This is a genomic window from Azospirillum thermophilum (genome assembly GCF_003130795.1).
Taxonomy (GTDB): domain Bacteria; phylum Pseudomonadota; class Alphaproteobacteria; order Azospirillales; family Azospirillaceae; genus Azospirillum; species Azospirillum thermophilum.
Map to the genome: position 1 here is coordinate 2,189,266 of NZ_CP029353.1, position 53,028 is coordinate 2,242,293.

62 protein-coding genes and 5 pseudogenes (1 of these 67 only partly in view) are annotated in these 53,028 nt (G+C 67.8%); 16 read left to right on the plus strand and 51 right to left on the minus strand.

Translation table 11 applies throughout. The annotated features are described in order from the left end of the window. Positions 1-274 precede the first annotated feature (274 nt). The 6 genes from infC to DEW08_RS16730 form a co-directional block, all read right to left on the minus strand. Positions 275-802, minus strand: a complete 528-nt coding sequence (infC, locus tag DEW08_RS16710) for a translation initiation factor IF-3 (RefSeq protein WP_109329000.1) — start codon at positions 800-802, stop codon at positions 275-277. 93 nt (positions 803-895) lie between these two features. Next, positions 896-2,860: a threonine--tRNA ligase gene (gene thrS, locus DEW08_RS16715; RefSeq protein WP_109329002.1), complete on the minus strand. Its 1,965-nt coding sequence runs from the start codon at positions 2,858-2,860 to the stop codon at positions 896-898. Positions 2,861-3,323: 463 nt separating this feature from the next. After that, positions 3,324-4,061, minus strand: a complete 738-nt coding sequence (locus DEW08_RS32515; protein WP_245986353.1) for an EAL domain-containing protein — start codon at positions 4,059-4,061, stop codon at positions 3,324-3,326. Continuing rightward, positions 4,058-4,519 carry a hypothetical protein gene (locus DEW08_RS32520; protein WP_245986355.1) on the minus strand — a complete coding sequence of 154 codons (462 nt, stop codon included), beginning with the start codon at positions 4,517-4,519 and terminating at the stop codon, positions 4,058-4,060. Before DEW08_RS32520 ends, DEW08_RS32515 begins: the two co-directional genes overlap by 4 nt. Before the next feature lie 70 nt (positions 4,520-4,589). Then, positions 4,590-5,663: a quinone-dependent dihydroorotate dehydrogenase gene (locus DEW08_RS16725; protein ID WP_109329004.1), complete on the minus strand. Its 1,074-nt coding sequence runs from the start codon at positions 5,661-5,663 to the stop codon at positions 4,590-4,592. Next, a complete protein-coding gene (locus tag DEW08_RS16730) occupies positions 5,660-6,037 on the minus strand; it encodes a DUF952 domain-containing protein (protein WP_109329006.1) in 378 nt (125 codons plus the stop codon). The genes DEW08_RS16725 and DEW08_RS16730 overlap by 4 nt, the downstream gene beginning before the upstream one ends. A gap of 322 nt (positions 6,038-6,359) precedes the next feature. Here DEW08_RS16730 and DEW08_RS16735 point away from each other — a divergent pair, with 322 nt between their 5' ends. Beyond that, complete coding sequence (locus DEW08_RS16735; protein WP_146214702.1) at positions 6,360-6,578, plus strand: hypothetical protein; 219 nt, start codon at positions 6,360-6,362, stop codon at positions 6,576-6,578. 55 nt (positions 6,579-6,633) lie between these two features. Here the strand turns inward: DEW08_RS16735 and DEW08_RS16740 are convergent, their stop codons facing one another. From DEW08_RS16740 to DEW08_RS16770, 8 genes are all read right to left on the minus strand, one after another. Next, positions 6,634-6,945, minus strand: coding sequence for a hypothetical protein (locus DEW08_RS16740; protein ID WP_109329010.1), 312 nt, complete (start codon positions 6,943-6,945; stop codon positions 6,634-6,636). 160 nt (positions 6,946-7,105) lie between these two features. Beyond that, positions 7,106-8,524: a phage terminase large subunit gene (terL, locus tag DEW08_RS16745; RefSeq protein ID WP_342760746.1), complete on the minus strand. Its 1,419-nt coding sequence runs from the start codon at positions 8,522-8,524 to the stop codon at positions 7,106-7,108. Further along, positions 8,524-10,566, minus strand: coding sequence for a glycosyl hydrolase family 28-related protein (locus DEW08_RS16750; RefSeq protein WP_109329012.1), 2,043 nt, complete (start codon positions 10,564-10,566; stop codon positions 8,524-8,526). The genes terL and DEW08_RS16750 overlap by 1 nt, the downstream gene beginning before the upstream one ends. Positions 10,567-10,593: 27 nt before the next feature. After that, positions 10,594-11,253, minus strand: coding sequence for a hypothetical protein (locus DEW08_RS16755; protein WP_109329014.1), 660 nt, complete (start codon positions 11,251-11,253; stop codon positions 10,594-10,596). After that, positions 11,253-12,860, minus strand: a complete 1,608-nt coding sequence (locus DEW08_RS16760) for a phage tail protein (protein ID WP_342760747.1) — start codon at positions 12,858-12,860, stop codon at positions 11,253-11,255. Before DEW08_RS16760 ends, DEW08_RS16755 begins: the two co-directional genes overlap by 1 nt. A gap of 286 nt (positions 12,861-13,146) precedes the next feature. Next, the gene (locus DEW08_RS33825; RefSeq protein ID WP_425429102.1) at positions 13,147-13,323 is read right to left on the minus strand and encodes a hypothetical protein; all 177 of its coding nucleotides are present in this window, start codon (positions 13,321-13,323) and stop codon (positions 13,147-13,149) included. Between the two features lie 50 nt (positions 13,324-13,373). Then, positions 13,374-13,715: a phage connector family protein gene (locus tag DEW08_RS33830; protein ID WP_425429103.1), complete on the minus strand. Its 342-nt coding sequence runs from the start codon at positions 13,713-13,715 to the stop codon at positions 13,374-13,376. A gap of 56 nt (positions 13,716-13,771) precedes the next feature. Further along, positions 13,772-14,002: a hypothetical protein gene (locus DEW08_RS16770; protein ID WP_109329017.1), complete on the minus strand. Its 231-nt coding sequence runs from the start codon at positions 14,000-14,002 to the stop codon at positions 13,772-13,774. 118 nt (positions 14,003-14,120) lie between these two features. Between DEW08_RS16770 and DEW08_RS30765 the strand changes: the two genes are divergently transcribed. Next, the gene (locus DEW08_RS30765) at positions 14,121-14,609 is read left to right on the plus strand and encodes a hypothetical protein (RefSeq protein ID WP_146214703.1); all 489 of its coding nucleotides are present in this window, start codon (positions 14,121-14,123) and stop codon (positions 14,607-14,609) included. Between the two features lie 65 nt (positions 14,610-14,674). Here DEW08_RS30765 and DEW08_RS16780 read toward each other — a convergent pair whose 3' ends face one another. The 6 genes from DEW08_RS16780 to DEW08_RS16800 all read right to left on the minus strand — a co-directional run bounded on the left by DEW08_RS16780 (position 14,675) and on the right by DEW08_RS16800 (position 19,548). Continuing rightward, positions 14,675-14,878, minus strand: coding sequence for a hypothetical protein (locus tag DEW08_RS16780; protein WP_109329021.1), 204 nt, complete (start codon positions 14,876-14,878; stop codon positions 14,675-14,677). Between the two features lie 118 nt (positions 14,879-14,996). Beyond that, positions 14,997-15,527, minus strand: coding sequence for a hypothetical protein (locus DEW08_RS30770; protein ID WP_146214704.1), 531 nt, complete (start codon positions 15,525-15,527; stop codon positions 14,997-14,999). Positions 15,528-16,019: 492 nt separating this feature from the next. After that, positions 16,020-17,219, minus strand: a complete 1,200-nt coding sequence (locus DEW08_RS16790; RefSeq protein WP_109329025.1) for an IS256 family transposase — start codon at positions 17,217-17,219, stop codon at positions 16,020-16,022. Positions 17,220-17,318: 99 nt separating this feature from the next. Continuing rightward, entirely contained in the window at positions 17,319-18,167 is an 849-nt protein-coding gene (locus tag DEW08_RS30775) for a hypothetical protein (RefSeq protein WP_146214705.1), read from the minus strand. Between the two features lie 415 nt (positions 18,168-18,582). Next, positions 18,583-18,759: a hypothetical protein gene (locus DEW08_RS31250; protein ID WP_168220380.1), complete on the minus strand. Its 177-nt coding sequence runs from the start codon at positions 18,757-18,759 to the stop codon at positions 18,583-18,585. 126 nt (positions 18,760-18,885) lie between these two features. Beyond that, positions 18,886-19,548, minus strand: a complete 663-nt coding sequence (locus DEW08_RS16800; protein ID WP_109329029.1) for a recombinase family protein — start codon at positions 19,546-19,548, stop codon at positions 18,886-18,888. 163 nt (positions 19,549-19,711) lie between these two features. Here DEW08_RS16800 and DEW08_RS16805 point away from each other — a divergent pair, with 163 nt between their 5' ends. Then, positions 19,712-20,305 carry a hypothetical protein gene (locus tag DEW08_RS16805; protein WP_146214706.1) on the plus strand — a complete coding sequence of 198 codons (594 nt, stop codon included), beginning with the start codon at positions 19,712-19,714 and terminating at the stop codon, positions 20,303-20,305. Further along, the gene (locus DEW08_RS16810) at positions 20,302-20,604 is read left to right on the plus strand and encodes a hypothetical protein (protein WP_109329033.1); all 303 of its coding nucleotides are present in this window, start codon (positions 20,302-20,304) and stop codon (positions 20,602-20,604) included. Before DEW08_RS16805 ends, DEW08_RS16810 begins: the two co-directional genes overlap by 4 nt. 59 nt (positions 20,605-20,663) lie before the next feature. Here DEW08_RS16810 and DEW08_RS16815 read toward each other — a convergent pair whose 3' ends face one another. Next, positions 20,664-21,254 (minus strand): hypothetical protein, encoded by a 591-nt coding sequence (locus tag DEW08_RS16815; protein ID WP_109329035.1) that lies wholly within the window; start codon positions 21,252-21,254, stop codon positions 20,664-20,666. Positions 21,255-21,491: 237 nt separating this feature from the next. Between DEW08_RS16815 and DEW08_RS16820 the strand changes: the two are divergent. Next, a pseudogene (locus DEW08_RS16820) lies at positions 21,492-22,249 on the plus strand (IS5 family transposase). Between the two features lie 9 nt (positions 22,250-22,258). Here DEW08_RS16820 and DEW08_RS16825 read toward each other — a convergent pair. The 9 genes from DEW08_RS16825 to DEW08_RS16865 all read right to left on the minus strand — a co-directional run bounded on the left by DEW08_RS16825 (position 22,259) and on the right by DEW08_RS16865 (position 28,565). Beyond that, positions 22,259-24,484 (minus strand): tape measure protein, encoded by a 2,226-nt coding sequence (locus DEW08_RS16825; RefSeq protein WP_109329037.1) that lies wholly within the window; start codon positions 24,482-24,484, stop codon positions 22,259-22,261. Further along, a complete protein-coding gene (locus DEW08_RS16830) occupies positions 24,481-24,906 on the minus strand; it encodes a hypothetical protein (protein ID WP_109329039.1) in 426 nt (141 codons plus the stop codon). Before DEW08_RS16830 ends, DEW08_RS16825 begins: the two co-directional genes overlap by 4 nt. Further along, positions 24,903-25,109, minus strand: a complete 207-nt coding sequence (locus DEW08_RS16835; RefSeq protein ID WP_146214707.1) for a hypothetical protein — start codon at positions 25,107-25,109, stop codon at positions 24,903-24,905. The genes DEW08_RS16830 and DEW08_RS16835 overlap by 4 nt, the downstream gene beginning before the upstream one ends. 68 nt (positions 25,110-25,177) lie before the next feature. Continuing rightward, a complete protein-coding gene (locus DEW08_RS16840) occupies positions 25,178-26,050 on the minus strand; it encodes a hypothetical protein (RefSeq protein ID WP_146214708.1) in 873 nt (290 codons plus the stop codon). Then, positions 26,043-26,795, minus strand: coding sequence for a tail assembly protein (locus DEW08_RS16845; RefSeq protein WP_109329045.1), 753 nt, complete (start codon positions 26,793-26,795; stop codon positions 26,043-26,045). The genes DEW08_RS16840 and DEW08_RS16845 overlap by 8 nt, the downstream gene beginning before the upstream one ends. A gap of 3 nt (positions 26,796-26,798) precedes the next feature. Beyond that, a complete protein-coding gene (locus DEW08_RS16850; protein WP_109329047.1) occupies positions 26,799-27,053 on the minus strand; it encodes a hypothetical protein in 255 nt (84 codons plus the stop codon). Beyond that, the gene (locus DEW08_RS16855; protein WP_109329049.1) at positions 27,050-27,361 is read right to left on the minus strand and encodes a hypothetical protein; all 312 of its coding nucleotides are present in this window, start codon (positions 27,359-27,361) and stop codon (positions 27,050-27,052) included. The genes DEW08_RS16850 and DEW08_RS16855 overlap by 4 nt, the downstream gene beginning before the upstream one ends. Then, positions 27,358-28,071 (minus strand): hypothetical protein, encoded by a 714-nt coding sequence (locus DEW08_RS16860; protein WP_109329051.1) that lies wholly within the window; start codon positions 28,069-28,071, stop codon positions 27,358-27,360. Before DEW08_RS16860 ends, DEW08_RS16855 begins: the two co-directional genes overlap by 4 nt. Before the next feature lie 11 nt (positions 28,072-28,082). Then, entirely contained in the window at positions 28,083-28,565 is a 483-nt protein-coding gene (locus tag DEW08_RS16865) for a hypothetical protein (RefSeq protein WP_109329053.1), read from the minus strand. A gap of 65 nt (positions 28,566-28,630) precedes the next feature. Between DEW08_RS16865 and DEW08_RS16870 the strand changes: the two genes are divergently transcribed. Then, a complete protein-coding gene (locus DEW08_RS16870; protein WP_168220381.1) occupies positions 28,631-30,460 on the plus strand; it encodes a recombinase family protein in 1,830 nt (609 codons plus the stop codon). Positions 30,461-30,611: 151 nt separating this feature from the next. Here the strand turns inward: DEW08_RS16870 and DEW08_RS16875 are convergent. Together DEW08_RS16875 and DEW08_RS33510 are read right to left on the minus strand one after the other, a co-directional pair. Further along, positions 30,612-31,423 (minus strand): annotated as a pseudogene (locus DEW08_RS16875) (phage capsid protein). 268 nt (positions 31,424-31,691) lie between these two features. Next, positions 31,692-32,162 carry a Fur family transcriptional regulator gene (locus DEW08_RS33510; protein ID WP_342760748.1) on the minus strand — a complete coding sequence of 157 codons (471 nt, stop codon included), beginning with the start codon at positions 32,160-32,162 and terminating at the stop codon, positions 31,692-31,694. A gap of 284 nt (positions 32,163-32,446) precedes the next feature. Here DEW08_RS33510 and DEW08_RS16885 point away from each other — a divergent pair, with 284 nt between their 5' ends. The 4 genes from DEW08_RS16885 (at position 32,447) to DEW08_RS33525 (ending at position 34,645) form a co-directional block, all read left to right on the plus strand. Then, positions 32,447-32,968, plus strand: coding sequence for a superoxide dismutase family protein (locus DEW08_RS16885; protein ID WP_245986357.1), 522 nt, complete (start codon positions 32,447-32,449; stop codon positions 32,966-32,968). Positions 32,969-33,379: 411 nt separating this feature from the next. Beyond that, positions 33,380-33,505: a hypothetical protein gene (locus DEW08_RS33515; protein ID WP_342760749.1), complete on the plus strand. Its 126-nt coding sequence runs from the start codon at positions 33,380-33,382 to the stop codon at positions 33,503-33,505. After that, positions 33,502-33,786: a DEAD/DEAH box helicase gene (locus tag DEW08_RS33520; RefSeq protein WP_342760750.1), complete on the plus strand. Its 285-nt coding sequence runs from the start codon at positions 33,502-33,504 to the stop codon at positions 33,784-33,786. The genes DEW08_RS33515 and DEW08_RS33520 overlap by 4 nt, the downstream gene beginning before the upstream one ends. Before the next feature lie 19 nt (positions 33,787-33,805). Beyond that, complete coding sequence (locus tag DEW08_RS33525; RefSeq protein WP_342760751.1) at positions 33,806-34,645, plus strand: helicase-related protein; 840 nt, start codon at positions 33,806-33,808, stop codon at positions 34,643-34,645. 42 nt (positions 34,646-34,687) lie between these two features. Here the strand turns inward: DEW08_RS33525 and gstA are convergent, their stop codons facing one another. The 8 genes from gstA to DEW08_RS32525 form a co-directional block, all read right to left on the minus strand. Beyond that, complete coding sequence (gene gstA, locus DEW08_RS16895; RefSeq protein ID WP_109329058.1) at positions 34,688-35,293, minus strand: glutathione transferase GstA; 606 nt, start codon at positions 35,291-35,293, stop codon at positions 34,688-34,690. Positions 35,294-35,397: 104 nt separating this feature from the next. Next, on the minus strand, positions 35,398-35,823 hold the full coding sequence (locus DEW08_RS16900; RefSeq protein WP_109329060.1) for a VOC family protein: 426 nt from the start codon (positions 35,821-35,823) through the stop codon (positions 35,398-35,400). Positions 35,824-35,873: 50 nt separating this feature from the next. After that, the gene (locus DEW08_RS16905; RefSeq protein WP_109329927.1) at positions 35,874-36,944 is read right to left on the minus strand and encodes a sn-glycerol-3-phosphate import ATP-binding protein UgpC; all 1,071 of its coding nucleotides are present in this window, start codon (positions 36,942-36,944) and stop codon (positions 35,874-35,876) included. A 30-nt stretch (positions 36,945-36,974) separates the two neighbouring features. Continuing rightward, positions 36,975-37,820, minus strand: a complete 846-nt coding sequence (gene ugpE / locus DEW08_RS16910) for a sn-glycerol-3-phosphate ABC transporter permease UgpE (RefSeq protein WP_109329062.1) — start codon at positions 37,818-37,820, stop codon at positions 36,975-36,977. Beyond that, positions 37,817-38,701 (minus strand): sn-glycerol-3-phosphate ABC transporter permease UgpA, encoded by an 885-nt coding sequence (ugpA, locus tag DEW08_RS16915; RefSeq protein ID WP_109329064.1) that lies wholly within the window; start codon positions 38,699-38,701, stop codon positions 37,817-37,819. The genes ugpE and ugpA overlap by 4 nt, the downstream gene beginning before the upstream one ends. 152 nt (positions 38,702-38,853) lie before the next feature. After that, positions 38,854-40,194 carry a sn-glycerol-3-phosphate ABC transporter substrate-binding protein UgpB gene (ugpB, locus tag DEW08_RS16920; RefSeq protein WP_109329066.1) on the minus strand — a complete coding sequence of 447 codons (1,341 nt, stop codon included), beginning with the start codon at positions 40,192-40,194 and terminating at the stop codon, positions 38,854-38,856. 465 nt (positions 40,195-40,659) lie between these two features. Further along, positions 40,660-41,712 carry a hybrid sensor histidine kinase/response regulator gene (locus DEW08_RS16925; RefSeq protein ID WP_245986358.1) on the minus strand — a complete coding sequence of 351 codons (1,053 nt, stop codon included), beginning with the start codon at positions 41,710-41,712 and terminating at the stop codon, positions 40,660-40,662. Further along, on the minus strand, positions 41,688-41,942 hold the full coding sequence (locus tag DEW08_RS32525) for a hypothetical protein (protein WP_245986359.1): 255 nt from the start codon (positions 41,940-41,942) through the stop codon (positions 41,688-41,690). The genes DEW08_RS16925 and DEW08_RS32525 overlap by 25 nt, the downstream gene beginning before the upstream one ends. A 269-nt stretch (positions 41,943-42,211) precedes the next feature. On the opposite strand from DEW08_RS32525, the pseudogene DEW08_RS16930 reads away from it, so the two are divergent. Beyond that, a pseudogene (locus DEW08_RS16930) lies at positions 42,212-42,688 on the plus strand (transposase); the annotation flags it as partial. Positions 42,689-42,782: 94 nt separating this feature from the next. Here the strand turns inward: DEW08_RS16930 and DEW08_RS16935 are convergent. Next, positions 42,783-43,097 (minus strand): annotated as a pseudogene (locus DEW08_RS16935) (PAS domain-containing protein); the annotation flags it as partial. 143 nt (positions 43,098-43,240) lie between these two features. Here DEW08_RS16935 and DEW08_RS16940 point away from each other — a divergent pair. Together DEW08_RS16940 and DEW08_RS16945 are read left to right on the plus strand one after the other, a co-directional pair. Beyond that, entirely contained in the window at positions 43,241-44,002 is a 762-nt protein-coding gene (locus DEW08_RS16940; protein WP_109329068.1) for a M48 family metallopeptidase, read from the plus strand. A 97-nt stretch (positions 44,003-44,099) separates the two neighbouring features. Continuing rightward, a pseudogene (locus tag DEW08_RS16945) lies at positions 44,100-45,179 on the plus strand (multidrug effflux MFS transporter); the annotation flags it as partial. 87 nt (positions 45,180-45,266) lie between these two features. Here the strand turns inward: DEW08_RS16945 and DEW08_RS16950 are convergent. Continuing rightward, complete coding sequence (locus DEW08_RS16950; protein WP_245986661.1) at positions 45,267-45,659, minus strand: MgtC/SapB family protein; 393 nt, start codon at positions 45,657-45,659, stop codon at positions 45,267-45,269. A gap of 531 nt (positions 45,660-46,190) precedes the next feature. Between DEW08_RS16950 and DEW08_RS16955 the strand changes: the two genes are divergently transcribed. Next, positions 46,191-47,330 carry a type III PLP-dependent enzyme gene (locus tag DEW08_RS16955; protein ID WP_109329072.1) on the plus strand — a complete coding sequence of 380 codons (1,140 nt, stop codon included), beginning with the start codon at positions 46,191-46,193 and terminating at the stop codon, positions 47,328-47,330. 180 nt (positions 47,331-47,510) lie between these two features. On the opposite strand, the gene DEW08_RS16960 is transcribed toward DEW08_RS16955, so the two are convergent. Further along, positions 47,511-47,723, minus strand: a complete 213-nt coding sequence (locus DEW08_RS16960) for a DUF1127 domain-containing protein (RefSeq protein WP_109329074.1) — start codon at positions 47,721-47,723, stop codon at positions 47,511-47,513. 395 nt (positions 47,724-48,118) lie between these two features. Next, a complete protein-coding gene (locus tag DEW08_RS16965; RefSeq protein ID WP_109329074.1) occupies positions 48,119-48,331 on the minus strand; it encodes a DUF1127 domain-containing protein in 213 nt (70 codons plus the stop codon). Between the two features lie 282 nt (positions 48,332-48,613). On the opposite strand from DEW08_RS16965, the gene DEW08_RS16970 reads away from it, so the two are divergent. Continuing rightward, the gene (locus DEW08_RS16970) at positions 48,614-49,309 is read left to right on the plus strand and encodes an HAD family hydrolase (protein WP_109329076.1); all 696 of its coding nucleotides are present in this window, start codon (positions 48,614-48,616) and stop codon (positions 49,307-49,309) included. Here DEW08_RS16970 and DEW08_RS31255 read toward each other — a convergent pair whose 3' ends face one another. Then, on the minus strand, positions 49,310-49,672 hold the full coding sequence (locus tag DEW08_RS31255; protein WP_168220382.1) for a hypothetical protein: 363 nt from the start codon (positions 49,670-49,672) through the stop codon (positions 49,310-49,312). 12 nt (positions 49,673-49,684) lie between these two features. After that, entirely contained in the window at positions 49,685-50,218 is a 534-nt protein-coding gene (locus tag DEW08_RS16980) for a DUF3990 domain-containing protein (RefSeq protein ID WP_109329078.1), read from the minus strand. Positions 50,219-50,356: 138 nt separating this feature from the next. Between DEW08_RS16980 and DEW08_RS16985 the strand changes: the two genes are divergently transcribed. Beyond that, the gene (locus DEW08_RS16985; RefSeq protein WP_109329080.1) at positions 50,357-50,698 is read left to right on the plus strand and encodes a cupin domain-containing protein; all 342 of its coding nucleotides are present in this window, start codon (positions 50,357-50,359) and stop codon (positions 50,696-50,698) included. Between the two features lie 154 nt (positions 50,699-50,852). On the opposite strand, the gene DEW08_RS30780 is transcribed toward DEW08_RS16985, so the two are convergent. The 5 genes from DEW08_RS30780 to DEW08_RS17005 form a co-directional block, all read right to left on the minus strand. Continuing rightward, a complete protein-coding gene (locus tag DEW08_RS30780) occupies positions 50,853-51,113 on the minus strand; it encodes a hypothetical protein (RefSeq protein WP_146214709.1) in 261 nt (86 codons plus the stop codon). A 134-nt stretch (positions 51,114-51,247) separates the two neighbouring features. After that, positions 51,248-51,649 (minus strand): gamma-butyrobetaine hydroxylase family protein, encoded by a 402-nt coding sequence (locus DEW08_RS16990; protein ID WP_109329082.1) that lies wholly within the window; start codon positions 51,647-51,649, stop codon positions 51,248-51,250. 6 nt (positions 51,650-51,655) lie between these two features. Beyond that, positions 51,656-51,892: a Trm112 family protein gene (locus DEW08_RS16995; protein ID WP_109329084.1), complete on the minus strand. Its 237-nt coding sequence runs from the start codon at positions 51,890-51,892 to the stop codon at positions 51,656-51,658. A 49-nt stretch (positions 51,893-51,941) separates the two neighbouring features. Then, a complete protein-coding gene (locus DEW08_RS17000; RefSeq protein WP_109329086.1) occupies positions 51,942-52,616 on the minus strand; it encodes an LON peptidase substrate-binding domain-containing protein in 675 nt (224 codons plus the stop codon). Between the two features lie 70 nt (positions 52,617-52,686). Further along, positions 52,687-53,028: the end of a thioredoxin family protein gene (locus DEW08_RS17005; RefSeq protein WP_109329088.1), read on the minus strand. 606 nt of this gene lie beyond the right edge of the window; 342 of the gene's 948 nt are visible here — the last part of the coding sequence; its start codon lies off the right edge, out of view; the stop codon is at positions 52,687-52,689.

Sequence of the window (53,028 nt, forward strand, 5' to 3'; positions counted from 1 at the left end):
CTGGTTGAAGCCGGCCTCGAACTCCAACTTCACCCTGAACCAGAAGCGGCGGATCCACTTGAGGAACGAACTCAAGCGCGTCCCCTCCTTTCGGTTTGCCGGAAGAGGGGGTTCCTCAACCGGCGGGGTTAAGTGGGGCAGACTCCGCATGCAGGCGCAACCGGTTGCGCGGCCGCACCCGCCGATCTCCGCAGCCGCTCACCGCATACGAAAAAAGCCCGCCGGAGCGGCGGGCTTTTTTCGTCTCAACACCCTGTCACGGCACCGGTGCCGGTCAGCGCGGCGCGAGCACCATCACCATCTGCCGGCCTTCGAGCTTGGGCATCTGCTCGACCTTCGACAGATCGTCCAGCGCATCGCGCACGCGGACCAGCACATTCATGCCCAGATCCTGGTGCGCCATCTCACGGCCGCGGAAACGCATGGTCACCTTGACCTTGTCGCCCTCCTCCAGGAAACGGCGGGCGGCGCGCATCTTCACGTCGTAGTCGTTGTCATCGATGTTCGGCCGGAGCTTGATCTCCTTGACCTCGATGATCTTCTGCTTCTTGCGCGCTTCGGCCGCCTTCTTCTGAGCCTCGTACTTGAACTTGCCATAGTCGAGGATCTTGCAGACGGGCGGGTCGGCCTGGGCGGCCACCTCGACGAGGTCGAGGCCGGCCTCTTCGGCAGCCAGCAGCGCATCGCGCAACGATACGACACCCACCATCTCGCCGTCAGCGCCGACGAGACGGACGGAACGGGCCGTGATCTCCCGATTCACCCGCGGTCCATCGCGGGTCGGGGCGGCTTCTGACGGAATCCTGGCTATGGACGCTTCTCCATGACTAAAGACCGGCCGAAGCCGCCAGTCCCGGCGGGTGATCCGGGATTGGCCCGCTCCGGCGCGGCCGGGTTAAAACGGCGAATCGAAAGCGGCATCCCCGGCGGGGGAGCGCGCCTCCTGCATGAGTTTAGTGACGGCGTCGTCGAGGGCAAGCACTTCCTGATCCTTGCCGCCGAGGACACGCATCGCGACGGTCCTCTCCTCGGCCTCGCGCTTGCCGACCACGAGCATCACGGGCACCTTCTGCAGGCTGTGCTCGCGCACCTTGAGATTGATCTTCTCGTTCCGGACGTCGAGCTGGACCCGCACACCCTTGCGCTTCAGCAGGGCCGCGACCTCGGCGGCATAGCCGTCGGCCTCGTTGGTGATGGTGGTCACCACCGCCTGCACCGGGGCCAGCCAGAGCGGGAACTTGCCGGCGTAATGCTCGATCAGCATGCCGATGAAGCGTTCCAGCGAGCCGAGGATGGCGCGGTGGAGCATCACCGGCCGGTGCTTCGCCCCGTCCTCGCCGATGTAGGTGGCGTCGAGCCGCTCGGGCAGGACGAAGTCGAGCTGCAGCGTGCCGCACTGCCAGGTCCGGCCGATGGCGTCGGTCAGGTGGAACTCCACCTTCGGGCCGTAGAAGGCGCCCTCGCCCGGCAGTTCCTCGAACTCCAGCCCGGCCGAGCGCAGGGCCTGGCGCAGCCCGTCCTCGGCGCGGTTCCAGGTCTCGTCGGACCCGGCGCGGACGTCGGGGCGCAGCGCCAGCTTCACCGCGATCTTGTCGAAGCCCAGATCCCTGTACACGCCGAGCTGGAGCTTGAAATACTCCGCCGCCTCGGTCGGGACCTGATCCTCCGTGCAGAAGATATGGGCGTCGTCCTGGGTGAAGGCGCGCACGCGCAGGATGCCGTGGAGCGCGCCCGACGGCTCGTTGCGGTGGCAGGCGCCGAACTCGGCCATGCGGATCGGCAGGTCGCGGTAGGAGCGCAGGCCATGCTTGAAGATCTGGACATGGCCGGGGCAGTTCATCGGCTTGATGCCCAGCATCTTCTCGCCGTCGTCGGCCGAGACCTTGAACATGTTGTCGCCATACATGTCCCAGTGGCCCGAGGCCTTGAACAGCGAGCTGTCGATGAGCTGCGGCGTCTTCACCTCGACATAGCCGGCCCCCTGCAGCTTGGTGCGGATATAGGTCTCCAGCGTGCGGAACAGCGTCCAGCCCTTGGGGTGCCAGAACACCGAGCCGACCGCCTCCTCCTGGACGTGGAAGAGGTCGAGCTCCTTGCCGAGGCGGCGATGGTCGCGCTTCTCCGCCTCCTCGAGCTGGTGCAGGTAGGCCTTCAGCTCCTTCTCGTCGCGCCAGGCGGTGCCGTAGATGCGCTGGAGCATCGGGTTGCGGCTGTCGCCGCGCCAGTAGGCGCCGGCCACCTTGGTCAGCTTGAAGCCCTGCCCGACCTTGCCGGTCGTCGGGGCGTGCGGGCCGCGGCAGAGGTCGAGCCAGTCGTCCTGCCGGTAGATGCTGATGTCCTGGTCGGCGGGGATCGCCTCGATCAGCTCGGCCTTGTAAAGCTCGCCGAGCTTCTTGAAGTAGGCGACGGCCTCGTCGCGGCTCCACACCTCGCGGACGATGGGGATGTCCTTCGCCACGATCTCGCGCATCTTGGCCTCGATCTTCTCGAGGTCCTCGGGCGTGAAGGGCTCGTCGCGGGCGAAGTCGTAATAGAAGCCGCTGGCGATCGCCGGGCCGATGGTGACCTGCGTGCCGGGATAGAGCTTCTGCACCGCGTCGGCCAGCACATGGGCGGCGTCGTGGCGGATCACCTCCAGCGCGTCCGGATGGTTGCGCGTGACGATCTCGATGCGGGCATTGGTCGCGACGGTGGTGGTGAGGTCCTTCACCTCGCCGTCGATCTTGACGGCAAGCGCATCCTTGGCAAGGCGCGGACCGATCGACGAGGCGATCTCGAGCCCCGTCACCGGCCGGTCGAACTCCCGCACACTGCCGTCCGGCAGCGTGATGGCGATGTTGGACGTCACCGAAGTCACCATTCTGACTGTGTTGCATTCCTCCCGGTCAACGGCCGGGAACGCGAAACTTCTAATGGGCGATGGCGGGCTGTCAAGCAAGCCGGCACTCGCCGGCCCGGCCTCTTCGTCGGGCGGGCGTGTCGTCATGGCAACTCTCGCGCCCGAAGACCCGGGCGGCGGTGCCGGCGTCCGGCCTGCGGAGCGCGCCGGGGAGACGGCGCGGCGGGGGACAACGGATGTTCCAAGAGACTCTCCTTCCTTGGCGGCGGGCGTCCGTCGATGGAGCGGGGAGGTCTTGGCGAGACGCCCCGTCCGTGATCGGCGGGGCATCCGGGGGCGACGGCGCGTCAGTCCGGCGCGCGACCACTCCCCCGCCCGCCGAAGGCGGTGGTGGTGGTAGTCGCGGTGGTGAGGGCCGTGCGGTTGATCATGGCCCGACTCTCGGCCGCCGCGGGGAGCTTGTCAACCGCATGCGGCGCCGGGCTCACCCCGGCTTGCGCGACAGGCGCGGCTCGCCGAACAGGAAGCCCTGGCCGAAGTCGAAGCCGATGTCGAGGATCTCGACGAGCTGGGTCTCGGTCTCGATCTTCTCGACGATCAGGTCGATGCCCTCCGCCCCCAGCCGGCGGCGCAGGTCGATCACCCGGTCGGTCAGGGCGGGGTCGAGCACCAGCGCGCGGTCCAGCTTCACATAGCGGAACTCGTGCCGCTGCAGCGACTCGATGTCGAGGTCGAGGTCGGTGACCTGGTCCATCGAGAAATGGAAGCCGAGGCGGGCGAGCTGCTGCAGGATGCCCATGGTGACCGCCCCGCCGGCGCGCAGGTCCGCCTGCCCCAGCTCGAACACCAGCTTCGGCACCAGCGCCTGGTTCTGCGCCATCATCTTGAGGAAGTGCTTCATGAACTCGGCGTCCGACAGCGTCGCGGCCGAGATGTTGGAGAAGAAGCCGATGGCGTGCTGGCGCCGCTCCGTCTCGCGGATCAGCTGGATGCAGCGGACGAGCAGCAGATTGTCGATGGTGGCGATCAGCCCCTCCCGCCCGGCGATGGCCAGATAGCGGTCGGGCATGATCTGCTGGCCGTCGGCCGCCCGCACGCGGGAGAACACCTCGTAGAAGCGGTGCTTGCGCTGGGGCAGGCTGACGATGGGCTGGAGATAGATGTCGATGCGGTCGGCGCGCAATGCGTCGCGCACCGTATCCAGCACCCGCGCGTCATTCATTGGAGCCGCCATCGGGGGGCGGCCGGCGGCGCGGGGGGAGCCTGCGGCGGCAGGGCGGCCTCGCCGCTGTCCGGCGGACGGCGCTCGGCCGCGGCGGCCGGCGGGCGGGGAGCCCGGCGCTCGGTCAGCCGGGCGACCAGCGACTGGAGGAGCTTCACCTCCTGCATCACCGCGTCGTAGCGGTCGCCCTCCGCCGCGGCCGGCGGCGTCCGGGCGGCCTCCCCGGCCAGCGCCTCCACCCTCTCCTCCAGACGGCGCAGGCGGTCGCGGGCGATCCGCTCGCGCTCCAGCCGGGTGACGGTCTCATGGACCAGCGCGCCGGCCAGGACGATCAGGGCACCGGCGAGCCAGCCGGTCAGGGCGTCGCCCTCCGGCCGCAGATAGGGCAGCACCGCCCCGACCGACAGGCCGGCGATCGCGTAGGCCAGGGCATAGACGATGTGCGTCAGGATGGTCATGCGAGGGGCCTCCCTTCCGCTGCCGACCCTGTCGCGGCCGGGTTGCCGTCCGGTTAATTCCGTCCGCGCGTCACCGGTGGTCCGCCCCGACCGCCTCGGCGACGGAGGCGAAGCCGTCGCGGCGCAGCAGGCCGGCCAGTTCCGTCTTCATCCGCTGCACCAGCCCGGGACCGCCATAGACCAGTGCCGAGTAGAACTGCACCAGCGAGGCGCCGGCCCGGATCTTGGCGTAGGCGTCGGCGCCGGAGGAGACGCCGCCCACCCCGACCAGCGGCAGCCTGCCGCCGGTCAGCGCGTACATCTCCTTCAGCACGGCGGTGGAGGGGCCGAACAGCGGCCGGCCGGACAGGCCGCCGGCCTCGTTGCGCACCGGCTCCGGGATCTCCGGCGGGCGGGTGATGGTGGTGTTGGAGACGATCAGCCCGTCGATCCCCGACTCCAGCGCGACGGCGGCGATGTCGGCCTTGTCCTCGTCCGTCAGGTCGGGCGCGATCTTCAGGAACAGCGGCGGCACCCGCTCCAGCCGGCACTCGCCGCGGGCGTCGAGCACCCGGCCGAGCAGCGTGCGCAGCGGATCGCGTCCCTGCAGGGCGCGCAGGCCCGGCGTGTTGGGCGAGGAGACGTTGACGACCAGATAGTCGGCCAGCGGCGCCAGCCGGCGCACGCCCAGCACATAGTCGTCGGCGGCCTCCACCGTATCCTTGTTCTTGCCGAGGTTGGCGCCGACGATGCCGGGGCGGCGCCGCGGATCGGCGCGGCGGGCGGCGAGCCGGGCGGCGAAGGGCTCCAGCCCCTCGTTGTTGAAGCCCATGCGGTTGATCACCGCCTCCTGCTCCACCAGGCGGAACAGGCGGGGGCGCGGGTTGCCCGGCTGCGGACGCGGCGTGACGCTGCCGGCCTCGACGAAGCCGAAGCCCATGCGCAGCATCGGGTCCAGCACCTCGGCGTTCTTGTCGAAGCCGGCGGCCATGCCGATCGGGTTCGCGAAGTCCAGCCCGCAGACGCGGGTGCGCAGGACCGGGTCGTCGCTGTTGCGGCCCATGGGAACCACCCCCGCCCTGAGGGCGCGGATGGTCAGGCCGTGCGCCTGTTCCGGATCGAGCAGGAAGACGACGGGGCGGGAGAGGGAGAAGAGGTCGGTCACGGCTGCACGTCCCAAAAGCCGGTGTCCCGGAAGCCCGCGGGGAAGACATGCCGCCCGTCGGGGCCGAGCGGCAGCGGATCGGCGCGCAGCACGGCGGCGACGGGAAGCGGGCCGTAGAGATGGGGGAAGAGCTGGCCGCCGCGCGACGGCTCCCACTTCAGGGCGTCGCCCAGCCGGGCGGCATCGACCGTCAGCAGGACCAGCCCGTCCTGCCCGGCGCGGTGCTTCGCGGCACTCTCCTCCACCTGGGAGCCGGTCGAGAAATGTATGAAGCCGTCGGCCGCGTCCTGGGAGGAGCCGGGATAGCTGCCGCTGCTGCGGGCGCTCTCCCACTCCGCGGAGCGGCACATATGGAAGATGATGCGGTCGGTCATCGGGTCACTCGCGCTGCCGGCCCCGCTGCACAAGGCGTCCGGGGCGGGCGCGGCGGGGAGCGGGCGGACACTACCCGAATGCGCGGCGGGCGGCCAGACGCTTTGCATTTTGCAAAGCACCCGCGAAATGAATGCGCATTTTGCAGGTATGGTTCGGACCCGATACCTGGCATATCCAACAGGATGCCCGGCAAATCCAACAGAATGTCACAACGGGTAACAAACTATCACAGCCGTCGACAGGAAATACGGGGTTACCCCTATCGATCGTACTTGGCACTTCGCTTGCAGCAGGGGGGTCAATCACTGGAGGACCTGTCCCATGAACGCAATTGCCATGACCTTCCCGAAGGACAACGCGCCGGCCGGCGTCTCCGTCGACGGATCGCTCGCGGCGATCGGCGCGCTCAACGACCAGAGCGTGACCGCCGTCCCGCTGAAGCCCAGCGCCAGCATGCTGGCCGCCGGCTCGCGCGCCGGCGGCGTCTCGGTCGAGATCGCGTGGAAGATCTACCAGGCGATGATCCGCCACGCCGGCTGAGCCGCCGCCACCCTCCCCCGGCGCGGGCGGGGCCGCCGGGCGCGCCCGCCGGCCGTCAGCGCCGCGCCCCGTCGCCATAGGGGGCGGGGACCGGATCCAGCTTGGTCTCGATCCGCAGCAGATGGTCGGTCAGCCGCTGTTCCACGTCCTTCAGCGTGGCGACGGACACATAGCTCTTGGCGACCTCCAGCTTGTAGGCGGCGAGGCTCTCGCGCACCTGGATCTGGGCCGTCTCGGCCCGCGACCGGAGCCGCTCCAGCGCGGCTTCCTGGTCCCTGCGCAGCCGGACGATCAGCCAGAACAGGCCGCCCATGACCGGCAGCTCGACCGCCGTGATCCACCAGGCGAGGTCGATGGTGTCGTGCATCGTCTATCTCCGGAAGTTGATGTCCTGAACTCTGGGTTGCGGCAGCCCGCACCACCTCATGGATCCCACTGCGCCGGCGCCACCAGCGGGGCCGCCGGGCGCCAGTCGGGGCGGCGGTCGGGTGCCGCCGCGGCGCGGTCGAAGCGGAAGGGCTCGCAGGTCAGGCAGCCGGCGACCGCGTCCAGCCCGTCGTCGCGGCCGGTGTAGCTGCCGTCCGGCCGCCATTCCCGCATCTCGCGGACCAGCGGCGTCTCCCACACCGAGCGGTGGGCGAGCAGCCGCCGGTCGGCCAGCAGGGCGTCGAAGGCCTCCAGGATGCGGCGGGCCTTCGGCGTCCGGCTCGACACCTCCACCACCGCGGCGGCCACCCTCTCCCGGCCGAGCCGGGCGCGCAGCAGGCCGGGCAGGAAGCGGCCGATGCCGTTGATCTCCAGATGGAGCGACGGCAGATGATGCTCCTGCAGGAAGCGGACGACCTGCCGGCACTGCTGTTCGGCCTCGGTCTCCGGGTCGGCGGGATCGACCGCCAGATAGAGCACCCGGTGCAGGTAGAAGCGCCCGTCCTCCCCGCCGAAGACGGTGGCGACGACGCTGGAATCGCCGGGCGGCGCCCCCTCCCCCGCGGACGGGCGAAGGCGGGATCCCACCAGCAGGAGGCCGAGGCCAGCCGCACCCCGCCCAGCGTCAGCACCGCGCGGCCGAGCGCCTCGCGGTAGTCGAGCTCGGCGTCGTAGCGGCCGAGCAGGTCGGCGTCGAGCCGCCCCTCCACCGTGTTCACCGGGCGCAGCAGCATCTGGCTGGTGAATTTCGCCGGGCCGGTGGCCTTGCGGATGCGGTTGACGTGCGCCTCGTCGAAGCGCCGCGGCCAGGCGTAGGTGCGGCGGCCGGCGGCGTCCTCGGTATAGACCGGCAGGACCAGCCGCGCGAACCCGTCGAGGAAGGGCGCACTCTCCCCCGCCTCGGTCCGCGGCTCGTCGGCGTAGATGGTGTAGTAGCTGTGCGGCGTGCCGACATAGAGCTGGGCGCCGCCCGGCACCAGCACATAGTCCAGCTCGGCCAGCCGCTCGCGCAGGTCGGCCCGCTTGGCGGCGCTGTCGGCGTTGCGCGGCACCTCCACGTCGTCGCAGATCACCACGTCGGCGCGGCTGCCGGTGATGTTGCCGCCGATGCCGCTGGCGATCATCGACGGGTCGCGCAGCTCCATCGGCCGCGTCACGGTGAACTGGTCGGCCGCCCACTGGTCGCGCTCCCGCGCCGGCGGCTTCAGGTGACGGGTGTCGGGGTGGCGCTCCAGGACGCGCTTGACGTTGCGCACCATCTTCTTCGCCAGCTTCAGGTCGGCGGCGAGGACCAGCAGCCGCCGGTTGGGGTCGCGGTAGAGCAGCCAGGCGGCGAACAGCCCGACCAGGGTGGATTTTCCGGATCCGCGGAAGGCCATCAGCAGCATGCGGCCGCCTCCGCCCTGCATCTGCGCCTCCAGCCAGCCGGCGATGGTCCGGTGGTGGCGCGGCGTGCCGAGCTCGGACAGCCCGTTCCAGGTCCGGACGAACTGGGGAAAGGTCTTCGGCGTCTCGGTCATCACGGATAGCGCCCCAGGATGTGCCAGCCGGCCCCGTTGGACATGACGGTCACCGCCTCCCCCCGGCTGGCGAGGGCGACGGGCTGGCCGTCCGGCCCGCCGCCGCCCTGCTGGGTGACGGTGACCGGCAGGCCGCCGACGTCGGACTTCTTGATGGTGACCGTGCGCCCCACAGCGTTGCCGGCGGCCGGCGGCGGCAGCCGCACCTCCACCGCGCCGCCGAAGGCGCTGACGAGGTAGAGGGTCTGGTTCAGCGCCGGCTCGAACAGGCCGGGGGCGTCGTGGAAATGGGCGTTGCCCGGCAGCGCGTTGCCGCCGACCACCCACCAGGCCGCACCGTTGGAGACCAGCGTCGCGAAGTCGAAGCGGTTGGCCAGGGTCACCATCCGCCCGTCCGGCCCCGGCCCGTCCGTCTCGCGGATGGTCACGAGGTTGGCGGAGGCGTCGGTCTTCTTGATCGTCACCCAATGGCCGTTGGCGCGGCCGGCCGGCGGCAGCACCGCCTCCACCGCGCCGCCATAGGCGCTGACCAGATAGACGGAGCTGGTCAGGTCCAGCGCGACCGTGCCGCCGGACGGGGGCTCGACATACTCGGTGTCGAAGCGCAGCCCCTCCACCGTCAGTTCGCTGATGCGCGTGCTGCGCAGCCGGTTCTTCTCCGGATAGCCGGCGTTGAAGGCGGTGAAGGCGCCGCCCGACCGGTCGTGGATCGCCGGCCCGGCCGAGGCGGAGAACAGGTTCAGCACCGCCGTCTCGACCGATCCCTCGTCGATCTGCAGGTTCGGCACGCCACCCAGCGATTCGGCGTAGAAGTTGACGATCAGCGTCTTGTCGGTGTTCGCCCCGACGCGGAAGCAGGCCTCCGCCATGGTCGACAGGTTGGCTTCGCAATCGACGAAGGCGTTGTTGTACTTGCCCTGCTCCACGAAGAAGCCGCTGCCGGAGATGGGTGCGGACAGCGAATAGACCCGCACGCAGTGGAAGCGGTTGGCGTTGGGCGTGTCGCCCTCGCCGCTGCGGGTCAGCCACACCCCGTGCACCGCCGGCCGCGCCACCAGCACGCGGGCGATGTTGTTCCAGTAGCAGGGGAGGTTGGGGTCGGCGTAACCGTCGAGGACAAGGCCGTAGAGCGGCTCCCACAGCGTCAGGTCGACCAGCGCGTTCTGCACGCAGGGGCCGTCGCGCCCGAACAGCCGCACCCCCGCCCGCCCCCGCTCCAGCCGCAGCCCGGCAACGGTGGCGTAGCCGTCCGGCAGATGGATCAGGTCGAAGCCGTGCGACGCCCCGACGATGACCGAGCCCTGCCCGGCCCCGCGCAAGGTCTTGCCATGGCCGACGGTCAGCGTGTTGGCGATGCGGTAGCGCCCGGGCGGCACATGGACCGCCGTGGCGGAGGTCAGCGCCGCCTGGATCGCCAGCGTGTCGTCGGCCAGCCCGTCGCCGACCGCGCCGAAATCGCGGACCGACACGATGTCGGCCAGCTTCTCGCGCACCGGGCGGCGGACCGCGCCGGCCCCCGGCGGCAGGAAGGTCGACAGCGCCTCCTCGTCCACCGGCGGGCGGGCGGTGGGGTTGCCGGCGCCGTCGAAGGCCAGCAGCTTGCCCGCCCGATCCGCCCGGCCGGGCAGCAGGGGCGAGGCCGGCAGGTCGGTGTCGGCATAGCGCAGCATCAGCTCCTGGTCGCCCGCCACCTGCTGCAGCCCGGCGGTCAGCCGGTCGAACTCGCCGTTCAGGGCGGCGGCCTGCAGCGGTCCGCTGTCGAGGAAGTCGCTGGTCCGCTCGATCGGCAGGCGCCGGCGCAGCGTGACCGTGGTGCCGTCCGGCGGGGCGGCGTCGAAGGCGACGGCCCCGCCGGCGGTCGTCCCGGCCCCCGACACGGCGAAGCCCGTGGTGACGCGCGCCGCTCCCAGGAAGACCTGCAGATCCTCCGCCGCGAAGATCGGGAACGGAAAGGAGAACAGCGTCTGCCCGCCGTCGGCGATGTACTGCACGCGCGGCGAGCCGCGCGGCACCTGGATGGGTCCGGTGAAGGGCTGGGTCATCGGGAGGGGGTCCTCGGAAGAACTTGCTCAGAAGAACTTGCTCATGAATTCCAGCCGCTGCCGGTCGGCGAGCTGCGCGAGGTCCAGCAGGTTGCGCCGCTTCAGCGCGTCGAGGTTCTGCTGCACCGCCTGCCGCTTGAGCCGGTCGACCGCCTGCGCGTCCTGCCGGTCGGCGGCCGTGTCGCCGACCAGCCCCAGCAGGATCGCCTCGCCCGAGCCGTCGGCCATGCCGACGCCGCGGCTGCCCAGGCCGGCGCGGGTGCGGGCGACGGCGCGGCGCAGCGCGTCGACCCGGCGCCGCTCCTCCGCGTCCGCGGCGGCGGTCATCTGGGCGAGCTGGCTTTGCGCCTGCTGGTCCTGCGCCTGGGTGTCGGCGTCCCGGCCGGCGCGGAGCTGGGCGAGCGCCTGGTCCTGGGCCGCCCGGTAGCTTTCCATCTCGCGGGCGCGGGCCTGCTCGGCGGCGATGCGGTCGGCCTCGGCCTGCCGGCGCTTCAGCTCGGCCTCCTGCTGGCGGATCTGCTCGTCATGCGCCCACTGGCGGGCCTGCGCCTCGGCGTCGAGCTGCGCCTTGCGGTCGATCGCCGCGAGGCCGCCGGAGGAACCGGTCCGGTCGAGGCTGCGCACGGCGCCGGCGACCGAGCCGGCCAGCGGCAGCGCCGTGGTGATCAGGGGAGTGATGCCACCCATCAGTCGTTCACCTTCATTTCCATGGTCACGGACAGCAGCGTGAAGGGCAGCGGCGCGTCCTGCTCGATGCGCCACAGCGGCGTGCCGATGTCGCGCCTCCAGCCCAGCGCCCGCAGCCGCCGGTCGCCCGAGGCGCGCGCCGGCAATCCTCCCGCCGGCTGCGGTCCGAACCGGTGCAGCGGCAGCGCCTGCAGCCCGCGCCCCAGGTCGACGCTCAGCGCCGCCGTCTCCTCCAGCCGGAAGGTGACGGCGACCAGCCGGACGAGGTCGGCGCCGGTCGCCTGCCCCAGCAGGTTGGGCGGCAGCGGCTCGACGCGGTGGGTGAAGGGCAGGCCGGCGACGACGCGGCGGGCGGGCGGCGACAGCACGATGCGGCCGGCCGCCACGGTGACCGGGTCGCGCACCACCCCGTCGGCGACGACCCCCAGCCTGCGCCCCTCGAGATGGTCGAGCCCCGACCACACCGCGGTCGGCACGTCCCGGTCGCCGACCAGGGCGCAGTCGAGGGAGAGCGCGTCGTCGAACCGCTCGATGGTCCAGGTGCCGGCACGGTCGACCAGCAGATAGACCTCGTCCCCCACCACGGCGACCGAGCGGACGCGCCCGTCCGTCTCCAGCCGGGTCCAGGCGGTCACCTGCTCGCTGCGGTAGACGGTCAGCGCGCCGAGCGAGCCGTCCTCCATCACCACGAACAGCAGCCGGCGGCTCTGGTCGTAATCCTGGTCGCGCGGCGAGGCCACGAGATGGCGGGCCAGCAGGGCGAGGTCGTTCGCCTGGTAGGCCGCCTCGGTGTCGGTGTAGAGGAACTCGCGGATTTCCCGGCGGTTGCGCGAGACGAACAGCGTCGCCCCATCGACGTCGCGCGGCGGCACGGCGAGATCGACCGGCGAGCCGATGCGGGTCTGCCGCTTCACCTGGATGTTCTGCGGGGTCAGCGGGTCGCCGGTCACCATGTATTCGGCGCCGGAGGTGAAGACCTGCAGGTGCCGGCCGGAGAACACCGCCCGGATGGCGTTGACCTGATCGGACAGGATGCCGAACTCGATCGCCTCGTCGTCCTTGCCGGTGCCGAGGTCGAAGTTCCACAGGTCGGCCGAGCGCGACATCCACAGCCGGTTCGGCAGGTCGCGCGACCCGCCGACGACCAGCCGGTCCTGATGGAAGGCGGCGGAGACCGGCCAGCCGCGGCGGGGCGAGAAGGACTGCTCCTCCCAGCTCGCCGTCGGGCCGGTTCCGGCCAGCGTCTCCAGCGCCGTCGCGGTCAGCTCGGTCGGCGAGGCGACGCCGTCGATCACGAGCTGCCGGCCCTGGATGCGCAGCCGGGCGCCCTCCATCAGCGGATCGAACACCGGGCCGCTCGCCCGCACCGTCACCACCCCCGACGTGCCGGAGACGGTCAGCGTCGCCTCCGGATTGCCGAAGCGGTAGAAGGGCATGCGGACCAGCCCGTTCTCGGTCACGTAGCTCCAGGGCGACAAGGTCCACTGGCCGGCGCCGCTGCGCGTCAGCTTGCGCGGCGGCAGGTCGGGATGGCAGACCAGCAGCGTGTCGGCGCTCTGCGTCCAGGTGATCTGGGCGAGCTGGGCGGCGCTCCACGGCGCGTCCACCGTCGCGACCCGCTGGTCGCCGCGATGGACGTCGATCCGCTGGTCGGAAAAGGCCAGCAGGTAGGTCTGCTCGGTGTTGAACTCGAAGGCGACCAGCCGCCCGTCCCCCGCGCCCGGTCGGCGAAGGCGAGGCCGGAGCGCCGGGAGATGCCGCCCGTCGGGTGGATGAACAGGTTGCGCAGCTTCAGCGCCCCGTTGTCGTAGGCGCGCAGGTCGCCGCGCCCGAGAAGCCGGCGGGAGATCTCGCCGGCCGTGAAGTTGGTCTTCACCTGCTGCAGCCGGCCCATCACGCCCTCGCCTCGATCAGGGTGAAGTCCTCGAAGCCCGGCTGGCTGTCCTGCTGGCTGTCGATCAGCCGGGCACGGCGGAACTCGGCCTCGGCCAGGGCCGCCAGCGCCTCGGCCCGGCTGCCGCTCTCGGTCAGGGGCAGGCAGAACTCGGCGGCGAGGCGGGCGATCAGCACCTGGTCGAAGAAGGGCGGGAACTCCTCCTCCGCCGGGCGGCCGATATAGGTCAGGGTGACGCCGTCGCTGTCGGCCTGCAGCGTGCGCCCGGCGATGCGGTAGACCAGCCCGCGCCCCCGCCCGCCCCGCCGGCGGCCAGCGCCCGCAGGAAGTCGGCCGGAAGCTGGAAGGCGCGGGCATAGTCGGCGGCGGGTCCCTCGGCCAGCCGGGGCAGCGGGACCTGCCGGGTGGCGAAGCTCCAGGCGTTGGCCGACAGCAGCGCGTCGCGCGTGGTGGCATAGAGGGCGGACGCCACCTCGGCCTCCGCCGTCCCGTCGTCGAAGGAGGCGATGGCGGTGGCGCCCAGCTTGATCAGCGCACGGCTGCACAGTCCGATGGCGGTCAGGGCCATGGCGGTGTCTCCGGTGGATGAGGGGAAGGCGGACGGCGCGGGCGGCGGGCGGCCGATCAGTCGCCGTTGACGGTGCCGAAGGGCGTCAGGTTGGTGACGTCCACCGTGCCGGCGGCGTTGGCGGCGACCACCATCATGCCGTTGGCGGGGGTGCCGCGGATGTCGGCGTTCACCAGGATCATGTCGCCCGGCCGCAGCAGGTCGGCCGCACCGTTGAAATAGCCGGCGTTGTCGACGGCCGACGCCGCGTCGGCGGTCACGTAGTGCCAGAGCGTGAAGACAGTCATAGCGCAAGGTCACATTAGCTTGCGTCAGGAGCTTCGAACTCTGCTGCGCGACAAAACAGCGAATTGCACGGCTTGTATTGCATCTTGAAGATTGCAGACAGCTCACCGGGACATAAAAATGGAGATGGGTGGTTCGATGAGGATGCTATTTGGCGTGGTGTTCGTTCTTGCGACGGTTTCTTATTTAGCCGGCGGCCGTCAGCAGCCCTCCAGTGCACCGTCAGCGCCCGCAACCAAGGTGAGTGCCGTATCGGCAGCTGAACCGGCAGCGACAAACGCTCAACCTGCTGCCGATTTGAAAGCTAATCCGGTTGCAGCTTCTATGAGCTTCGCCGAAGTGGGCAAGCTGGTCGTTCTGGTCGGCCAAGGCATTGGCATCGGGAAGAGATGCAGCCTGCCGTATAGACCCTTGGAGATTGGCTTCCGGGAGCTGATGGCATCGGAACGCTATACCTCGCAACAGAAGGATCAACTTCGGCTGGGTTATCAGGATGGCGAGGGCACGGCTATCCTCATGATGAGTGATCGCTCGGCCTGTACGACGGCACAAGGGATGTGGCTCAATCAGATTCACACGCTGGCCGGCGCTCTGTCTGTGGCGAAGTGACTACGCAAACAAGAAAAGGGTGGTCCGATCGGACCACCCTTTTCTTACCTCACAACGCGCCGGCCCTACGCGGCGAGCCGCGTAAGCAGCTTAATCAACGGCGGCATGATCGCGGCAAGAGCGCTTGTACGCCGCTCGTTGTCGTTCCCAGTCGCACCAAAGGCGACTTCGATTCCGCCGAACACGCGGAACGAATAGTCACCGTCACTCAGGCGGACTGAGCCGCCCGTCACATACCGAACACCGAACTGCGCTTCGCTTTTGGGCATGGAATACCTCCGTATCGCCCTAGGGGTTGCGCCAGAGTCCGGGAGTTGCCATATTCCAAGTGCTAGCCTGGGGATGTTATCCAATGGCATTCCCAAACCCCGACGATCCGGGAGTCCGTCATCCGAACATATCGGAAGCGTCCTCCTGAATTTCGTCAGCAGAAGCCCCGTCAGGCTCGGCCTGCGGGGCTTCTTGCTTCTCTGGGAACTGCCACTCGCTCCGTCCGAGCCGGGTGATAACGCCCTTTTCGGCAAGCTCAGAGAGAGTGCTGCGGATGGAGCTGTCCGCAATGTCGTGATCTGTTTTGATCCTGATGAGGGTCGCTACCTGCTCAGTAAGCATTCTTTCACCAGGGTTCTCTGCTGCGACCTCCTGCACCAGCTTAGGAACAAGGCCCCAGGGCGCACGCTTAGAAGCTTTGCCGGCAGGACGACTCGGTGCCGGCGCTGGAGGCACTACGACACCAGCGAATTGGGTCCGGGGATCGACCGGATGGTGAGTTGCGTCGGGTTGAACAGCCAGCAAGACACGCTGTAGCGTCTCGTTCTTTCCCGCCTCACGGCCGCGCTCGTACGCTGATTGCACGATCTGACGGATCAAATCCGCGACTGCTCCGATATCAGCTTCAAGTGCATCATCATGCGACATAGCGCTTCTCCGTCACCCGCCTTTCCCGGCTACACCTAAGATACAGCGGGGCCACCCGAGGTACAAGGGTACTCACGCCGACTTGTCGCTTTTTTTTGTCGCGTTCTGCGGATTGCATATCGGCGTATGGCATTCAGGATCGGAATCGCATTGGGAGATTTTCAGAAACGTCATTTAGCGTGACCACATCACGCGCTTCTGACGCAGAACCCACCAGCCGGTAATAACACCCAGCCGGCCTATTCAGCGATGGCGCATTGCTGACGCCAAGCTTCACGAAGCCGCATAACCTCATCGAAGAGGACCGCCAGTGTGCCGGCCTCTCCATGCTGCTCAATCAGCCCGGCGAGGATGCGGTCGGCCTCCTGGGAGACGTGATTGGAGCGCAGGATGGGATTACCGGCGAAGTCGGCGGCGAAGTTGTCGGATCGTGCCCCGGGGCGTGGTGTCTGAGGGAACGTAGGTGCTCTTCGGCGAGTTGAAGCCGCCGGTCTACTCCGCTGCGATGGACAGCGGGTCAGCGGTGGGAGGGTGGCACAGCTCGGTCAGGCTTTCCATGGTCATGTAGCGCCGGCACACCGCCCACTCGTCGTGTTGCTCCAGCAGCAAGGCACCGACCAAGCGGGTGACCGCTCCTTCCCCGGGGAAGATGCCGACGACGTTGGTGCGCCGTTTGATCTCGCCGTTCAGGCGTTCCAGCGGATTCGTGGAGTGCAGCTTGGTGCGCAGGTCCTTGGGGTAGGCCATGTAGGCCAGCACGTCGAACTCCGCCTCGTCCATCAGCGCCGCCAGCTTGGAGAACCGCGGCCGCAGGCTGTCGGCAACCCGGCGCCACTGCTCGTGCGCCGCCTCGGCGGTCTCCTGGGCAAACGCGGTGCGGATGGTGGCGGCGACCATCGTCTGGTGCGCCTTGCCCACGCAGGAGAGGAGATTCCGCATGCAATGAACGCGGCACCGCTGGAGTGTCGCGCCCAGCACCTTGGAGGCGGCGGCCTTCAGCCCGAGATGCGCGTCGGCGATCACCAGCTTCACGCCCCGCAGCCCCCGGCGGGTGAGCGAGCGCAGGAAGTCGCTCCAGAAGGTCTCCGCCTCCGACAGCCCGAGGCCGAGCCCCAACACCTCGCGTCGGCCGTCAGTGTTGACGCCGATCGCCAGTATGGCGGCGAGCGAGACGATGCGGCCGTCCTGGCGCACCTTCACGTAGGTCGCGTCCAGCCACACGAACGGCCAGTCGCCCTCCAGCGGGCGGGTCAGGAAGGCCTGCACGCGGTCGTCGATCTCTTCACACAAGCGGCTGACCTGGGACTTGGAGATGCCAGTCATGCCCATTGCCTTGACCAGCTCATCGACGTTGCGCGTCGAGATGCCCTGCACGTAGGCCTCCTGGATCACCGCGATCAGCGCCTTCTCCGCCGTGCGCCGCGGCTCCAGAAAGGCTGGGAAGTAGGAGCCGCGCCGCAGCTTGGGGATGCGCAGGTCGATGGCGCCGGCGCGTGTCTCCCAGGTCCGCTCCCGATATCCGTTGCGCTTGGTCAGCCGCTCGTCCGAGCGCTCACCGTAGCCGGCGCCGGTCAACGCCTCGACTTCCAGTTCCATCAGGCGCTGAGCGGCGAAGCCGACCATCTCGCGCAGGAAGTCGGCGTCGGCGCTCTTCCCAATCAGCTCGTGAAGAGCGATCCTGTCCTCGGTCATCGTGTCACTCCGTCTCGGTTGATGGTCGTCAAGCAACCTCAACTTAGCCGAAGAACACGGTGACCGCCCGTTCCCGGACGGCTGGCCCGCCTGCGCCAGCTATGGGGAGCGCTCCGGCGGGCCAGCCTCACGTCTCAGACACCACTCGGCGGGACACGGCCAGTTGTCGGTGTTCGTCACCTCAAGGTGCTTGGCGCTATAGCTTATCCAGCCAGGGATACCGCCCTTCTCCGGGTCAGCCGGCCTGTCATGAACCATCTTGGATTGCTCCAGCCCACGCACCTTGAACTGCCGGCGGAGAATCTGCAGGAAGGCCTTCTCGATCTCCTTGCTGGTAAAGCCGAACGCGCCATGGAGATCGTATTTCCGGGATGGGGCTTTCCCTCTGCGTTTGCCGATTCGACCGTCATTGACCTCAGCGAGATCATACTCGAACTTCCCGTGAGGCTCTCCGATCAGCAGGTAATCGGGTCGGCTCCCATATTCCTTAGCAGTCAGATCAAGCGCCTTGTCGATGCGCTGGGCCGACCAGTCCCGGAGGGACATACCGGCCTTCTGCGCCATCTGGATGTGTTCCGGGTAGATGACCACGGAAAGGCAGACGTCGAGATTCAACTTCTCAGCGGCCATCCCATAGAGCGTCACCCGGAGGGTGTCAGATAGCTTCTCCTTGATGCGCTTGACGGATGTCTGGATAGAGCGCTTTCGCTTGGTAAGCTGCCAGGGAAAAGGCTCTTGAGATGGCTCTGGAATGGGCTCTGAAGGGTGTTCTGGACGACTACTAGAGTCGTCCCTCTGGGAATCAGCAGAAAAGCTTTGCGCGTCAACGCTTTGAATGAACTCCGGCGGGGTGCTTTGTGGGGAAAGTTTCCCGGAGGCAAAAGCACCCGGTTCGGCCTCATCCAAGGAGCGATCCGGGCGATTGACTACACCGGCGGGCTTCGGCATGATTCACCAAGAAGAGGAAGAGAACTTATAGGCGGGGCCCAGTCGACCCCGCCCTTTCTTTAAGTGGACTTTACACTAGCTGTCGTTTTCGTCAAATCGGGGCGGGAATAGGTGCTGAGCTGGGCTGACGGAAATTCGCCACCCCCGCCGCACACAAAGACGGACGCATCCGCCCCCTCCACCCACCACCTGCTTTTCTTTGTCCACCACCTGATCGACGCCTCAAGGCGAGGCGGATCAAGGGCTGCGCGCATGCGGGCAACACCGGCGATGCCGTTCATGCTGTCTGAGATCAGCGCTCAGAGTGTCAGCAACGTGATGGGCTGTCGCTGACGCTCAGCGCGTCTTGGAGTGCGTCGTCAGCTTGTCGCGCATCTGACAGCTGACGACGCGCACAACGCACTCCAGCGCGATCTCATGCGTGCTGTAGTTCACGCACCTCGACGATCTCGGCCCCGACGAGCGCACGCTCGACAACACCGTGTTCCTCAAGGGCGAGGCGCGTCAGACTCGCGCGATCAGCCGGCGAGGCGTTGGTGGCAAACGTGGTCGCCGGAACGCGAACGGAAACGCTCATCGTGATGAACTTCATGATCCAAACCTCAGTTGCAGGAGAGATATGACGTTCGCATATCTACTCGTTAGGGGCAACAAAAAAGTGTTACAAATCAATTACTTACTATCATTCAGCGGTGAATGATACAGGCACAATCCTCATCTACGAGATGCGCGAGAGGACGCGCGAAACGGTCGTTGCCTGCCACCGGCCACCCCGGGGCGTGGTGATGCCGCGCCGGTTCAATTCGCCTGCGATGGCGTTCATCGACGTGAAGCCTTCGGCCTGGATGGCGCGGATGATCTCGACACGATCAGCAGCATCCCGGTCGGCCCTGTTCTTGATTGCGGCGGTGCCGAGAGCATGCACGCCAGCCGGGGCTCGGAGATTCGGGTTGCCCAAGCGCCTGCCCTGTGCCTTCGCTTGTTGAAGGGCTGCGCGCGTGCGCTGCGCGATCATCTCGCGTTCGTGCTGCGCCATAGCCGCCATGATGTGCAGCACCAGCCGGTTCGCCTCGGGCATATCCACGGCCCGGAAATCGACGTTGGCGTCGATCAGAGACGAGATGAACGACACCGACCGGGACAAGCGATCCAGCTTCGCGACGATCAGCGTCGCGCCCTGAAGCCGACAGGCAGTCAGCGCCTTCGCCAGCTCCGGCCGATCAGCCTTCTTCCCGCTCTCGACCTCGACGAACTCGCCGATCAGCGCTCCGCCGTTCAGGTATTGGAGAACGGCCAGCTTCTGAGCATCAAGACCAAGCCCAGACCTCCCCTGCTTCTCTGTGCTGACTCTGTAGTATGCAATGAACCGTCCGGTCGACATCTGAAGGACTCCCATATACAAACCATCAAACGAACGTCTGAAGATTTGTATAGCAGGCACCTTGACCTTGCCTCAATCCAGTTTTTTACATGATGGCGCAGATTTTACGGCTTCCTCATGTGGATAATGCCTGCAAGAATCCAATCCATCGACGATGTGTTTGATGGAGACCATGATGAGCACCAAGACTGCCGCCAGGAAGACCGATGAGGCAAGCGCCCCGGCCAGCACTCCGGCGACGCCCGCCGCATCCGCTCCCCAGCCTGTCCCGGTTCGCGTCTACCGCGCTAAGACTGCTGACCTGACCTTCCCAGAGGAGCGCACGGCCAAGGTCGTCCTGCCGACCGAGTTGTTCCTTGAGGCTGATCCGGCGACGGTCGCGAAACGGAAGGGGCATCAGATCGACCCGAGCCGCCCCGCCAGCCATGTCGCCGTGATGCCGAACGCCAAGATGCTGGCCGAGACGGGCAACCCGTACCCCGCAGCTGGCGATCACCCGAGCGTCGTCACCGGCGACAACTGGCGTCCCTACGTCGCTATCGCACATCACGCCTTTGCGCTGCTACAGGAGCGTGGGGAGGTCGGCCTGCGCGACGTTCTGGACGAAGCCGTGAAGCGCGCAGGCTTCGTCCAGAAGCCCTCCTACGCCGAGTCGGTTGTGCGGGATACTCTGCGTGATCTCGCTTGCTGCGGATATGCTGAGGCGTTCACTATCGGGGCACGGAAGCTGTACCGGACGAAGGAGGCGTCGAAATGAGGATGCCCACTGCTATCGCGATCATCATCCTCACGGCTGCCAGCGCGTCCTACGCTGCTGAGCGGCACCCGCTCCGCGATTCGACCGGGAAGGTGACGAGCTACTACACGGTCAACCGGAAAGGGATCGCCACCGTTTACGATCTCAAGGGCAGGAAGATCGATACGGTCGACATGAACCTCCCGCCGCCTGACACCGACCTCTACATATCCCCGCCGTCGCTCGCGCCATCACTCCCGCCGGGATACGGCGAGCGTCACTACCGCGACACACTCAACACAATCATGGGCGGGCGGTAGAGACCAGACACCTGAAGCGATGAGGGCGGCCAACTGGCCGCCCTTTTGCGTTTTGCCTTTCAGCGGTCGTTCAGCATGCCGCCTGGGCGCATCTGCTGGCGAAGCTCGGAGTTGACGACAACGCGCAGGCGGCTTTCGATCTCCTTGCCGATCCGCTGAGCGAGCGCCTGATCCTGCTCCTTGTTGCCCGACGAGCCGCCGTTGACGGTAATCTCGTTGTTCACCGTGACGGTCTGGCCGCCGCTGGAGGCGGCCCGGATCAGCTGGTCGGCGTTGTCCATCTGCTCGGGCGTGAAGACCGCCTCGCCCTTGCGCGCGATGATCGGCACCTCGCCCGACACCAGGCCGCCGGTGTGAAAGCGCGGCGCGCCAGCGAACAGCGACGATGGCACCGAGCGGGATGGCATGCCGCCCTGACCGACGAGGCCGCCGGTGTGATAGATGAAGCCGGTGCCGGGTCCGATAGCAGCGGCGGTGCCTGCTGCCCCAGCGGTCGCCGCGCCGCCGATCCCGAGCCATCCCATGACCCCGAGCGCCGCCTGCTGCACCATCCACTTCGCGAAGAAGTCGGCCAGCAGCTTGCTCATGTTGCCGAGCATGGACGAGAAGCCCTGCCCGATCTTCTCCTGCCCGGTGATGATCGATGACACGCCCGAGCTGAACTCGTCGACGAAGCTGCGGATTCCCTCGGCCCGAGTCAGCTGGAGGCGCTGCTCCAGCGTCAGGCTATAGCCGTAATAGAGCCTCGCCGCGTCGCGATCGGCGTTTGCCTTGTCGCTGGCGAATGTCGCGGCCCGGAAGTCGGGGCGATCATAGGGTCCGGACCCATAAAGAGCCTTTCCTGCAGGGCACCGTTATGATTCAACGCCCTGGAAAGGGGCTTTGTGATGAGCGACGGTCAGTTCTGGTTGACGGTGGAGCAGTTTGAGCGGCTTGAGCCGCACCTTCCGCGCGACACCCGAGGCAAGCCGCGCGTGGATGATCGCCGTGTGATCAGCGGGATCGTCCATGTGCTGAAGTCGGGCGGGCGCTGGGCGGATGCTCCACCGGTCTACGGCCCCCGCAAGACGCTCTACAACCGCTTCGTCCGCTGGGCGGCCAAGGGCGTGTGGGAGGACATCTTCCATGCGTTGGCAGCGGCGGGTGGCCCACCGGCCCAGGTGATGATCGACTCCACGGCGGTGCGCGCCCATCGTTCGGCAAGCGGCGGCAAAGGGGGGAGCGTGCCCAGGCCATCGGCCGGTCCCGTGGCGGGCGAACCACCAAAATCCACGCCCTGAGCGATCCGCGCGGTCGGCCGCTCGCCTTCCTGTTGACCGGTGGTCAGGTTGCCGACTGCACCGCCGCCGATCGTCTGCTCGACCGGATGCCCGCCACCGATCTCCTGCACGGCGACAAGGGCTACGACAGTGCCGCTGTTCGCCGGAAGATCGAAGAGGCCGGGGCCGCGCCCAACATTCCGCCACGCGCCAACAAGCGCTGGAAAAACTGCTTCTCTCCCTACCTCTACCGGAACCGCAACGTCATCGAGCGCATGTTCGGACGCCTCAAGGATTTCCGGCGCATCGCCACCCGTTACGACCGGTCCGCCACCAACTTCATGGCCGCCGTCCACATCGTGGCAACCGTCGCATACTGGTTATGAGTCCGGACCCTAGTCCCGCGCCCGCGCCTGCGTCTCCAGCGTGTCGACGCGCAGCTCATCAAGCCGAAGCTGTGCACGGGCATCCTGCAACGCCTGATCGCTATAGGAGGCCATCTCGCGTGCCGCATCCTTCAGCTTCTGCGAGACGCTGAGCTGGGCATTCAGCCTCGACAGCTTGTCGCCTTCGGCCTGGATGGCGACGTTCGAGAGGTTGGCAATCTCCTGACCGACCCGCTCCTGCTGCTCCTGGGACCGCAGGATCTCGCCCTGCACGGCCTTGCGGGCCAATTCGGCCTCCGACAGCGTGTAAAGCCGTTCTTGTTCGTCCATGAGGCCGGCAGCGATGCGCTTCCGTTCGTCAGTGCGACGGGCGGCAAACTCCGCGGAGTTCTGATGCAGCATCACCAGCGCGTCGCCAGCGTTCAGGAAGCTGTTTCGCAGCAGGTTCGCCTGCTTCACTGCGGCGCGCAGCTGCTTGTCCAACTGGGAGATCAGCTTCGATCGGTCGACCGCAGGTGCTCCGCCACCAGACCCGAGGTCGATGCCCTCGATCTTCGCCTCTCGGCCCTGTCGAGCCCTGTCCCGTCCCTCCCGAATGCCGGTGAAGATGCCGGCCGGATCGGGCAGCGCGAGCATGGACCACCCCTTGGTTCCGGTGGTCGGATTGAAGGTCGGCGTCGGAGCCGGCGTAGCGATGGACTGCGACAGCCCCAGCAGCATCGCCCTGCGTTCCTCGAACGTCGTGATCTCGTCGGAGAGCGCCTTGCGTTGCGCCGCGATCTGCGCCGGGATGGCGCTTCCCTCGGACACGGCGAAGGGCTTGTTGGCGTCGGCGAGTTGGGTCTTCAGCCGGGCGAGCTGCTGCTCCTCAAGGGCGAGGCGCTCCTTGATAACGGCCTGCCGGCGCTCATTCGTCACCTTGCCGTCAACAACCGACTCGCCGTCGATGGCGAGGCGGGAGAACTCCGACCCGAACGCGCTGTCGTAATTGTCGCGGGTGAAGAACCGCCCGACGCCGGAACTGTTCGCCTCGCGATACCACGACACGGTGTCACCTTTCATCAGCGCGTCCAAGCCTGCCAGCGCGGAGCCGCCCTCCTTGATCGCGGCGAGCATGGCGATGATCTGGAGGGGCTTCGCGCCCAGCAGCATCGCGCCCAACACGCCCCATTCGCGCACGACATCCGGCAAGCTGTTGTATGAGGCCATCGCCTCGCTAAAGACACCGCCCGTCAGCCGGCCGATATTCTCAACGACGGGCGCGACAGCATTCCAGGTGCCGACGAACGCTTGAGCAACAGCTTCAGCGTCATCGATCAGCGCATCACCGACGCCATCGCTGTTCCTGCGCGCATCCTCCACAAGCTGCGCAAACGTCTTGTTGAACTGAGACGCGAAGCCGGCAAGCGCGTCGGAGACGCCGCTATCGTTCATCAGGCCGCCGACCTCGGTGCGCCAGATCGTGCGGAAGTTCTGAAGCTGCCCGGTGAAGGTCGCGGCCAACAGGGGCCCGAACTGCTGGAACTCCTTGGAGCCCTTTGCCCAAGCCTCGAAAAACTCGTCGGCGCTGACCCTGCCCTTCTTGGTGAGGTTCATCAGCTCTTGGGTGGTGACGCCCAGGCCGCGCGCCGTGATCTGCATCGCCAGCGGCAGGTGCTCCGCCATCTGCTGCTTCAGCTCCTCAAGGTAGAGCTGGCCCTTGCCGCCGATCTGGCTCATGGCGTTGAAGACCTTGTTCAGCCCGTCGGCCGAGACGCCCATGGCCGCACCGGCACCGATGGTGCCGACGATGCCCTCCTTGAGATCGTCGAGACTGACGCCGGCACCATGGGCGGTCGCCGTGAGCTTCACCCAGGCCTTGGAGAGCCCGTCGAAGTCGGTGCCGGTATCGAGCGCCGTCTTGCTGAGCCACGCGAACTGCTCGGCGGCGCTGGTCGTCTCGCGGCCCGTCTTGTTGACGCTGGTTGCGATCAGCTCCAAGCGCCGCGTCAGCGCGATCATCTGTTCGCCGGCCTGCACGGCATCCTTCGTCATCGCCGACAGAGCCAGAGTGCCGAGCACCGCATTCAGGCCGGCGAAGCTGCGGGTCAGGCTGGTGATACTGCCGCCAGAGCCCAGGCGCTCCAGCCGGGCACTGAAGGCCATAAGATCGCGCTCGGCGGTGCGGATGCCGGCCTGGAAGCTGCGGGTGTCGAGGTTGAGCGTTGCGACGATGGATCCGGCGTTGAGGCTCATGGGACGTTCCTTCGGATGGCGGCGGCAATGCGACGGGCGAGCGCGGTGCCGCTATCCAGAAGCGCCCGTTCGAGGAATTTCAGACCAACGCCGGTGCCGTGGTGCGGGATGCCGGTGTTCTTCTGACGGGAGACGGGGCCGAGGTTGTAGACCCCGGGCAGCCCCTCATGCATGCGCAGCGAGTAATCGTCACCCGAGTCGCTATAGACCGGGCCAACCGAGACGGCGACGGTGATGCCGCTGGCGCTGCTGGCGACGATCTGGGTTTTGTGGCTGTTGACGAGATCACTTGTCAGCTCGGGCGCGCGTTCGCGGCTGCCCTGCTCGACATCACGGGCGACGGCGACCGTCTCGGCCCTGGCGGCATTGATGATCGTCCGGGCCGCTGCATCGAGGTTGAGGCGCGAGAGGTCGAGTTTCATTGGATGGCCTGACGCACAAGGTCCGGGCTGACGCCGGCCAGATCGCAGACGGCGAGAAAGTTATCGTCAGCGACAAGAATCCAATCGCGAGCATCCTGTCGCGGATCGACCCGCCGGCCGGCATCATCGAAGATCCGTCCGCCTTTCATGATCGGCCCGTCCGTTGCGTCCGCCACGGCCTGGGCGATGACCCGCAGCCACATCTGTCGCTCGGGCGATGCAGGCCCGTCATGGAGAGCCACAGCGTCAAGCTGCTGAAGCCGAGGGCGCATCATTCCACGACCTTCGCGACTGAACGCAAGCGCTCGGGATCGCCGTCCGTCGCGTGCATGATGAGGTCGATGATGAGCTGGGTGTCCTGGCCGGCAGCCACCGAGAGCCCGAGCGCCTGCGCGCAGTCGCGCAGATGTCGCCGGCCACGCCGCTCGGCAAGCTGATGTAGCCATGGGCCGAACTGGTTCCGGTCGGGAAGAGAGTCGTGGATCGTGACCAGCGGCTTGGGAGACTGAGCTGTTGATAGCGACGGACAGGGGGTCGCGACAGGCACCGGAGCCGCCGCGCTGACGGGAGCGTCTTCTGCATCATCGTCCTCGCCCATGACGACCTTGCGGGCCTTCAGCTCGGCGACCTCGTCGTCGCTCATCACCGAGACAATGAGCTGACTCGACTGTTCGGCTGCGGCCTCTGGAGGCGGAGGCATCAACCAGGGGATCAGCGCCCCGTTGAGGCGCTCCATCGCGCGCAGGTAGCTATTAATAACGGTCGGCGTCATTTTGCCGCGCTCGCGGTCGATGCCAGCGTTGAGCTCCGCAACCAGCGTCGTGCCAGCCTTCACGATTCCGAGGCCGACCTGCCGGAGCAGCTGGTCGCGCTGCGCCTCTGGCAGCAGCCCTTGATTCTCTTCTGCATCATCGGGCGAGCTGCGGCTTGCGCTGGCCTGTTGCTGACGCTGACGTTCGGCCTCTTCAGCTTGCTGGCGCTGCGCCCAGGCCTCCTTTGTCCAGCCGCGCGTGCCGAACGCCTTATGGATCGTCTGTCGGCGAACACCCAGCTCGCGGGCGACATCCTCAAGGGACGCCAGCCCGCACGCAACCCGTCTCCAGTGATCGGGAGTGAGGTTCGCGACGCCGCGCTTGTCAGCCACCGCTACCACCCTGCCAAGCATCATTGGCGTTGGAGCCGGTGCCGCCGCTGCCGGCATCCGACCCGAACAGACCGCCGACCACGGAGCCCATCGTCGAGCCGGCATTACCGCTGTTGACCATTGTGCCAGCCGTGCCGGCCTGGGCCGTATCCATGCCCGACGAAATGACGTTCGAGCCGACACGGGCTCGGCCATAGATCAGAGGGACGGAACCGCCCTGCTCGGTCGAGTTGACCGGGCCGGAGAACAGATAGGACTGGTTTGCATCGACGATGGTCGACTTCGGCGTCTTCGTCAGCATCTGGCTGATGCCGGACAGCATCATCGTCGCGCCGAACAGCCCAAGTGAGCCATAGGACACGTCGAAACCAACGCCGCCGATGCTCGCCTCTGCACCCAATGCCAGCGAGCCGCCGCCCGTATAGATCGCACCGGCAATCGCCACAGCCATGATGACCGCGCCCAGGATCGCCTTGCCGCCGCCACGCTTGGAACCAGCCGGCACCGGGATGATATGCAGGTCGGCACTGCCGAGGCCGAGCGTCAGCGTATCGACGGTCAGATCGGTCCCGGAGCGGGTGTGCTTGCCACGCACTAGCCGATATTGACCCTGACGAAAGCAATGCTCGAAGCCGGGCATGGTGGCCGTCAGCGCCCGGACAGCTTCAGCAGCATCACGGACATGATAGCTGTGGGTGCGGCCGAACTGCTTGCCGAGCGCGCCGTGCAGGTGGATAGCGGTCATGTGTCACCCCTGTATCATCGGAGACAGTCGCGCTCCGGCCAGTGCCCCAGACACATAGGCCAGCCCCATTTCGAGCACCCCCTCAAGGGGTGTGCCCGGGGCAGTGACGAAGCCGGTAGGGATCTCCTTGCCATCACCCTGCAAGGCGATGACGAAATGGACGTTCTGCCGATCATCATGGCGAAGTCGGTAGGTGATCCGGCCCTCCTCCATCGCCTTGTTAAATCCATCCATGTCCTCGAAGGAATTGGCGCTCATGCTGCCCTCGTGGTGTTACCAAGGCTGCGACGGATGCGCTCGACACCACGCAGGGAGGCGTCGGTCTCGGCGGTCTGGGAGTTGATCGTCTGCCCAATCGGCGAACGGCGAACGGCGCGCATCGCGTCGAGAACCGATTGGCCGATGGGGTCAGCCGACTTGGCCGCTGCTTTCGCACGGGCGTCGGTGATCTGCGCGTCCAGATCCAGAAGACGCCGGATATCGTCCGACTCGACGGCATCACCGGCGACAGCGACGAATGCGCGCAGACTGTCACGCTCGCGCTCCATCTCGGACAGGACGGTCATCGTGCGGCCCCCTCGACTACGGAGATCAGATCAGCCAGCCGCGCCAGATCGGCGACGGCCTGCTGATGGGCCTGCCGCAGTTGCGCGACGAAGGCAGGGGTGATGATCGATCGGGCGGCGACTTCCTTCCCGGCTTCACGGAGCTTGTGCTGAACCGCCGGCGAGCGGGCATGCTCGACCAGCTTGACCGCATCGGCGCGAAGGGCACGAAGGCCCGTCAGAACTCCTTGGAACTCGATCAGCGCGGCGTTCAGGTCGATCAAGGCCTTCTCGACCGGGGCGACATCGAAATCGACCACATCATCGATAGCGTTGCGGACGATCTCCGCGAGCCGCAGAGCGCGAGCATGCTCCACCGGGCGATGCAGCACGTCATCGATCTCGGCGATGAATCCCTCGACTTGCGCAGCGTCGCCACAGTCGGCCGCTGCCTTAGCGTCCTTCGAGACCGACTGCTTGATCGCCTTGGCTTCAGTGCCGAGCGAGGCGGTCGAGGTAATCACCTGGGAGGTTGCTTCCGAGACAGTCTTGACGAAGGCGTCCCGCACCTCGTCGGCGGCGACCTCAACCGCACCGGCGCTGAAGATCAGCGTCTGGCGCGTATCACGCCCCAGCGGAGCAACGGTGTAGCCGACGACGATCTGGCCGGCATCGGCATGATGGAGTTCGTCCATCGACCCCCAGACCGGGGAATAGAGGTGGGTCTTCATGTAGTTTCCCCTTAGGCGATTGCCCGGCGGCGACGCCGGATATGGCGAACGCTGGCCGCTATGATGGAGTTGACCGACGCGAGATGCGGCTCGATGCGGGCGACGGCGGCTTTGATGAGTTCGTGGGCACGATCATCGGAGGCGATAGCGATTTCGGCCCGTTCGCCGTCAGTTAGCAGCGAGCGCACGAACAGGTCGTCGTCACCCAAGACGCCGCCCGCGACGATCAGCGCGTTCGAGACGGCCGTCTGGAGGTCTGCTGCGAAGTGAGATACCGAACGACGTTCGAGCGACGCCCACGCTTGCTCGATCTTGTCGAGGCTCGCCGACAGGCCGGCCCCGCGCTTCACCATGGCGTCGGTCGCCCAGATGTGGATGGTCTGGCGCGTCGGCTGGCCGGCCATCTCCGACACGATGCCGATGGGCATCGCCGGAAGCCCAGTCAGGAGGACCAGTGCGAGGAGCCGCTCGTCGATGGTTCGTTTTCGCGCCATGGCTTCCAACGGTGTCAAGTTCTATGATTAGATGAATTTACATGAACCAAACTCCGGTGTCAAAAATGGGCCAGGACATCACAAGACAAGCTGCAGTATATGCCCGAGTATCAACGGAGCGTCAGGCCGACAACGACAGAGTTTCACTTCCAGATCAGATACAACGATGCAAGAACCGTTGCTTGGTTGATAGTTTCTCTATTAGCGATGAACTTGTTTTTCAGGACACAACATCAGGGACGAAGGACGAGACAGGCAGGCCCGGCTTTGCCGCTCTACTCAAGGCCGCCGAAGAGGGACGCTTCACACGGCTGTATGTCCTGGCGCTCGACCGGCTGGCCCGCGACCTCGTGATCGGCGTGAAGACGCTGGAGCGCCTGGAGCAGCTGGGTATCAGCTTTGTGTCGCTGCAGGAGCCGGGCGTCGAGAATGTCGTGGTCCGCAACCTACTGCTGACGCTCGCCCAAGAGGAGCGCCGGAAGATCGTCTCCCGGACGGCGAACGGCCGGAGCGCTGCCCGCGCGAAGGGAAGATGGACGCAGGGTATGGTGCCCTTCGGCTATCGCTTGGTTGATGGCGTGCTTCAACAGGATCCAGACGAGGCAAAGGTCGTCCGCGACATCTTCAACGCCGTTCAGGCCGGCAAGGGGCGGATCGCCGTAGCCGGACAGCTCAACCGCGACAACATTCTGCCTCCGATCGTCGAGTTGCGCCTACCAAAGCGTGACCGCAAGGCGCGCATGCGAACGAACGATCCCGAGATCGGTGGGAGCTGGGCTGGGCTGTCGGCCTTCATGGAGAAAGAAGGCGCGGTATATTGGGCAGATCGCCCCCCGGCTTGGAACGATAGCAGCCTTCATCATCTCATCCGCAATCCCGCCTATCATGGCGAGACGGTGAGCGGTCAGAAGCTCACCGTCGAACCTGCACCGATCATTTCGCGCGATGCCTGGAGCCGCGCAAACGAAGCCATGACCGGCAGACACCGCAAGGGCAGCGGGGAGCGAGAGGAACGGCTGCTGTCCGGCCTAGTGGTATGCGGCTGCTGTGGGCGCGGTTACGCGCCATTCCGTTCGGGTCGTGCTGGGACGTTCTGGTACTATCGTTGCCAGGGTAGAAAGGTCACGACGGGTTGCTCCAACCCGAACGTGCGGCGCGACAAGCTGGAACAGGATGTCGTCACCGACGTCACCAAGTTCCTAGCCAGCCGGCTGAACCGCAAGACCTTCATGGACTTCCTGCTCGGGTTCGGCGCTCGGAAGGTCGAAGAGTTGCGCCGCCAGCTTGACGCCGCACAAGACGATCTCGCGCAGATGGAGCGCGATCACCTCGCCCTGGTCGACAATGCGATGGCGATGCGTGCGGCAGGCCTGGGCGATGCCGCCGTGAAGCCGCTCTATGACCGCATCAACGCCCTGATGCCGGCGATGGGTGAGCGCCGGCGGGAGGTTGATCGACTGGTTGAGGAACTCGGCCAGACCCGCGCCCAGGCCGTCGAGGATGAACGAGAAGCCGAAGAGGTAGCCTTCTTGGCGGAGAACTCACTGTTCCTAACGCCGGATCGCCCAGAGGCTTTCGAGCGGAGCCTGTTTGTCGATCCTCGGGAAGTTGTCCTGCTGGCCGTCAAGCAGATCACCATTAAGCCAGACGGCACCCCGAAGATCGACCTGAACGATGACGACGACTCGCTGGCCCGGATCGTGCGTTTCCTCGCAAACTCGATGCTCCGCATCCACCGGCAGCTTGAGCAACAGGCCGACGAGCGCCAGCAGCAGCGCGGCCACACGGGTGACATCGGCGATCATGACCAAGACCTCCTCGACATCGTAAAGGCCTTTGTGAAGGAGAAAAAGACGATGTTGCTCAGCGATGAGACTGATAAGCCGTTGGCATAGGCAAGCACGCTCAGATCCTTGGACGCATAGGCCATGGGGGACTCCGGGAGATCGGATTGGGCAGGGATTTTTCTTGCGGGAGGACGTCTTGCGGGAGGACGGCGCGGGCGTCGTGGCAGGTCCCGCCGCGACGCCCGGCGGCATCGGCCGCTCAGCTCTCCGCGCAGCGCAGGGTGACGACGCCGGTCGGATCGATCAGGGCGGCACCCTGGCTCATCATGTTGTTGACGAAATGGGCGGCGCGGTCGCCGTGCCAGGTGATGTCGGTCTTCACGTCGGCGCCCGCGGCATGGCCGACCGCCGTCTTGTGGTACCAGTGGCAGTAGCGCACCGCACCCGCCAGCCCGGAATGGGGCAGCCACAGCGTGCCGAGCCAGCGCTTGGCCTGGGTGCCGCGCCAGGGCAGCTCGTCGGAGCCGACATAGTCGGCGCTGGCGAATTCCGGGATGGCGAGAAGCTGTGACCACTGCTTCCAGCCGACCACCGCATAGCGCTGGCCGTCGTCGGGCACGTCGGCCTCGCCCAGCATCTCGAAGGCCAGCAGGACCTTCGCCTTGGTCAGCCCGTCGGTCTCGCCGCCGGCATGGTTGGTGGAGCGGTTCATCTCCGCCAGCAGAAGCTCGTCGGTCTTGCGGCCCAGCGCATAGGCGCCGGCGTTGGCGATGATCTGCCGCTCGTCGATGTTGGTCTTCAGCTCGTCCAGCCGGTCGACCCAGTCGCCGGCATAGAAATCGTAGAGCGCGCACTCCACCGGCGTGTGGTCCAGGTTCATCACCGGCACGGCGCCGTGGCGCGACTTGGTGGAGGCGGCGCCCTTGCCGACCTTCTGGAAGACGGTGGCGGCGCCGACGACGTTGTTCTTGGTGCGCACGGTGTTGCGCAGCTTGGAGCCCATGCGCTGGTAGGCTCGTGGACCTCGCGCTCGAACTGCTTGACGAAGGCCTGCGCGATCGTGGTGGACATGGGGATTTGTTCCTTTCGCGTTCCTTTGCGGATCCCGTCCGGCGGGCTCGGTCCGCCACCCGGTTGTCGAGGACGCGCGTCGGCGCCTCCGGCCGCGGGCGGAGCGCGAAAAAGAAAAGGCCGGCCGGGCCTTTCGGTTGTCCGGCCGGCCCTTTCCAGGACAGGCATGAGGGGAGGATGGAAGCGCCGCCCCGGGGCCGAGGGGATGGACCCCAGGCGTCGACAAGGACCGTTCTAGGACTTTTCGCCGAACGGTCAAGGACTATTTTCATACAGAAGGACCGAAGCCTTCAAAACGCTCGGTGGCGGCATGCTCAATGACGGACGGGGCCGGACAGCCAGTGGCTGACGATGGTTTCGCCTGCGCCTCCGGACAGGCGGATCGCCGTCGACGTGTCGCGCCACGCATGAATGGGTGTCCTCGTCCTTCGCCACCGTCTGGGGGCGGCACGCTGGCCGTCGCGTCGTCGAGCGGGACGCCGTAGATCTCCAGCCGGTGATCGACGATCCGGTAGCCCAGCTCGCGCGCGATGCGCTCCTTGAGCATTTCCAGCTCGGGGCTGGAAAACTCGATGATCCGGCCGGTGCGGGTGTCGATCAGGTGGGTGGTGGTCGGCGGTCGCCTCCTCGTAGCGGCGCGCCCGTCGCCGAGGTCCACGCGCTCGATCACCTGCGCGTCCTCCAGCAGACGCATGGTGCGGTAGACCGTGGCGATCGAGATCCGCGGGTCGATCAGCACGGCCGGCGATGCACCTCCTCCACGTCGGGGTGGTCGTCGCCTCCGACAAGACCTGCGAGATGACCCGGCGCTGGCCGGTCATCTTCAACCCCTTCTCCAGACACAATGCTTCGAGCCGCGACGTCATCGAATTGGCACCTTGGCCGTTGATCAAACGGCCCCATCATACTGCAAACCGCTCTCAATCCCAGAGCGGCGTTTGCGCGTCGCAACGCCGCAAGGCGGATCGTCGAACAAGATAGGGAGAATGACACGCATGACAGGGTTCCTCACCGGCAGACGCCTTGCTTCAGCCGCCTCTGCGCGGCTGCGCTCGCCGCAGGCCCCGCCGCCGCCCAGCAGGCCGGCGCACCCGCCCCCGCCCCAGCGCCCAGGCCGCCCTCGCCGACGCGCAGGGCAGGCAGGTCGGCACCGTCACGCTGACCAGGTTCGCCCACGGCGTCCTGATCCACGGCGCGCTCGACGGGCTGCCGCCCGGCTGGCACGGCTTCCACATCCACGAGACCGGCGCCTGCACCCCCAACTTCGCGGCGGCCGGCGGCCATTTCGCCGGTGCGGGCGCCAAGCACGGGCTGGAGGCCGACCACATGCATGTCGGCGACCTGCCCAACATCTGGGTCGGGGCGGACGGCAAGACCGGGTTCGAGTTCGTCACCCACCTCGTGACGCTCGACGACGGCCCGGCCGGCCTGCTGAAGCAGGGCGGCACCGCCTTCGTGGTCCATGCCCAGCCGGACGACTACACCGGCCAGCCCGCCGGCAATGCCGGCGACCGCATCGCCTGCGGCGTCATCAAGAAGAGCTGAGCCGGGGGAACCGGGGGCGGCGGGCACAGTTTCCTTGCCATTCCGGGTCCCAGCCCCTATGTGTGGGCGGTCGGGCCGGCCGTCGGCATGGGCGCATGGCCCCCGCCGCCGGCCCGACGGCTCCGCGCCTCCCCTGCGCGGAGTGCCGCGAAGCCCGGCGCACCCGGTGGTGCCGCCCTTTCTTGGTGTCCAGGACTCTCCATTCCATGACAGAATTCAACGGCCTCGGTCTGCTCGAGCCCCTTCTGCGCGCCGTCGCGGAAGAGGGATACGCCACGGCCACGCCGATCCAGGCCGGCGCCATCCCGGTGCTGCGGGGCGGGACGTGCTCGCCTCGCCCAGACCGGCACCGGCAAGACCGCCGCCTTCACCCTGCCCATCCTGCAGCGCCTCTTCCAGGCGAAGAAGCGGGTGGCCGCCAAGGCGCCGCGCACCCTGATCCTGACGCCGACGCGCGAGCTGGCGCTGCAGATCGGCGACAGCTTCAAGACAGCTTCAAGACCTACGGCCGGCACCTGCCGATCCGCAGCACGGTGATCCATGGCGGCGTCGGGCAGAGCCCGCAGGTCGCCGCCATCACCCGCGGGGTGGAGGTGCTGATCGCCACGCCGGGCCGCCTGCTCGACCTGATGGCGCAGGGCCACTGCCGCCTGGACGCCATCGAGATCTTCGTGCTGGACGAGGCGGACCGGATGCTCGACATGGGCTTCATCCGCGACGTCCGCAAGGTTGTCGCCGCCCTGCCGGCCGAGCGCCAGACCTGCTGTTCTCCGCCACCATGCCGGAGGCGGTGGCCGACCTCGCCCACAGCATCCTGACGATGCCGAGCGGATCGAGGTGACGCCGCAGTCCACCACGGTGGAACGCATCGCCCAGCGCGTGCTGTTCGTCGAGCGGGCCGACAAGCGCCGCCTGCTGACCGACCTGATGCAGGACAACGCGCTGCAGCGGACGATCGTCTTCGCCCGCACCAAGCACGGCGCCGACCGCATCGCCGACCATCTGAAGAAGGCCGGCGTCCCCGCCGACTCCATCCATGGCGACAAGTCGCAGTCGGCCCGCATCCGGGCGCTCGACGGCTTCCGCACGGGGGAACTGCGGGCGCTGGTGGCGACCGACATCGCGGCGCGCGGCATCGACATCGACGGCATCACGCACGTCATCAACTTCGACCTGCCGAACGAGCCGGAGAGCTACGTCCACCGCATCGGCCGCACCGCGCGCGCCGGGGCCGAGGGCAGCGCCGTGTCCTTCTGCGACATGGACGAGGTCGCCTACCTGAAGGACATCGAGAAGACCATCCGCCAGCCGGTGCCGGTCGACCCCGACCACGCCTATCACGCCGCGGCGGTGGCGGCGCTCCACGCCTCGACGAAGAAGCCGCCGGCGCCCAAGCGCCAGCAGCAGGCCAACCGCGGCCCGCGTCCCGGCAAGCCGCCGCAGGCGGGCCAGAGCCAGGGGCAGGGCCAGCCCAAACAGGCACAGCCCAAGCAGGCACAGTCCAAGCAGGGCCAGCCGAAGAACGCGGCGCCGAAGACCCCGGCCGGTTCCCAGAACCGCCACGACCGCCGCCCGCAGACCCATGCCCAGAGCCACGGCGCGGCGAAGTCCGATGCCGGCAAACCCGCGGGCAAGGACGGCGGCAGCGCCACGCTCCGCCGCAAGAGCGCCGCGTAAGGAAGACCCGCCCCTCCTCCGGCGGAGGAGGGGCGGACCCTCTCAGCCCAGCCCCTCGGCGGCGCGGGCCTCGCGGACGGCGGGGCGCCCGGCGATGCGGGCCTGGAAGGCGGTCACGTTCGGATAGGCCGACAGGTCGATCCCCATCGGCCTGGCCCAGCCCAGCACCACGAAGCAATAGGCGTCCGCCACCGTGAAGCTCTCGCCGGTCAGGTAGGACCTGCCGGCCAGCGCCTTGTCCAGCACGGCGAACTTCTGCGCCAGCGTCTGGCGGACGATGTCCTTGTAGGCGTCCGGCGTGGTCGGGCGGAACAGCGGGCTGAAGGTCTTGTGCAGCTCGGTCCCGACGAAGTTCAGCCACTCCAGGACGCGGTAGCGCTCCAGCGTGCCGGCCGGCGGGATCAGCCCCTTCTCCGGCACCTTGTCGGCGATGTACTGCACGATCACCGGCCCCTCGGTGAGGATGCCGCCCTCGTCCAGCGCCAGGGCCGGCACCTGGCCCTTGGGGTTCACGGCGTAGAAATCGCTGCCGTCGGCGAGCGTCTTGGCGGCGAGGTCGACGTTCACCAGCTCGAACGGCAGCCCGGCCTCGCGCAGCACGATGTGCGGCGACAGCGAGCAGGCGCCGGGCTTGAAAAAGAGCTTCATCTTCGGTCTTCCCTCTTCGGACGGGGTAGTCGTGGGCCGGCACTCTGGCACTCGCCGCCGTGCCGGTCCAGACCCAGCTTGACCCGTCCGCGAGGACGCCGCGCTCAGCGGGCGAAGATCTGCGACATGTCCTGGAAGCTCTTGAACTCCAGGGCATTGCCGCTGGGGTCGAGGAAGAACATGGTCGCCTGCTCGCCGACCTGCCCCTTGAAGCGGATCTGCGGCTCGATCAGGAAGCGGATGCCGGCGGCCTTCAGCTTCCCGGCCAGCGCGTGCCAGTCGTCCCAGCCGAGGATGACGCCGAAATGGCTGGCCGGCACCTCCTCCCCGTCCACCGGGTTGGTCGCCCGGCTGCCGGCCTCCTCGGTCACATGCGCCACGACCTGATGGCCATAGAGGTCGAAGTCGATCCAGCGGTCGGACTCCCGCCCCACCCCGCAGCCGAGCGTGCCGGCATAGAAGGCGCGCGCCTCCTCCTTGTCGCGGACGGGGAAGGCGAGGTGGAAGGGCGGGATGCTGCGGCTGCTCATCGGGGAGTCCCTTCAGTAGGAAAGACCAACCATCCTACCGGGAAACCATCCTATTCGGAAAGCCGCCGCCCGGTCTCCGGATCGAACAGGTGCAGCGCGCCGGGCTGGGGCGCCAGCGTCAGGCGGTCGCCCTCGCGGCAGGCCGGCAGGCCGTTCATGCGGACCACCAGCGGCTCGCCGTCGGGCAGCCGGCCATAGACCACCGTGTCGGCGCCCAGCGCCTCGACCAGATCGACCTGGATCGACAGCGGCCCCTCGGCGGCCAGCGCCAGATGCTCCGGCCGGACCCCCAGCGTCACCGGCTGGCCGGCCCGCCCGCCATGGGCGTCGGCCAGCGCGACGGTGGCGCCGCCCGGGATCACCACCCCGCCGCCCGCCGCATCGATCCGCGCGTCGAGCACGTTCATCGGCGGCGAGCCGATGAAGCCGGCGACGAACAGGCTGGCCGGCCGCTGGTAGACCTCCAGCGGCGTGCCGATCTGCTCGGCGACGCCATGGTTCATCACCAGGATGCGGTCGGCGAGCGTCATCGCCTCCACCTGGTCGTGCGTGACGTAGAGGCTGGTGATGCCCAGCCGGTCCTGCAGCCGCTTGATCTCCACCCGCATCTGGGTGCGCAGCTTGGCGTCCAGGTTGGACAGCGGCTCGTCGAACAGGAAGGCGGCGGGCTCGCGCACGATGGCGCGGCCCATGGCGACGCGCTGGCGCTGGCCGCCGGAAAGCTGGCTCGGCCGGCGGTCGAGGAAGCGGCCGAGCTCCAGGATTTCCGCGGCGCGGTCGACGCGGGTGCGGATCTCGTCCCTGGGGATCCCGCGGATCTTCAGGCCGTAGGCCATGTTGTCGAAGACCGTCATGTGCGGGTAGAGCGCATAGTTCTGGAACACCATGGCGATGTCCCGGTCCTTGGGCTCCAGCCCGTTCACCACGCGGCCGCCGATGGCGATCTCGCCGCCGGTGATGCTCTCCAGCCCGGCCACCATGCGCAGCAGCGTGGACTTGCCGCAGCCGCTGGGGCCGAGCAGGACCAGGAACTCGCCGTCGCGGATGGCGACGTCGATGCCCTTGATCGCCTCCACCGGGCCGTAGGACTTGCGGACGTTTCGGATTTCTACGGTAGCCATGTCGTCGTCTTGCTTCTCGCTGTCCACAAGTTACTTTTCGGTATCCACCAGGCCCTTGACGAACCAGCGCTGCATCAGCACCACCACCGCCACCGGCGGCAGCATGGTCAGCACCGTCGTGGCCATGATCAGGTTCCAGTCGTTGGCGGAATCGCCGTTGCCGATCATCTTGGTGACGCCGATCACCATCGTCTCCATCTCGGCGCTGTTGGTGACCACCAGCGGCCAGAGATACTGGTTCCAGCCATAGATGAAGAGGATGACGAACAGCGCCGCGATGTTGGTGCGCGACAGCGGCAGCACCACGTCGACGAAGAAGCGCAGCGCCCCCGCCCCGTCGATCTTCGCCGCCTCGATCAGCTCGTCGGGGATGGTCAGGAAGAACTGGCGGAACAGCAGCGTGGCGGTAGCCGACGCGATCAGCGGGATGGTCAGCCCGGCGTAGCTGTCGATCATGCCGAGGTCGGCGACCACCTTGTAGGTCGGCACGATGCGCACCTCGACCGGCAGCATCAGCGTCATGAAGATCATCCAGAAGAACACCATCCGCAGCGGGAAGCGGAAGAAGGCGACCGCATAGGCGGAGATGATGGAGATGGCGATCTTCCCGACGGCGATGATCAGCGCCATGATCAGGCTGTTCAGCATCATCGTGCGCACGGGCGTGTACATGGCCCGGTTGCCGCGCGTCTCGCCCCAGGCCTGGGTGAAGTTGTGCAGCGCCTCGCCCCCCGGCACCAGCGGCAGGCTGCCGCGCCCGATGGTGGCGCTGTCCCAGGTCGATCCGATCAGCGTGACGTAGATGGGGAAGGCGAAGACCAGCACGCCGAGGATCAGCACGGCATGCGGAACGAGGGCGGTCCAGCGGCGGGTCATGCGTAATGCACCTTGCGCTCGACGAAGCGGAACTGGATGGCGGTCAGCGCGATGACGATCACCATCAGGATCACCGACTGGGCGGAGGAGCCGCCGAGGTCGTTGTTGACGACGCCGTCGAGATAGACGCGGAAGATCAGCGTCTCCGTCGCCTTGCCCGGGCCGCCGTGGGTCAGCGCGTGGATGGTGCCGAAGGTCTCGCAGAAGGCGTAGACCAGATCGACCACCAGCAGGAAGAAGGTGGTCGGCGACAGCAGCGGGAAGGTGATGGTCCAGAAGCGCCGCGCCGGCCCGGCGCCGTCGATGCTCGCCGCCTCGATCACCGAGCGCGGGATCGCCTGCAGCCCGGCCAGGAAGAAGATGAAGTTGTAGGAGACCTGCTTCCAGCTCGCCGCCAGCACCACCATGGTCAGGGCCTGCCCGCCGTTCAGCCGGTAGTCCCAGGGAATGCCCATGGCGTTCAGCCCGCGGCCCAGCAGGCCGATGTCGGGATTGAAGATGAACATCCACAGCACCGCCGCCACCGCGGGCGCCAGCGCATAGGGCCAGATCAGCAGGGTCTTGTAGGCACCGGCCCCCTTGATCTTCGAATCCGCCAGCACGGCCAGCAGCAGCGCCGTCCCCATGGACAGCACCGTCACCGCGACCGAGAAGACGACGGTGATCCGCAGCGTGTCGAGATAGTTGGGATCGGTCAGGATGCGCTCGAAATTCTCGAACCAGACGAACTCGCTGCGCAGGCCGAAGGCGTCCTGCAGATGCACCGACTGCCAGACGGCCTGGGCCGCCGGCCAGATGAAGAAGACCAGCGTCACCGCCACCTGCGGCGCCAGCAGCAGGTAGGGGAGCAGCTTGTTGTCGAAGAGCACGCGACGCTGCAAGGGGATCGTCTTTCCGAAAAAATCTGTCTTTACGGGATTGGGCGCGGGAACCGGGCGCAGGAGGTGGCGGCCCCCCGGCCGCGCCGGCCCCCTGCCCGTCCCGCGGCGGGAAGGGCAAGGGGTCCGGACGGGGGACGGGCGGCCGGAGTGCCTCAGCCCTTGTTCGCCCGCTCGAAGTTGCGCAGCACGGTGTTGCCGCGCTTCACCGAGTTGTCGAGCGCCTGCCTGGCGGTCTGCTCGCCCTGGAAGGCCTTCTCCATCTCCTCCTGGATGATGTTGCGGATCTCCGGCAGGTTGCCGAGCCGCAGGCCCATGCTGTTCTCGGTGGTCGGCGTGCGGGTGAGCTGCTTGGCCGGGACGTCGGCGCCCGGGTTCTTGTCATAGAAGCCGGAGGCCTGCGCCTGCTGGAAGCCCTGCAGCGTCACCGGGACGTAACCGGTGTCCATGTGCCATTTGGCGTCCACCTGCGGGCGGGCGAGGTAGCTGAAGAACTCCGACACCGCCTTGTATTCGGCCGGGGTGCGCTTCGGCGAGGTCATGACCCAGAAGGCGGCGCCGCCGATGATGCCGTTCTTCGGGCCGTCCTTGGCGAACTCCGGCCAGTAGGGCAGCGGGGCGGCGCCCCAGTTGAACTTCGCCTCCTTGCTGATGCGGCTGCGCAGGCCGGAGGAGGCGTGGGCGATGGCGCATTCGCCCGACGGGAACAGGGCGTCGGCCTTGTTGTCGCGGCCGCCATACTTGAACAGCCCGTCCTTCTGGAGCTGGACCAGCGTGTCGAGATGCTTCACGAACAGCGGGGCGTTGATCTTCAGCTCGGCGTCGAGTCCGCCGAAGCCGTTGGACTTGCTGGCGAACGGCGTGTCGTGCAGGGAACCGAGCTGTTCGAGCTGGATCCAGGTCGGCCAGGAGGTGGTGAAGGCGCAGGAGACGCCGCTGGCCTTCAGCTTCTTCATCGCCTCGATCATCTCCGGCCAGGTGGCCGGCGCCTTCTCGGGATCGAGCCCGGCCTTCTGGAAGGCGTCCTTGTTGTAGAACATGATGGAGGTGGAGCTGTTGAACGGCAGCGCCATCATCTTCCCGTCCCTGGACGAGTAGTAGCCGCGCACCGCCGGGATGTAGGCGGCGGGGTCGAGGCCGGCGCCGGTCTCCGCCATCAGCTGGTACACCGGCTTGATCGCCGGGCCGGCGGCCATCATGGTCGCGGTGCCGACCTCGAACATCTGGACGATGTGCGGCGCGTTGCCGGCGCGGAAGGCGGCGATGGCCGCCTGCATCGTCTCGGGATAGCTGCCCTTGAAGCTGGGGTTGACCTGCACCTTGTCCTGGGACGCGTTGAAGTCCTGGACGATCTGCTCGAGCTGGCCGCCGAGCGGCTGCGGCAGGCCGTGCCAGAACTCGATGGTGGTCTTCTGCTGTGCCAGGGCCGAACCGGCGAGGCCGGAAGCAAGCACGAAGGCGGCCGTCGAAAGGCCAAGCGTGCGGCGGGTCAGCATGGTGGTGTCTCTCCCTGTCCTGCGACTGTTGCGAGGTTGTCTGGAATGGGGGCAAGCCGTTGCGGCCCCGCGACAGAATTATGAAGTTTCAATGACATACTGTTGGATGCGGACCACGGGGCGGACGCGGCGGGGGCCGGCGCCGGCCCCTCAGCGGGTCCTGCGGGCGTATGTCGTCCTGTTCTGCCGGGCGCTCCCGGAGGCATGGCGGAGGGCGAGGCCCGGGGGCCGGAGCGAACGGCGGGCGTCACTCTATGGTCGCGCCAGACGGCAAGCACGGTGCCTGCCGCCGGCCACGCGGTCGGCCGATCCTGCATCCCTGTCCCCCCCAGGCCCCGTTCTGTCGCGGGACCCCATGGTTCTCGTTAAGGGAAGCCTGCGGGAGCGGCGGGGGATCTGTCAACAATCCGTAATACTTAGCAGATGCAGCATACTCCGGTGGGCATCCCCGCCCGGCACCCCTGCTCAGGTGACGCGATGCTCCGTCGCCGTCAGGGTGCGGGCGAGCAGCGAGCGCAGCGCCACCGGGTCGCAGGGCTTGTGGACGAGGCGGAAGCCGGAGCGGTCGACGCTGCGCAGCCGCTCGGGGTCGGTGTCGCCGGTGACGATCACGCCCGGCACCCGCCGGCCGCAGCGGGCGCGGACCGCCTGGATGGCGTCGATCCCCGACTCCGGCCCGGCCAGCCGCAGGTCGGACAGCACGAGGTCGGGACCGCCCGGCTGGTGCTCGACCACCGCGCAGGCCTCGTCGATGCTGCGGGTCGGGATGACGGCATAGCCCCAGCCCCGCAGCAGCAGGCCGATCCCTTCGAGCTGCATGGCGTCGTCCTCGATCACCAGCACGGTGCCGGTGCCGTCGGCGCCATTGCCGCGGCTCTCGCCCTCCTCCGCCCCGTCGTCGCGGCGCGCCGTGCCGGCCAGCGGCACCTCCACCGCGAAGACCGAGCCGCGGCCGGGACGCGAGCGCAGCGTGACCGGCGTGCCGAGCACCTGCGCCAGCCGCCGCACGATGGCGAGCCCCAGCCCCAGCCCCTGCTTGCGGTCGCGGCCGGGATTGCCGAGCTGGTGGAAGTCCTCGAAGATCGCCTGATGCTGCGCCGGGTCGATGCCGATGCCGGTGTCCCACACCTCGATGCGCAGCCTGTCGCCGCGCCGCCGCGCCGCCAGCAGCACCCCGCCCTTTTCCGTGTAGCGCACGGCGTTCGACAGGATCGGGCGCAGCAGCCGTTCCAGCAGGGCCGGGTCGCTGACCACCTCCACCTCGGCCGGGCGCACGTTGAAGCGCAGGCCCTTGGCCTCCGCCTCCGGCGCGAAGTCCTGCAGCAGCCGGCCCAGCGTCTCGTCGATCGGGAAGGCCTGCGGCTGCGCCGTCACCAGCCCGGCCTCCAGCGCGGAGACCTCCAGCAGGGCGCGCAGCAGCGTCTCCCCCGCGGTGATCGACTGTTCCAGCTTGTTGCCCAGCTCGATGCTGGCGGGATCCTTCAGCCGGCCCATCAGCAGATGGTGGAACAGGTGCATCGCCTGGAAGGGCTGGCGCAGGTCGTGCTCGCCGCCGACAGGAAGCGGCCCTTGGCGGTGCGCGCCCGCTCGGCGTCGGCGCGGGCCTGCTCCTCCTCCCGCGCGGCGGCGAGCTGGGCGGCAAGCTCGGCGGCGGTTCCGGCCCCGCCGATGGCGGCTCCACCAATGCCGCCGATGGCGGCCAGGGCACGCAGCGAGCCGTCGGGATGGCGCAGCGCCGTCAGCGTCACCGGCCCCCCGGCAGCAGCCCGGCCAGGATCTCCTGCGCACCGCCGGCGGCGATGCGCTGCAGCGCGGCGTCGAGCGCCCGCACCGCCCGGCCGGCAGCCCGGCCTGGGCCGTGTCCCGCCGAGGGTGTCTGAGACGTGAGGCTGGCCCGCCGGAGCGCTCCCCATAGCTGGCGCAGGCGGGCCAGCCGTCCGGGAACGGGCCGGTCACCGTGTTTCTTCGGCTAAGTTGAGGTTGCTTGACGACCATCAACCGAGACGGAGTGACACGTATGACCGAGGACAGGATCGCTCTTCACGAGCTGATTGGGAAGAGCGCCGACGCCGACTTCCTGCGCGAGATGGTCGGCTTCGCCGCTCAGCGCCTGATGGAACTGGAAGTCGAGGCGTTGACCGGCGCCGGCTACGGTGAGCGCTCGGACGAGCGGCTGACCAAGCGCAAGGATATCGGGAGCGGACCTGGGAGACACGCGCCGGCGCCATCGACCTGCGCATCCCCAAGCTGCGGCGCGGCTCCTACTTCCCAGCCTTTCTGGAGCCGCGGCGCACGGCGGAGAAGGCGCTGATCGCGGTATCCAGGAGGCCTACGTGCAGGGCATCTCGACGCGCAACGTCGATGAGCTGGTCAAGGGCAATGGGCATGACTGCATCTCCAAGTCCCAGGTCAGCCGCTTGTGTGAAGAGATCGACGACGCGTGCAGGCCTTCCTGACCCGCCCGCTGGAGGGCGACTGGCCGTTCGTGTGGCTCCGATGGCGGCTCCACCAATGCCGCCGATGGCGGCCAGGGCACGCAGCGAGCCGTCGGGATGGCGCAGCGCCGTCAGCGTCACCGGCCCGCCCGGCAGCAGCCCGGCCAGGATCTCCTGCGCACCGCCGGCGGCGATGCGCTGCAGCGCGGCGTCGAGCGCCCGCACCGCCTCGGCCGGCAGCCCGGCCTGCGCGGGGGAGAGCCCTTCGACCTCCTCCCGCCGGCGGCCGAGCGCTGCTGCAAAGACATTGTTAACCACAAGAAAACGTCCAGCAGGCTCAAGCAAAGCATGAGGAGCGCCACTGGCCGAAAGCAATGCTTCCAGCCATTCCTCGCGCGCAGTCGTATGACGTTCGTCAAGAGCCATGGCGTGTACTCGGTAATCTTCCTGTGACGCGGACAGCGCCATCTGAACTTTATCTTGTGGCTTCGTCCCCGGTGTCAAATGTGACCTGCGTCATCCCCCTGAGACAAAATCTACCCGTAGGCCATAGAACCCCGGCGAAAAGGCGGAGCGTTGGCGCAGCCGCCCCGGGCAGGCTATAAGGACGCATGCTGTTCCGCCGCAAACCCTCCGCCCCGCGCCCCGCCGCGCAGGCTCCCCGGCCGAAGCCGCCGCGGGCGCTCGTCCTGACCGGCCTGCCGGCCCCGCTGGAGCTGCGGGAAAGCGCGCGCGCCACCCGCATGACCCTGCGGGTGGATGCCGGCCGCGGGCTGGTCCAGGTGGTGGTGCCGGTCGGCGTGTCGGAGGCCGACGCCCTGCGCTTCGTCGGGCGCCATGACGGCTGGGTGCGGGCGCGCATCGCCGCCCTGCCGCCGGCGCTGCCCTTCGCCGACGGGGCCCTGGTCCCTTTTCTCGGCACCGACCACGTCATCCGCCACCTGCCCGACCTGCGCGGCGCCACCCGGCGCGAGGACGGCGCCATCCTGGTGGGCGGCCGGGCGGAGCATGTCGGCCGCCGCGTGCGCGACTTCCTGATGGCGGAGGCGCGGCGCGAACTGGCGGAGCGGGCGCGGCAGAAGGCGGCCACCATCGGCGCGCGCGTCGCCGCCGTCACCGTGCGCGACACCCGCAGCCGCTGGGGAAGCTGCTCGGCCACCGGCCGCCTGTCCTTCTCCTGGCGGCTGATCCTGACGCCGGAGCCGGTGCTGGACTATGTGGTCGGGCACGAGGTGGCGCACCTGAAGGAGATGAACCACTCCGCCCGCTTCTGGGCGCTGTGCGCCCGGCTGACCGCCGACCTCAATCCCGACGTGGCGGTCCCGCGCCACTGGCTGAAGACCAACGGGGCGCGGCTGCTGCGCTACGGCTGAGGGGCCGGGCGCATCCTTCGCCGACATAATCGTTTCACTTGCAACGGCCGCCATGGTCTTATGGCTGCGCTCCCGTTCCCGCCGCCGGCCAGACGCCATGCCCCGTTCCGACTCCCTCGCCATCCGCGTCCTGCTGACCGCCCTGGTCGCCTTCGGGCCGCTGTCGACCGACCTCTACCTGCCCTCGCTCCCCTCGCTGGTCCGGGTGTTCGGCACGGACGTCGCGACGGTGCAGCTCACCCTCTCCGTCTTCCTGGCGGGATTCGCGGTGTCGCAGCTCGTCTACGGGCCGCTGTCCGACCGCTTCGGCCGCCGGCCGGCCCTGCTCGGCGGGGTCGCCATCTATCTGGTGGCGAGCGTCGCCTGCAGCTTCGCCACCAGCATCGAGGGGCTGATCGCCGCCCGCTTCTTCCAGGCGGTCGGCGCCTGCTGCGGCCCGGTGGTGGCCCGCGCGGTGGTGCGCGACGTCTTCGGGCGGGATCGGGCGGCGACGGTGCTCGCCTACATGGCCATGGCGATGGCGCTGGCCCCGGCCGTCGGGCCGATCCTGGGCGGCGTGGTGACGGAGCTGTCGGGCTGGCGCGGCAACTTCGTCCTGCTGTCGGTCTTCGCCGCGGCGATCCTCGCCGCGGTCTGGACCCTGCTGGGGGAGACCAACGCCCACCGCGACGCCGAGGCGCTGCGGCCCGGCCGGCTGCTCGCCAACTATGTCCTGCTGCTGCGCAACCGCAGCTTCCTCGGCTATGTGCTGACGGTCGCCTGCTCCTACAGCGGCATCTTCTCCTTCATCTCCGGATCGTCCTTCGTGCTGATCGGCCGGCTGCAGCTCACGCCCGCGCAGTACGGCATGAGCTTCGGCTCGGTGGTCGTCGGCTATATCCTGGGTTCCTTCCTGGCCGGCCGGCTGACCCGGCGGGTCGGCGGCGAGCGGATGATCCGCATCGGCACGCTGGTCTCGCTGGCCGCCGGGGTGACGGGAAGCGCGCTGGCGCTGGCCGACGTGACGCATCTCGCGGCGATCCTGGCCCCGATGTTCGTCTTCATCCTCGGCACCGGGCTGACCCTGCCCAACGCCACCGCCAACGCGGTCGGCCCCTACCCGACGATGGCCGGGCTCGCCTCCTCGCTGCTCGGCTTCGCGCAGATGACCGTCGCGGCGCTGGTCGGCACGGTGATCGGCCATATGAGCGACGGCACCCAGCTTCCCATGATGGCGGCGATCGGCCTCGTCTCCATCGGGCGGCGCTGGCCCACGGGATGCTGGTCACTCCTCCCCCGCCTCCCGCTCCTCCGCCTTCCCGGTGACCGGCACGCGGCGCATCACCCAGGTGAAGAGCAGCGTCACCCCCAGGCTGAGCGCCAGCGAGAGCCCGGCCAGCACGTAGAAGCCGGCGCCGCAGGCGATGCCCAGCGCGCCGGCCATCCAGATCACCGCCGCGGTGGTGGCGCCATGCACGCTGTCGCCGGACCGGATCATCACGCCGGCGCTGATGAAGCCGACCGCCTGCGCCACCCCCTGGATGACGCGGATCGGGTCGCTGTTGGCCTCGCCGCCGGCCCGGGAAACCGCGTCGAACTCCAGCGCGACCAGCGTGGTGACGGCGGCGCTGATGGCGATCAGCGTATGGGTGCGCAGCCCGGCGGCCTTGCCTCGCATCTCGCGGTCCAGCCCGAGCAGCGCCCCGCAAAGAGCTGCCGCACACAGCCGGGCGATCAGGTCGGGAAGCGGGTGATCGTGTGCAAGTCCATGAAATGTCTCTGGTTTTTAACACCACCGTAACCTTTGCCACTTTTTTGGGACGGGTCGCATTTTTCACTTTGAAATGGCGTCGGTTGGATCTATGTAACGCGCACTCGCAAGCGCACGTGCCGCTGGCCCGCCCCTCGGCGTCTCCGAGATGTGGTTATGCAACGACGTAACGCGTGATCCCCGACCGTCCCTTAAACAAGGCGGCGACTTGGAGGTTACGATGGTTCATGTTGTTGTGGGTGGGCGCGCGCTCACCCGTCTCCGAAAAACCTGGCTTCCGGCTCATACGGACACGAAGCGGTCCTGTACGGGGCAATCCAGTATCTGCGGCTGAACGCCCGACCCTTCTGTCTGTTTCAGGGTCGCCGAGCGTCAGCCGCTCCGTTATTTCCCCCATCGCCGCTTTGACATCCATCATCTTGCGTCCGGGAGACCCAGATGAACCAGAAGATTGCGCGCTTTTTCGAAGAGCAGCGCCCGCAGACCCCTTGCCTCGTCGTGGACCTGGACGTCGTCGAGCAGAACTACAACGACCTGCATGACGCGCTGCCCGACGCCCGCATCTTCTATGCCGTGAAGGCCAACCCGGCGCCGGAGATCCTGGCGCTGCTGGCCCGCCTCGGCTCGGCCTTCGACTGCGCCAGCGTGCCGGAGATCCAGATGGCGCTGGCCGCCGGCGCCCCGGCGGAGCGCATCTCCTACGGCAACACCATCAAGAAGGAAGCCGACATCCGCCGCGCCTACGAGCTGGGCGTGCGGCTGTTCGCCTTCGACAGCGACGCCGAGCTGGAGAAGCTGGCCCGCTCCGCCCCCGGTGCGCGCGTCTTCTGCCGCATCCTGACCTCGGGCGAAGGCGCCGAATGGCCGCTGTCGCGCAAGTTCGGCTGCGACCTGAAGATGGCGCGCGCGCTGCTGCTGAAGGCCCGCGACCTGCCGGTCGAGCCCTACGGCGTGTCCTTCCACGTCGGCTCGCAGCAGAAGGACCTGAAGCAGTGGGACCACGCCATCTTCCAGGTGGCGCAGCTGTTCCGCGAGCTGGAGGTGCTGGGCGTCGACCTCGGCATGATCAACCTGGGCGGCGGCTTCCCGACCCGCTACCGCACCGACGTGCCGGAGTGCACCGCCTACGGCCAGGCGATCTTCGAGTCCCTGCGCACCCATTTCGGCAACCACCTGCCGGAGACGATCGTCGAGCCCGGCCGCGGCATGGTCGGCAATGCCGGCGTGATCGAGAGCGAGGTGGTGCTGGTGTCGCGCAAGTCGGACGAGGATCCGAAGCGCTGGGTCTATCTCGACATCGGCAAGTTCAGCGGCCTCGCCGAGACGATGGACGAGGCCATCCAGTACCCGATCGAGGTGGTCGGCGAGGGGATGGACGATCCGGACGGCGAGGCGGTCATCCTGGCCGGCCCGACCTGCGACAGCGCCGACGTGCTCTATGAGCGCGCCGAGTACCGCATGCCGAGCGAGCTGAAGGCCGGCGACCGGGTGCGCATCCACGCCACCGGCGCCTACACCACGACGTATTCGGCCGTCTGCTTCAACGGCTTTGCTCCGCTGCAGCAGATCTGCATCTGACCGGCGGCCAGCGGGTCGGCGGGTCTCCCGGATCGGCCCTCTCCTCCAGCGCGGAGGAGGGGGCCGTTTCCATTTGGCGGCCCCGCCGTCAGACAGCAGGCCGGCGCACCGGCAAACGAAAAGGGCCGCTCCCATCGGAGGCGGCCCTTTTCTCGTCCCGGTGACGGGATGCCCCACGGCTCATTCGCGCCAGAAGGGCTTGTTCATCTCGATCTCGGCATCGCAGCGGCTGAAGCCGATGTCCTGAAGCATGCGGTCGTCGAGCTGGGCCAGTTCGCGGCGGGTGATCATGCGCTGGCGCCACAGACCGAAGGTGTTCGAAACAGCCTCCAGCAGATGGGCGAACGACAGGGTTTCGCGGCCGGTGTCGGCCGAGTGCAGAAGCGTAGCCATGGTGGTATCCCTAATTTCTTTATCACTGGGGTCTGCCACGGTGGCGACCGCACCTTTCGTGTGTAGAAAATAATTACCCGATCTGCGCAGCCACCACCACCGCATACCGAACATGCCCGCTTTGCAGGCACCGGATGACTGGCGTTCGTTTGTCCCTACACCACGACGTATTCGGCCGTCTGCTTCAACGGCTTTGCTCCGCTGCAGCAGATCTGCATCTGACCGGCGGCCAGCGGGTCGGCGGGTCTCCCGGATCTCCTCCAGCGCGGAGGAGGGGGCCGTTTCCATTTGGCGGCCCCGCCGTCAGACAGCAGGCCGGCGCACCGGCAAACGAAAAGGGCCGCTCCCATCGGAGGCGGCCCTTTTCTCGTCCCGGTGACGGGATGCCCCACGGCTCATTCGCGCCAGAAGGGCTTGTTCATCTCGATCTCGGCATCGCAGCGGCTGAAGCCGATGTCCTGAAGCATGCGGTCGTCGAGCTGGGCCAGTTCGCGGCGGGTGATCATGCGCTGGCGCCACAGACCGAAGGTGTTCGAAACAGCCTCCAGCAGATGGGCGAACGACAGGGTTTCGCGGCCGGTGTCGGCCGAGTGCAGAAGCGTAGCCATGGTGGTATCCCTAATTTCTTTATCACTGGGGGTCTGCACGGTGGCGACCGCACCTTTCGTGTGTAGAAATATAATTACCCGATCTGCGCAGCCACCACCACCGCATACCGAACATGCCCGCTTTGCAGGCACCGGATGACTGGCGTTCGTTTGTCACGTAACTGTGGCCGGACTGTCATTCCGACAGCTCATCATCAGGTCATCGCACTATCGGTCCCGCTGGACAATAATGGGCGCCGGCGTTTAACTTCCGTTTACTTCTGGCTCACTTTACGCCGCTCCATGACGCACTGCAACAACATCGTTACCATCGGCTTCGACGGCGACGACACGCTCTGGCACAACGAGTCGCTGTTCTCGCTGACGCAGGAGCGGTTCCGCGCCCTGCTGTCGCAATCCGCCGATCCGGCGGCGCTGGACCGCCGGCTTCTGGAGGTGGAGCGGGCGAACCTCGGCGTCTACGGCTACGGCATCAAGGGCTTCGTGCTGTCGCTGATCGAGACGGCGATCACCGTCACCGACGGCCGCGTCCCCGCCCGCGACCTGCAGGCGCTGATCGAGTTCGGCAAGGCGATGCTGCAGCACCCGGTGGAGCTGCTCGACGGCGTGGCCGAGGTGGTGGAGGCCTTGTCCGGCCGCTTCCGCCTGCTGCTGATCACCAAGGGCGACCTGTTCGACCAGGAGAGCAAGATCGCCCGCTCCGGCCTCGCCGAACGCTTCCACGGCGTGGAGATCGTCAGCGAGAAGGACCCGGCGACCTACCGGCGCGTGCTGGAGCGCCACGGCGTCGATCCGGCGGGCTTCCTGATGGTCGGCAACTCGGTGCGCTCCGACATCCTGCCGGTGCTGGAGATCGGCGCCCGCGCCGTCCACATCCCCTACCACATCACCTGGGCCCACGAGCTGGCCGAGGCCCCGGCGGACGGCTACCTCGGCATCGGGACGATGCGCGACCTGCCGCGGCTGCTGGGGCTGTGATCAGGACAGCCGGGGAAACAGCTCGAGCTGTCTGACAGGGGTGTGGTTCCCCCGCGGTGGCTGCGGCATGTCCGAGGACGGACGGGGCGCCGCCAGTGCCTGCGGCGCAAGCCGGGCCAGCAGGTGGCGGTAGGCCGCGATCTGTACCGGCGTCGGGTCGGCACCGCAGAGGTCCGCCGCCACGTCGAACGGCTCCGCATGATAGAAGAGATCCTGCTCCGCCGCCGGGGCCGCCGCCAGATCGGCGCGAAGCCGCCGGGCCGGCGCCACATCCTCCTGGAACACCTCGGCCAGGGCCGCCTCGACCACGGTCCAGTAGAGGTCGCGACCTGCAACCTGAGGGGGAGGGGCGATGGTCATCATGGCCTCGTGGCGTTAAACGAACGGCCTGCCGATATGCGAAATGCGCGGTGATTCTAACACCGACAAGGCGTGCTCGGTATGGAAACTGATCTGGGTGTAGCCGGGCAGGAGTCCACCTCTCGGCCAGTCGGTTACCGGGCCGTAGACCACATCGTACGGCCGGGTCCGCCCGTGCATCGGATGAGCACCCTGCCGACACTGTTCGACAAGTTCCCAGAAGCCGGCGCTGTCGCGATCCGTCAGAAAGACAAGGCTCTCCAGCCGCCCCAGCATCGTGCGGTCGATTTCGAACGCAACCACAGCCGCGGCAACCGGGTAAGGCGTTTTGACCGCCGACGCCCTCATCCGCCGCGCCCGGTTGTTCGCCCATGCGACCGCCTGCTCCAGAACGGTCGTGGTGTAGAAGCCCTTCCCGAAATCCAGGAACGACCGGCCGACCGACAGGTCGACGGCGTTCGGGAGGGACTTGGCGGGCCGGATCATCTGGCCCGCGGCCTGATCGTAGGTGCCGTGATAAACGACCAGAGGCTGGTTCCGCCAGACCATGGGTGTAGCACCGCATACATTTGCGACCAAGGCGCGCAGAAATAGCGGAGCGCGCCTGCCCTGTCACGGCGACACTGTGTCGTCGTGCGTCGCGTGCTAGGGTTTTCTCTCGTTTCCACACGGGGAGCCCAGCGCGCCATGACCCTCACCCCCCTCGCCTCCGCGGCTCCCGAAACCGGCGGGCCGGCGCCGGACCGCCTCCTGTCCGGCAATCCGGTCTTCACCACCTGGAACGAGTATGAGTCGCCCGACGGCAAGCGCTTCGCCGGCATCTGGCGCAGCACGCCGGGCGCCTGGCGGATCCGCTATGACGAGTGGGAGTATTGCGAGCTTCTGGAGGGCCGCAGCGTCGTCACCCATGACGACGGCCGGAGCTGGACCCTCGGCCCCGGCGACCGCTTCGTCCTGGAGCCGGGCTTCACCGGCATCTGGGAGGTCGTGGAGACGACCACCAAGCGCTACGTCGTCATCCTGCCCTGAGGCCGTCAGGCCCGCGACGCCGCCCGCGCTCCGCCCCCTCCCCCGGGTCGGCCGGTCCGCGGTCCGGAGCCTGGCCAAAGGAGGAACCCGTCCCGACCGGACGGGAGAGGGGTCGGACCATGGACGGCGGAGCGTCCCGCCGGCCGGGCTCCGTTCAGCCCCGCGCCGCCGCAGGCTGGGCGGCGACCTGGGCACCCGTCTGGGCCGTCTGGGCATGGACCATCACGGTCATCGCCTTGCGTCCCATCTCGACCGCCAGGACGCCGAGCACCAGCAGGGAGACCACCAGCATCAGGCGGGCCAGATCCCGGCTCCAGGCCCGCACCCGGCGCCGGGCGGCACGATGAGGGTCGGGGCGCCGCGCGGGGCGCGGGTACCGCCGATAGCCCGTCCGCCAGTCGCTTGCTGCCGCCATCGCCGCCTCCCGCTCCAGAGATCACCCGGTTGCGAGATATTTATATAAAATTTTAGGCGAATGCACAAGAGCGACACGCGCGGCGCGACGCCGCACCGGGGCCGCGCTACCGCCGGGATACCGGCGCCAGCCGCCTAGCGCCGGACCGGATCGCGGCTCAGGCCCTTGGCCGCCAGTTCCGCGAGGTAGTCGGCCCAGAGCTGCTCCTGCTCCTCGCCGATCTCATAGAGGTATTTCCAGGAATAGATGCCGCTGTCGTGCAGGTCGTCGAACAGGATGCGGACGGCGTAATGGCCGACCGGCTCCAGGCCCATGATGCCGACATGGCGGCGGCCGGCCACCGTCTGCTTCTGTCCCGGGCCGTGCCCCTGCACCTCGGCCGAGGGGCTGACCACCCGCAGGAACTCCGCGGGATAGGAGAAGGAGCGGCCGTCGTCGAAATCGATCTCCAGCCGCTTCTCCTCCTTCTTCAGGCGGATCTCCAGCGGCCAGTGGCGGGTGCCGAACTCGTCCGACGCGAAGCGCTCCTCGCTCATCCTGCCTTACCCCTTCACGCCGGGGGTCTTGTCCAGGCTGCGCGCCTCGTCGATCAGCATGATCGGGATGCCGTCGCGGATCGGATAGGCGAGGCCGGCGCGCTCGCTGATCAGCTCGCCCCGCTCGGCGTCATAGCGCAGCGGCCCCTTGGTCAGCGGGCAGACCAGGATCTCCAGCAGCTTGGGATCGACGCGGGCGGCGCCGCTCTTCTCGGGATGGGCGTGGGTGTCGGCGGAAGTCATGGCGGTGTCTCGCGCAGCAAAGGGCAAAGGTCGGGGGCGACGGGCGCGCTCAATGGCGGGGAGGCGCGCAGTCGCCGGTGCCGTCGAGAATGGACATCTCGATCAGGGCGATCAAGAGCTTCCCGCGCTCCGTCAGGTCCGGCGCCTCCAGCAGGGCCTGCTTCTCGCTGGGGGCGAAGGGGCAGATCATCGCCAGGGAGTTCACCAGCCGCTCGTCCGGCGTCGTCTCGATGGCGTGCCAGTCGCAGGACAGGCCCTGGAGCTGGAAATACAGCTTCAGCCCGGCCAGCAGCCGGCCGCGGTCGACGGCGCCCTCCGCCGGTCCGGCGTCGGAATCGAGGTCGGCGGCGTAGCGATCCCAGGCCGGCACCACCCGGCGGTAGCCGCGCACGCCCTCCATCTCCCGATGGATGACGAATCGCGACACCCCGGTCAGCGTGATCAGGAAGCGGCCGTCGTCGGTCTCGGCGAAGCTGGTGATGCGGCCGGCGCAGCCCGTCTCGTAGACCGGCGGGTTGCGGTCGCGGCTGGCCGGGTCGGTCGGCTGGATGATGCCGATCATCCGGCCGCTGCCCATGGCGTCCTCGACCATGGCGAGGTAGCGCGGTTCGAAGACGTTCAGCGGCAGCCGCGCGCGCGGCAGCAGCAGGACGCCCGCCAGCGGGAAGATCGGCAGGATCCGCGGCAGGCGGTCGAGGGTGGGGTCGAAGGGGTTCCGGCTCATTCCACTAAGTATAGAACCCCCTCGCCCCGCGAACAGGCGCCCGGTCACCGTCGCTCCGGTCCAGCTTGGATCAGCTGAAGAGGATGGAGGACAGGCGCCGGCGGGTCTGCACGGTCAGCGGGTCGGTCGGGCCGAACGCCTCGAAGAACTTGACGAGCTGCTTGCGCGCCGCCTCCTCGTTCCAGGCGCGGTCGCGCCTGACGATCTCCAGCAGCGCGTCCACCGCCGCCTCGCGCTTGCCGGCGGCGTAGAGCGCCATGGCGAGGTCGTAGCGTGCCTGGTGGTCGTCGGCGTCGTGGGCGACCTTCTCCATCAGCTCGGGGATCGGGCCGGCATTGGCCGCCTGCTCCGCCAGTTCCAGGTCGGCGCGGATCGAGACCAGCTCCTTGTCCTTGGCGATGGCCTCCGGCGC

Bases quoted from the DNA above. Each gene is read 5' to 3' on its own strand.
- thrS (WP_109329002.1), bottom strand. From the start codon at position 2,860: ATGGTGACTTCGGTGACGTCCAACATCGCCATCACGCTGCCGGACGGC.
- DEW08_RS32515 (WP_245986353.1), bottom strand. From the start codon at position 4,061: ATGAATGACGCGCGGGTGCTGGATACGGTGCGCGACGCATTGCGCGCC.
- DEW08_RS32520 (WP_245986355.1), bottom strand. From the start codon at position 4,519: ATGACCATCCTGACGCACATCGTCTATGCCCTGGCCTACGCGATCGCC.
- DEW08_RS16730 (WP_109329006.1), bottom strand. From the start codon at position 6,037: ATGACCGACCGCATCATCTTCCATATGTGCCGCTCCGCGGAGTGGGAG.
- DEW08_RS16735 (WP_146214702.1), top strand. From the start codon at position 6,360: ATGAACGCAATTGCCATGACCTTCCCGAAGGACAACGCGCCGGCCGGC.
- DEW08_RS16740 (WP_109329010.1), bottom strand. From the start codon at position 6,945: ATGCACGACACCATCGACCTCGCCTGGTGGATCACGGCGGTCGAGCTG.
- terL (WP_342760746.1), bottom strand. From the start codon at position 8,524: ATGACCGAGACGCCGAAGACCTTTCCCCAGTTCGTCCGGACCTGGAAC.
- DEW08_RS16750 (WP_109329012.1), bottom strand. From the start codon at position 10,566: ATGACCCAGCCCTTCACCGGACCCATCCAGGTGCCGCGCGGCTCGCCG.
- DEW08_RS16755 (WP_109329014.1), bottom strand. From the start codon at position 11,253: ATGGGTGGCATCACTCCCCTGATCACCACGGCGCTGCCGCTGGCCGGC.
- DEW08_RS33830 (WP_425429103.1), bottom strand. From the start codon at position 13,715: ATGGCCCTGACCGCCATCGGACTGTGCAGCCGTGCGCTGATCAAGCTG.
- DEW08_RS16770 (WP_109329017.1), bottom strand. From the start codon at position 14,002: ATGACTGTCTTCACGCTCTGGCACTACGTGACCGCCGACGCGGCGTCG.
- DEW08_RS30765 (WP_146214703.1), top strand. From the start codon at position 14,121: ATGGAGATGGGTGGTTCGATGAGGATGCTATTTGGCGTGGTGTTCGTT.
- DEW08_RS16780 (WP_109329021.1), bottom strand. From the start codon at position 14,878: ATGCCCAAAAGCGAAGCGCAGTTCGGTGTTCGGTATGTGACGGGCGGC.
- DEW08_RS30770 (WP_146214704.1), bottom strand. From the start codon at position 15,527: ATGTCGCATGATGATGCACTTGAAGCTGATATCGGAGCAGTCGCGGAT.
- DEW08_RS16790 (WP_109329025.1), bottom strand. From the start codon at position 17,219: ATGACCGAGGACAGGATCGCTCTTCACGAGCTGATTGGGAAGAGCGCC.
- DEW08_RS30775 (WP_146214705.1), bottom strand. From the start codon at position 18,167: ATGCCGAAGCCCGCCGGTGTAGTCAATCGCCCGGATCGCTCCTTGGAT.
- DEW08_RS31250 (WP_168220380.1), bottom strand. From the start codon at position 18,759: ATGAAGTTCATCACGATGAGCGTTTCCGTTCGCGTTCCGGCGACCACG.
- DEW08_RS16800 (WP_109329029.1), bottom strand. From the start codon at position 19,548: ATGTCGACCGGACGGTTCATTGCATACTACAGAGTCAGCACAGAGAAG.
- DEW08_RS16805 (WP_146214706.1), top strand. From the start codon at position 19,712: ATGGAGACCATGATGAGCACCAAGACTGCCGCCAGGAAGACCGATGAG.
- DEW08_RS16810 (WP_109329033.1), top strand. From the start codon at position 20,302: ATGAGGATGCCCACTGCTATCGCGATCATCATCCTCACGGCTGCCAGC.
- DEW08_RS16825 (WP_109329037.1), bottom strand. From the start codon at position 24,484: ATGAGCCTCAACGCCGGATCCATCGTCGCAACGCTCAACCTCGACACC.
- DEW08_RS16830 (WP_109329039.1), bottom strand. From the start codon at position 24,906: ATGAAACTCGACCTCTCGCGCCTCAACCTCGATGCAGCGGCCCGGACG.
- DEW08_RS16835 (WP_146214707.1), bottom strand. From the start codon at position 25,109: ATGTGGCTGCGGGTCATCGCCCAGGCCGTGGCGGACGCAACGGACGGG.
- DEW08_RS16845 (WP_109329045.1), bottom strand. From the start codon at position 26,795: ATGACCGCTATCCACCTGCACGGCGCGCTCGGCAAGCAGTTCGGCCGC.
- DEW08_RS16850 (WP_109329047.1), bottom strand. From the start codon at position 27,053: ATGAGCGCCAATTCCTTCGAGGACATGGATGGATTTAACAAGGCGATG.
- DEW08_RS16855 (WP_109329049.1), bottom strand. From the start codon at position 27,361: ATGACCGTCCTGTCCGAGATGGAGCGCGAGCGTGACAGTCTGCGCGCA.
- DEW08_RS16860 (WP_109329051.1), bottom strand. From the start codon at position 28,071: ATGAAGACCCACCTCTATTCCCCGGTCTGGGGGTCGATGGACGAACTC.
- DEW08_RS16865 (WP_109329053.1), bottom strand. From the start codon at position 28,565: ATGGCGCGAAAACGAACCATCGACGAGCGGCTCCTCGCACTGGTCCTC.
- DEW08_RS16870 (WP_168220381.1), top strand. From the start codon at position 28,631: ATGGGCCAGGACATCACAAGACAAGCTGCAGTATATGCCCGAGTATCA.
- gstA (WP_109329058.1), bottom strand. From the start codon at position 35,293: ATGAAGCTCTTTTTCAAGCCCGGCGCCTGCTCGCTGTCGCCGCACATC.
- DEW08_RS16900 (WP_109329060.1), bottom strand. From the start codon at position 35,823: ATGAGCAGCCGCAGCATCCCGCCCTTCCACCTCGCCTTCCCCGTCCGC.
- DEW08_RS16905 (WP_109329927.1), bottom strand. From the start codon at position 36,944: ATGGCTACCGTAGAAATCCGAAACGTCCGCAAGTCCTACGGCCCGGTG.
- ugpE (WP_109329062.1), bottom strand. From the start codon at position 37,820: ATGACCCGCCGCTGGACCGCCCTCGTTCCGCATGCCGTGCTGATCCTC.
- ugpB (WP_109329066.1), bottom strand. From the start codon at position 40,194: ATGCTGACCCGCCGCACGCTTGGCCTTTCGACGGCCGCCTTCGTGCTT.
- DEW08_RS16925 (WP_245986358.1), bottom strand. From the start codon at position 41,712: ATGCACCTGTTCCACCATCTGCTGATGGGCCGGCTGAAGGATCCCGCC.
- DEW08_RS16940 (WP_109329068.1), top strand. From the start codon at position 43,241: ATGCTGTTCCGCCGCAAACCCTCCGCCCCGCGCCCCGCCGCGCAGGCT.
- DEW08_RS16950 (WP_245986661.1), bottom strand. From the start codon at position 45,659: ATGCGAGGCAAGGCCGCCGGGCTGCGCACCCATACGCTGATCGCCATC.
- DEW08_RS16955 (WP_109329072.1), top strand. From the start codon at position 46,191: ATGAACCAGAAGATTGCGCGCTTTTTCGAAGAGCAGCGCCCGCAGACC.
- DEW08_RS16960 (WP_109329074.1), bottom strand. From the start codon at position 47,723: ATGGCTACGCTTCTGCACTCGGCCGACACCGGCCGCGAAACCCTGTCG.
- DEW08_RS16965 (WP_109329074.1), bottom strand. From the start codon at position 48,331: ATGGCTACGCTTCTGCACTCGGCCGACACCGGCCGCGAAACCCTGTCG.
- DEW08_RS16970 (WP_109329076.1), top strand. From the start codon at position 48,614: ATGACGCACTGCAACAACATCGTTACCATCGGCTTCGACGGCGACGAC.
- DEW08_RS31255 (WP_168220382.1), bottom strand. From the start codon at position 49,672: ATGATGACCATCGCCCCTCCCCCTCAGGTTGCAGGTCGCGACCTCTAC.
- DEW08_RS16980 (WP_109329078.1), bottom strand. From the start codon at position 50,218: ATGGTCTGGCGGAACCAGCCTCTGGTCGTTTATCACGGCACCTACGAT.
- DEW08_RS16985 (WP_109329080.1), top strand. From the start codon at position 50,357: ATGACCCTCACCCCCCTCGCCTCCGCGGCTCCCGAAACCGGCGGGCCG.
- DEW08_RS30780 (WP_146214709.1), bottom strand. From the start codon at position 51,113: ATGGCGGCAGCAAGCGACTGGCGGACGGGCTATCGGCGGTACCCGCGC.
- DEW08_RS16990 (WP_109329082.1), bottom strand. From the start codon at position 51,649: ATGAGCGAGGAGCGCTTCGCGTCGGACGAGTTCGGCACCCGCCACTGG.
- DEW08_RS16995 (WP_109329084.1), bottom strand. From the start codon at position 51,892: ATGACTTCCGCCGACACCCACGCCCATCCCGAGAAGAGCGGCGCCGCC.
- DEW08_RS17000 (WP_109329086.1), bottom strand. From the start codon at position 52,616: ATGAGCCGGAACCCCTTCGACCCCACCCTCGACCGCCTGCCGCGGATC.